The sequence below is a fragment of the Paenibacillus sp. y28 genome (assembly GCF_037137075.1).
Taxonomy (GTDB): domain Bacteria; phylum Bacillota; class Bacilli; order Paenibacillales; family NBRC-103111; genus JBBBNV01.
The window spans coordinates 1-57,671 of the sequence record NZ_JBBBNV010000025.1 but is presented as its reverse complement, the minus strand read 5'-3'; the positions used below and the strand labels follow the sequence as shown (position 1 = coordinate 57,671).

Annotated in this window: 44 protein-coding genes and 5 pseudogenes (1 of these 49 running past the window's edge); 33 read left to right on the top strand and 16 right to left on the bottom strand. The window is 51.3% G+C overall.

Going from position 1 to position 57,671, the window contains the following annotated elements; genetic code table 11:
- Positions 1–378, bottom strand: a pseudogene (locus WBG83_RS17680) (SDR family NAD(P)-dependent oxidoreductase); its annotated part reaches 12 nt to the left of the window's first position; the annotation flags it as partial.
- Between the two features lie 38 nt (positions 379–416).
- Complete coding sequence (locus WBG83_RS17675) at positions 417–575, bottom strand: MerR family transcriptional regulator (RefSeq protein WP_336746586.1); 159 nt, start codon at positions 573–575, stop codon at positions 417–419.
- A gap of 135 nt (positions 576–710) precedes the next feature.
- Here WBG83_RS17675 and WBG83_RS17670 point away from each other — a divergent pair, with 135 nt between their 5' ends.
- The 4 genes from WBG83_RS17670 (at position 711) to WBG83_RS17655 (ending at position 8,081) form a co-directional block, all read left to right on the top strand.
- Positions 711–3,266, top strand: a complete 2,556-nt coding sequence (locus WBG83_RS17670; RefSeq protein WP_336746585.1) for a LuxR C-terminal-related transcriptional regulator — start codon at positions 711–713, stop codon at positions 3,264–3,266.
- A gap of 137 nt (positions 3,267–3,403) precedes the next feature.
- Positions 3,404–6,811, top strand: coding sequence for an S-layer homology domain-containing protein (locus tag WBG83_RS17665; protein ID WP_336746584.1), 3,408 nt, complete (start codon positions 3,404–3,406; stop codon positions 6,809–6,811).
- A gap of 665 nt (positions 6,812–7,476) precedes the next feature.
- On the top strand, positions 7,477–7,803 hold the full coding sequence (locus WBG83_RS17660) for a DUF2834 domain-containing protein (RefSeq protein WP_336746582.1): 327 nt from the start codon (positions 7,477–7,479) through the stop codon (positions 7,801–7,803).
- Positions 7,804–7,868: 65 nt separating this feature from the next.
- Positions 7,869–8,081, top strand: coding sequence for a hypothetical protein (locus tag WBG83_RS17655; protein ID WP_336746581.1), 213 nt, complete (start codon positions 7,869–7,871; stop codon positions 8,079–8,081).
- A gap of 155 nt (positions 8,082–8,236) precedes the next feature.
- On the opposite strand, the gene WBG83_RS17650 is transcribed toward WBG83_RS17655, so the two are convergent.
- On the bottom strand, positions 8,237–9,148 hold the full coding sequence (locus WBG83_RS17650) for a helix-turn-helix transcriptional regulator (RefSeq protein ID WP_336746580.1): 912 nt from the start codon (positions 9,146–9,148) through the stop codon (positions 8,237–8,239).
- 97 nt (positions 9,149–9,245) lie between these two features.
- Between WBG83_RS17650 and WBG83_RS17645 the strand changes: the two genes are divergently transcribed.
- Both WBG83_RS17645 and WBG83_RS22660 read left to right on the top strand, forming a co-directional pair.
- On the top strand, positions 9,246–10,190 hold the full coding sequence (locus WBG83_RS17645; RefSeq protein WP_336746579.1) for an alpha/beta fold hydrolase: 945 nt from the start codon (positions 9,246–9,248) through the stop codon (positions 10,188–10,190).
- Between the two features lie 306 nt (positions 10,191–10,496).
- Positions 10,497–10,679: pseudogene (locus WBG83_RS22660) on the top strand (HAD family hydrolase); the annotation flags it as partial.
- A 281-nt stretch (positions 10,680–10,960) separates the two neighbouring features.
- Here the strand turns inward: WBG83_RS22660 and WBG83_RS17640 are convergent.
- Positions 10,961–11,286 (bottom strand): annotated as a pseudogene (locus WBG83_RS17640) (IS5/IS1182 family transposase); the annotation flags it as partial.
- A 423-nt stretch (positions 11,287–11,709) separates the two neighbouring features.
- On the opposite strand from WBG83_RS17640, the gene WBG83_RS17635 reads away from it, so the two are divergent.
- The 5 genes and pseudogenes from WBG83_RS17635 (at position 11,710) to WBG83_RS17610 (ending at position 16,968) form a co-directional block, all read left to right on the top strand.
- Entirely contained in the window at positions 11,710–12,120 is a 411-nt protein-coding gene (locus WBG83_RS17635) for a hypothetical protein (RefSeq protein ID WP_336746578.1), read from the top strand.
- 15 nt (positions 12,121–12,135) lie between these two features.
- Positions 12,136–13,164 (top strand): SAVED domain-containing protein, encoded by a 1,029-nt coding sequence (locus WBG83_RS17630; RefSeq protein ID WP_336746577.1) that lies wholly within the window; start codon positions 12,136–12,138, stop codon positions 13,162–13,164.
- A 1,145-nt stretch (positions 13,165–14,309) separates the two neighbouring features.
- Positions 14,310–14,894 (top strand): hypothetical protein, encoded by a 585-nt coding sequence (locus WBG83_RS17620; protein WP_336746576.1) that lies wholly within the window; start codon positions 14,310–14,312, stop codon positions 14,892–14,894.
- A 92-nt stretch (positions 14,895–14,986) separates the two neighbouring features.
- Positions 14,987–15,655: pseudogene (locus WBG83_RS17615) on the top strand (response regulator transcription factor).
- 38 nt (positions 15,656–15,693) lie between these two features.
- Entirely contained in the window at positions 15,694–16,968 is a 1,275-nt protein-coding gene (locus WBG83_RS17610) for a sensor histidine kinase (RefSeq protein ID WP_336746575.1), read from the top strand.
- Between the two features lie 104 nt (positions 16,969–17,072).
- On the opposite strand, the gene WBG83_RS17605 is transcribed toward WBG83_RS17610, so the two are convergent.
- From WBG83_RS17605 to WBG83_RS17595, 3 genes are all read right to left on the bottom strand, one after another.
- On the bottom strand, positions 17,073–18,842 hold the full coding sequence (locus WBG83_RS17605; protein WP_336746573.1) for a sulfatase-like hydrolase/transferase: 1,770 nt from the start codon (positions 18,840–18,842) through the stop codon (positions 17,073–17,075).
- Positions 18,843–19,089: 247 nt separating this feature from the next.
- The gene (locus WBG83_RS17600) at positions 19,090–20,178 is read right to left on the bottom strand and encodes a hypothetical protein (protein WP_336746572.1); all 1,089 of its coding nucleotides are present in this window, start codon (positions 20,176–20,178) and stop codon (positions 19,090–19,092) included.
- A gap of 15 nt (positions 20,179–20,193) precedes the next feature.
- The gene (locus WBG83_RS17595; protein WP_336746571.1) at positions 20,194–21,666 is read right to left on the bottom strand and encodes an MBOAT family O-acyltransferase; all 1,473 of its coding nucleotides are present in this window, start codon (positions 21,664–21,666) and stop codon (positions 20,194–20,196) included.
- 327 nt (positions 21,667–21,993) lie between these two features.
- Here WBG83_RS17595 and WBG83_RS17590 point away from each other — a divergent pair, with 327 nt between their 5' ends.
- Complete coding sequence (locus tag WBG83_RS17590; RefSeq protein WP_336746570.1) at positions 21,994–26,136, top strand: fibronectin type III domain-containing protein; 4,143 nt, start codon at positions 21,994–21,996, stop codon at positions 26,134–26,136.
- Positions 26,137–26,403: 267 nt separating this feature from the next.
- Here the strand turns inward: WBG83_RS17590 and uraA are convergent, their stop codons facing one another.
- On the bottom strand, positions 26,404–27,678 hold the full coding sequence (gene uraA, locus WBG83_RS17585; protein ID WP_336746569.1) for a uracil permease: 1,275 nt from the start codon (positions 27,676–27,678) through the stop codon (positions 26,404–26,406).
- 240 nt (positions 27,679–27,918) lie between these two features.
- On the opposite strand from uraA, the gene WBG83_RS17580 reads away from it, so the two are divergent.
- The 3 genes from WBG83_RS17580 to WBG83_RS17570 all read left to right on the top strand — a co-directional run bounded on the left by WBG83_RS17580 (position 27,919) and on the right by WBG83_RS17570 (position 29,906).
- Entirely contained in the window at positions 27,919–28,974 is a 1,056-nt protein-coding gene (locus WBG83_RS17580) for an LLM class flavin-dependent oxidoreductase (RefSeq protein ID WP_336746568.1), read from the top strand.
- Between the two features lie 317 nt (positions 28,975–29,291).
- Positions 29,292–29,534 carry a hypothetical protein gene (locus tag WBG83_RS17575; RefSeq protein WP_336746567.1) on the top strand — a complete coding sequence of 81 codons (243 nt, stop codon included), beginning with the start codon at positions 29,292–29,294 and terminating at the stop codon, positions 29,532–29,534.
- Between the two features lie 33 nt (positions 29,535–29,567).
- Positions 29,568–29,906: a zinc ribbon domain-containing protein YjdM gene (locus WBG83_RS17570; protein ID WP_336746566.1), complete on the top strand. Its 339-nt coding sequence runs from the start codon at positions 29,568–29,570 to the stop codon at positions 29,904–29,906.
- A 221-nt stretch (positions 29,907–30,127) separates the two neighbouring features.
- Here the strand turns inward: WBG83_RS17570 and WBG83_RS17565 are convergent, their stop codons facing one another.
- Positions 30,128–30,565, bottom strand: a complete 438-nt coding sequence (locus WBG83_RS17565) for a MarR family winged helix-turn-helix transcriptional regulator (RefSeq protein ID WP_336746605.1) — start codon at positions 30,563–30,565, stop codon at positions 30,128–30,130.
- A 134-nt stretch (positions 30,566–30,699) separates the two neighbouring features.
- On the opposite strand from WBG83_RS17565, the gene WBG83_RS17560 reads away from it, so the two are divergent.
- Together WBG83_RS17560 and WBG83_RS17555 are read left to right on the top strand one after the other, a co-directional pair.
- Positions 30,700–31,287 carry an NAD(P)H-dependent oxidoreductase gene (locus WBG83_RS17560; protein WP_336746564.1) on the top strand — a complete coding sequence of 196 codons (588 nt, stop codon included), beginning with the start codon at positions 30,700–30,702 and terminating at the stop codon, positions 31,285–31,287.
- A gap of 232 nt (positions 31,288–31,519) precedes the next feature.
- Positions 31,520–33,079: a histidine kinase N-terminal 7TM domain-containing diguanylate cyclase gene (locus WBG83_RS17555; protein WP_336746563.1), complete on the top strand. Its 1,560-nt coding sequence runs from the start codon at positions 31,520–31,522 to the stop codon at positions 33,077–33,079.
- A gap of 267 nt (positions 33,080–33,346) precedes the next feature.
- Here the strand turns inward: WBG83_RS17555 and WBG83_RS22655 are convergent.
- Positions 33,347–33,493: pseudogene (locus WBG83_RS22655) on the bottom strand (iron chelate uptake ABC transporter family permease subunit); the annotation flags it as partial.
- 529 nt (positions 33,494–34,022) lie between these two features.
- On the opposite strand from WBG83_RS22655, the gene WBG83_RS17545 reads away from it, so the two are divergent.
- The gene (locus tag WBG83_RS17545) at positions 34,023–34,982 is read left to right on the top strand and encodes a GTPase (RefSeq protein WP_442955850.1); all 960 of its coding nucleotides are present in this window, start codon (positions 34,023–34,025) and stop codon (positions 34,980–34,982) included.
- Between the two features lie 151 nt (positions 34,983–35,133).
- On the opposite strand, the gene cobA is transcribed toward WBG83_RS17545, so the two are convergent.
- From cobA to nirB, 4 genes are read right to left on the bottom strand one after another with little or no spacing between them, the layout of a single operon-like run.
- On the bottom strand, positions 35,134–35,916 hold the full coding sequence (gene cobA / locus WBG83_RS17540) for a uroporphyrinogen-III C-methyltransferase (protein ID WP_336746560.1): 783 nt from the start codon (positions 35,914–35,916) through the stop codon (positions 35,134–35,136).
- Positions 35,913–36,776 carry a formate/nitrite transporter family protein gene (locus tag WBG83_RS17535; RefSeq protein ID WP_336746559.1) on the bottom strand — a complete coding sequence of 288 codons (864 nt, stop codon included), beginning with the start codon at positions 36,774–36,776 and terminating at the stop codon, positions 35,913–35,915. The genes cobA and WBG83_RS17535 overlap by 4 nt, the downstream gene beginning before the upstream one ends.
- A 14-nt stretch (positions 36,777–36,790) precedes the next feature.
- Complete coding sequence (gene nirD / locus WBG83_RS17530) at positions 36,791–37,099, bottom strand: nitrite reductase small subunit NirD (protein ID WP_336746558.1); 309 nt, start codon at positions 37,097–37,099, stop codon at positions 36,791–36,793.
- A 12-nt stretch (positions 37,100–37,111) separates the two neighbouring features.
- Positions 37,112–39,553 (bottom strand): nitrite reductase large subunit NirB, encoded by a 2,442-nt coding sequence (gene nirB / locus WBG83_RS17525; RefSeq protein WP_336746557.1) that lies wholly within the window; start codon positions 39,551–39,553, stop codon positions 37,112–37,114.
- Between the two features lie 321 nt (positions 39,554–39,874).
- Here nirB and WBG83_RS17520 point away from each other — a divergent pair, with 321 nt between their 5' ends.
- Complete coding sequence (locus tag WBG83_RS17520) at positions 39,875–40,474, top strand: ANTAR domain-containing response regulator (RefSeq protein WP_336746556.1); 600 nt, start codon at positions 39,875–39,877, stop codon at positions 40,472–40,474.
- Between the two features lie 16 nt (positions 40,475–40,490).
- Complete coding sequence (locus WBG83_RS17515; protein WP_336746603.1) at positions 40,491–41,534, top strand: anthranilate phosphoribosyltransferase; 1,044 nt, start codon at positions 40,491–40,493, stop codon at positions 41,532–41,534.
- A gap of 47 nt (positions 41,535–41,581) precedes the next feature.
- Here the strand turns inward: WBG83_RS17515 and WBG83_RS17510 are convergent, their stop codons facing one another.
- Positions 41,582–41,818 carry a hypothetical protein gene (locus WBG83_RS17510; RefSeq protein WP_336746555.1) on the bottom strand — a complete coding sequence of 79 codons (237 nt, stop codon included), beginning with the start codon at positions 41,816–41,818 and terminating at the stop codon, positions 41,582–41,584.
- A gap of 137 nt (positions 41,819–41,955) precedes the next feature.
- Here WBG83_RS17510 and WBG83_RS17505 point away from each other — a divergent pair, with 137 nt between their 5' ends.
- The 13 genes from WBG83_RS17505 (at position 41,956) to WBG83_RS17445 (ending at position 55,849) form a co-directional block, all read left to right on the top strand.
- Positions 41,956–43,500 carry a HAMP domain-containing sensor histidine kinase gene (locus WBG83_RS17505; RefSeq protein ID WP_336746554.1) on the top strand — a complete coding sequence of 515 codons (1,545 nt, stop codon included), beginning with the start codon at positions 41,956–41,958 and terminating at the stop codon, positions 43,498–43,500.
- Entirely contained in the window at positions 43,490–45,094 is a 1,605-nt protein-coding gene (locus tag WBG83_RS17500; RefSeq protein ID WP_336746553.1) for a DUF3369 domain-containing protein, read from the top strand. Before WBG83_RS17505 ends, WBG83_RS17500 begins: the two co-directional genes overlap by 11 nt.
- Positions 45,095–45,319: 225 nt before the next feature.
- Positions 45,320–45,763: a MarR family winged helix-turn-helix transcriptional regulator gene (locus tag WBG83_RS17495; protein WP_336746552.1), complete on the top strand. Its 444-nt coding sequence runs from the start codon at positions 45,320–45,322 to the stop codon at positions 45,761–45,763.
- Between the two features lie 83 nt (positions 45,764–45,846).
- Positions 45,847–46,797, top strand: a complete 951-nt coding sequence (locus WBG83_RS17490) for a ring-cleaving dioxygenase (protein WP_336746551.1) — start codon at positions 45,847–45,849, stop codon at positions 46,795–46,797.
- Positions 46,794–47,402, top strand: coding sequence for an alpha/beta hydrolase (locus WBG83_RS17485; RefSeq protein ID WP_336746550.1), 609 nt, complete (start codon positions 46,794–46,796; stop codon positions 47,400–47,402). The genes WBG83_RS17490 and WBG83_RS17485 overlap by 4 nt, the downstream gene beginning before the upstream one ends.
- 257 nt (positions 47,403–47,659) lie before the next feature.
- A complete protein-coding gene (locus WBG83_RS17480; protein ID WP_336746549.1) occupies positions 47,660–48,271 on the top strand; it encodes a flavin reductase family protein in 612 nt (203 codons plus the stop codon).
- 201 nt (positions 48,272–48,472) lie between these two features.
- Positions 48,473–48,817, top strand: a complete 345-nt coding sequence (locus WBG83_RS17475) for a DUF2294 domain-containing protein (RefSeq protein ID WP_336746548.1) — start codon at positions 48,473–48,475, stop codon at positions 48,815–48,817.
- Positions 48,818–49,144: 327 nt separating this feature from the next.
- Positions 49,145–50,227, top strand: coding sequence for an ABC transporter substrate-binding protein (locus tag WBG83_RS17470; RefSeq protein ID WP_336746547.1), 1,083 nt, complete (start codon positions 49,145–49,147; stop codon positions 50,225–50,227).
- Positions 50,228–50,353: 126 nt separating this feature from the next.
- Positions 50,354–51,292, top strand: coding sequence for a nucleoside hydrolase (locus tag WBG83_RS17465; RefSeq protein ID WP_336746602.1), 939 nt, complete (start codon positions 50,354–50,356; stop codon positions 51,290–51,292).
- 120 nt (positions 51,293–51,412) lie between these two features.
- The gene (locus tag WBG83_RS17460; RefSeq protein ID WP_336746546.1) at positions 51,413–52,234 is read left to right on the top strand and encodes an ABC transporter permease; all 822 of its coding nucleotides are present in this window, start codon (positions 51,413–51,415) and stop codon (positions 52,232–52,234) included.
- A gap of 5 nt (positions 52,235–52,239) precedes the next feature.
- Entirely contained in the window at positions 52,240–53,028 is a 789-nt protein-coding gene (locus WBG83_RS17455) for an ABC transporter permease (protein WP_336746545.1), read from the top strand.
- 15 nt (positions 53,029–53,043) lie between these two features.
- Entirely contained in the window at positions 53,044–54,105 is a 1,062-nt protein-coding gene (locus WBG83_RS17450) for an ABC transporter ATP-binding protein (RefSeq protein WP_336746544.1), read from the top strand.
- A gap of 22 nt (positions 54,106–54,127) precedes the next feature.
- Positions 54,128–55,849 carry an adenine deaminase gene (locus WBG83_RS17445; RefSeq protein ID WP_336746543.1) on the top strand — a complete coding sequence of 574 codons (1,722 nt, stop codon included), beginning with the start codon at positions 54,128–54,130 and terminating at the stop codon, positions 55,847–55,849.
- A gap of 229 nt (positions 55,850–56,078) precedes the next feature.
- Here the strand turns inward: WBG83_RS17445 and WBG83_RS17440 are convergent.
- The coding region (locus WBG83_RS17440) for a carbohydrate binding domain-containing protein (protein WP_336746542.1) at positions 56,079–57,671 on the bottom strand (1,593 nt) is incomplete at its 5' end.

The window sequence follows — 57,671 nt, the reverse complement described above, 5'->3', positions numbered from 1 at the left end:
GGGGCTAAGGCCAGATACTATTCCATTGTGGTTTTTCAATGCCAAATACATAGTTACGAGGACGACTTTATCTCGTGACACGCGTAAACAATCCACGGAAGTATCGTATCCAATTTCAGCTTTACCCTCTTCTAATCCTCTGAAAATTCCATCTGCGAAGGCATCCAATGGTTCTACATGCGTATGCAACCCCGCTCCGCTTAAATCGGTGCCCACTGCCGGTGGAGCAACCTCAATTACTTCTACAGACGTATCAGAAAGTTGGTGTCTTAGGCTCATTATTAAAGAATGAAGCACCGCCTTCGTTGATGAATAAATAGGAGCCATCGCAAATGGTGTAAAAGCTAACCCAGATGTCACGTTAATGATTGTCGCGTCTCCTTCTACTATCCAATCTATATATCGCTTAATAGCACTTATAGTAATATGTGCATTTTATAACAAACAACGGTTTCCAGGAGCGAAATTTGATCCTCTGAAAATAACCGCCTGCCAGCTTCATCATGCTCTATTAGTGGTAGTAGTCCTTTTTTTTCATAATAACGTATCGCTTTATTCTGCAAACGAGAGCTCATTCGATTTTAGGGACACCTAAGTAGTAACTGAAATTGTATTCATTCGCTGGCCCTGATCTTGAACATAATAAGAGGAGAATTTATTGAATTTGTAGAATTGTAGTTTATGTTAACGTCACATGCGGAGGAATTTCCATGATTGTACGCACAAAGCTATATATCCCCTATGTCCGTCACGATGTGGTAGGAAGGCCGCGGCTGATTCGCAAGCTTCATGAGGGAATGCAAGTCAAACTGACGCACGTTTCGGCACAGGCCGGTTACGGCAAAACAACAATGTTAAGCGAGTGGGCGAAGCAATGCGATGTGCCTGTAGCTTGGGTTTCGCTGGATAAACGGGATAACGATTATATACAATTTTGGAGTGGTGTAACTGCTTCTATTCAAGAGACAGTCCCAAGCTTTGGCGAGGCGATCTGCTCTTTTCTTGAGAGAGGGCTATGGGCGTCTTTAGAGCATGCCATTCCTGCTCTGTTGAATGATCTAGATCAATTGACTAGCAAGCTGGCAATCGTTCTTGATGATTATCAATTCATCGAGAATTCTGGTATTCATGACTCTCTGACCTATTTACTTGAACGGTTGCCATCCCACGTTCATCTATTTATAGCAAGCCGCAATGAATTGGCGATACCTACTGCCAGACTTATGGCAACTGGCCAACTCAACCAAATTACGATGCAGGATATGCGCTTCCTGCTGGACGAGGGACAAGCCTTCTTCCGGGATACGACGGATTTGGAGTTAACAACGGAGCAAGTGGCGGAACTGCACCATCAGACCGAAGGCTGGATCAGCGGGCTGGAGCTGGCGGCAATCTCTCTGAAGCAGAGCGCTAATATAGCCGAATCTATTTATCAGTTTAATGGTCGTCAGCATCACATATCAGATTACCTGCTGGAAGAAGTCTTCAGCCATCTATCCGAGGATATGCGCTCCTTTCTAGTCGATACGTCTATTCTTAGTCGATTGAACCATTCACTATGTCAGGCCGTAACTGGACGACAGGACAGTCAACGATATCTGGAGAGATTAGAGCAGTTGAACTTGTTCATCATCCCCCTCGACGACCAGAGAAACTGGTATCGGTATCATCATTTGTTCTCGGACTTTCTGCAGCGTATGGGGGCGAGGACGGATACCAACAACTGGGTACAAGCGCATAGGAATGCAGCGGACTGGCTCGAACGCAATGGACTGGACGAGGATGCGATGGAGCATTACCTGGCAGGAAGTCACTATGAGGATGCCGTTCGATTAATTGAGAAAAATCTTGATATGTTAGTACAATCAGAAAGTATAGCGTTCATCAGATGGATGTCTGCTATACCGGAGCTATTTTTTGCCGAGAAACCGATGGTTGAACTATTCTATATAACGGTTATGTCGGGCATAGGGAATCATGAAGCAGCTTCTCTTCGAATCGAAAAGGCTCGGGTTCGGTTTCAAGCTTTGAAGGGTAAGCTAATAGAGGCAGAATGGAAGCAAGCGATGGGCAACATTTACTTTTTCAGTGCAGTCGACTCTTTTCTGAAAAAGGACTTGGTCAAAGCCTCCGAATATTATGAGCGGGTAGAGCACTATATGCCGGAGGGCAGCGTCTTTCAGACCATGTGGCGCTACCAATATGTCGGCTATGACCCCTTTACGGATTATTTGGCGCATATCAATGATCTTCATGCAGCCGATGTGTTCTTATCCCGATGGGTTGCCGCTTTGGAGCACAAGACGCAGTATCCTCTTGCAGGCACCTTCTTTGCTGCTTACAGCAAATTACTATACGAGTGGAACCGGCTGGAGGAGGCTGAGCGGTATGCAAATCTGGCGCTTGGACGAAAGGATATTCGGCCTTACGTACGGATCTTTATTCAGGTAGTCACTAGCGCTTCTTGGATTCAACAAGCCCTTGGCAATCCGGACAAAGCTTCCGAGCTTCTCTCGGATTTGGAATCGCAGCTCGATTCCCCTGAATATCAGTTATTCATGTTGAAGATAGAGGCCGAGCAGGCTTGTCTGGCCCTGCGGCAAGGTGCTACCGAGGAGGCACTTGTTTGGCTGCGGGGATGTGGCTTGGCACATACGGATGAAGTTTCTCTCCATCATGCTCTGGAGTATATGGCTTATGCCAGAGTGCTTGCAGCAAGCGGACAATTGGAAGACGCACTGGATTTATTGGGCCGCCTGAATCAGCTATTGCGCAAGGAGGATTGTCTTCGTGACCGAATCAAGGTGCTCATTATGCAAAGTGTGACACTTCAGCATTTGGGCAGGACGGCGGATGCTCTGGAAAAGTTGGAGACTGCTTTGCAATTGGGGGGGCCTGAGGGTTATGCCAGGAGCTTCGTAGACGAAGGCGTGGTGATGACAGAGCTGCTGTCTACTTATTTGAAGACAAGGTCAGCAAAACCTGTTCGAAATACGACTAGGGATACGCTGGTCTATGTGAGGCAACTGCTTCAAGTCTTTCAGGCCAGCTCGGTACCGCAGATATCGCATACAAACTTGCTGACCGAGCAGGAAACGAAAATTGTTCAGTTGATCGCGGATGGATTGCCGAATAAGGAAATCGCCATTCGCCTGAATATTACGGGTGAGACCGTAAAGTCCCATATTAAAAATGTGTACAGAAAGCTTGAGGTAAACAATCGCGTACGAGCACTTCAGCGTTCTAGAGAATTAAGGATATTGTGACTATGTCCATCTATGTGGAGTAAGGTCAGCGCATGTCCCCCCCAAACGGGGGATTTTTTTTTTGCCCATATAGTCATATAGTAATCCAAGTATCACAAATTGAACCATTGACAAAGAACAGGAGTGAAACTTGAACGATGCTTACAAGTGCCAATAAGAAGGCCCTCAACAAAGCGGTAAGAGGCCATATCCGATCTGGCTTTACAAAGGTGCTGCTAAAGAGGGGAAGCATATTATTACTATTGATATTAATGATATTGTCCTCGTCGTTATTTCCTTCACAAGCATCAGCTGATGTTAATATCGACAATATGATTAAATGTTCCGATGAGAATGGCTTTTGTAGCTTTCCGGGGACGCAGGTTGTCTACTTTGGCGCGAACGGAGCCTATCGTTCTGCTACGTTTACTTCGTATGTGTTATGTACGATCTACTATTTCAACAGCGATCCCATCAATGGTGTAAAGAAAGCGTGTTACGTCGCCAAAGGGGATGTGCAGTATTTCAGCACTGGCGCTGCATCAGGGAGTGCACCAACCGATAGTAATTTATATGAAGTGGGGGCAACTGTTACGGTTCCGGACCAAGGGGAGCTGGAGAGGCCGGGTTTTACCTTCATGGGCTGGAATACGAAAGTGGATGGAACGGGGACTCTCTATCCTGCAGGCACTACCTTCACGATGGGGACGGCCAACGTAAGGTTGTATGACTGGTGGAAGTGGGGAGAGCCTGCAGAGTCCGTGTATAGTGGAACGGGAACAGCGGATGATCCGTTTCAGATTGCAACTCCCGTGCAATTAGATAAGCTCAGAAACTACTTCTTGGAGAGTGGCTTGTATTTCAAGCTCACGGCCGATATGGACCTAAGCGATTATCAGTCAGGAGCAGGCTGGGAGCCCATTGGGGGAGAAAATACCCCCTTTAACGGGAATCTGGATGGCAATGGACACAAGATCACGAACCTCTTTATTAATAGGTCAGCTGGTTATACAGGGCTATTTGGCAATATTGGCGATAATGCCAGCGTGACCAATATGAAACTAGTGGATGTGAATATTGAAGGAGAATACTGCGTTGGTGGTTTGGCATGTGTAAATAACGGAACAATTAGCAACATCTATGTTACGGGAAGTATAACAGGCGGTGGGTATGTAGGCGGTTTGGCAGGTGCAAATGGAGGAGCAATTACCAACAGTTATGTTGCAGGAAGTATAACAGGAAGCTTTGGTACCGGCGGCTTGGTAGGCGGAAATTATGGTCCGATTGACCAAAGCTATCATACGGGAAGTATAACAGGGACCCATACTGTCGGCGGCTTGGTCGGTGAAAATAACGCTCCAATTAGCAACAGCTATCATACGGGAAGTATAACAGGGACCCATACTGTCGGCGGCTTGGTCGGTGAGAATTACGCTCTGATTGACAAGAGCTATGCCGCGGGAAGTGTAACAGGAAACAGTGCAGCAGGCGGTTTGGTCGGTGATAATTATGCTGCGGTTAGCAATAGCTTCTATGACTCGGAATCAACGAATCAATCGGATACAGGTAAAGGCATTGGCTTATCGACTTTAGCTATGACGAAGCAAAGTACATATGCGGGCTGGGATTTTACGAGCACATGGGGGATAAACGCGTCAGGCAATTACGGATATCCTTATCTGCGTGCGATACAAAAGTTTGTGACTTACGATGGAAACGGCAGCGATAGCGGGGTCACACCGACAGACAGCAGCTCGTATGAGCAGGGTGTCACGGCATCGGTGTATGGCAACACGGGCAGCTTGGCGAAGAACGGCTACACATTCGCGGGCTGGAATACCCAAGCGGATGGAACCGGGATCGATTATGCTGCCGGCACCACGTTCCAGATGGGAACGGCGGATGTGATGCTGTATGCGAAGTGGTTATCAGCAAATATGTTGTTGTCTAGCTTGTCCACGGATCAAGGGGGATTAACACCGGTGTTTGCAGCATCGAATTTGAATTATACATTGAACGTGTCTAATGCGGTCTCAAGTCTCCATATTACTTTGACAAAAGCAGACCCGAATGCAGCTTTAACGGTTACGGGTGCAACATACAGTTCGGTAACGGGCAATGTATATACTTACAGCGCTTCGGATCTGATTGTCGGGCCAAACCTTATTCAGATTTTGGTAACTGCGCAGAATGAGACAACAAATACGTATAATCTAACAGTAAACCGTTTAAGCAACAACGCCGAGCTGAGCGGATTGGCACTATCCGGCATCATGCTAACTCCAGCATTCACTCCCGGAACAACTTCGTATAGTGCTAGTGTCGGTAATCCTATATCCAGCACGACCGTAATGGCAAGCTTATATGACGGTAACGCGACGATGACCGTGAACGGAGCAGCGGCTGCAAGCGGGCAAGCCAGTAGCGCTATTCCTTTGAACCCTGGCACTAACGTGATTCCCATCGTCGTGACAGCGCAGGATGGCACTACGAGAACTTATACGGTTACGGTGACGCGTGCATATTCGTCATCCAGTGCAAGCAGCGGCGGATCGACTGGACCGACGACTTCCAGCAGTGCAGTTATCTCGTCGAACGGTACACTGACGCTTCCCGTCGGTAAGTCGGGTGAAGTTAGCTTGGGCGATAGGGTCAAGATTATTATCCCTGCAGATGCTTTTGGCAAAGAACTTAAAGTAATGATTGAACTAGTGGCGGACACACAAGGGCTGCTCTCAAGCAAAGATGCTCTGGCCACCCCGGTATATGAGGTTCTGAAAAACTTCCCGGAAGACTTCGATAAGGAAATCACTCTTATATTTACCTTCGATCCGAGTAGCTTACAGGGAAATCAAACACCTTCTGTATTCTTCTATGACGAAACAAATAAGACATGGGTAAAAGTTGGAGGCGTGGTAAATGGTAATACTATTACCGTAAAGGTAAACCACTTTACAAAATTTGCGGTCTTCGGCGTAGACCACGGCGTAGACCAAGGAGCGGATGCAACGGGAAACACGCTGCCGCCGATTAACCTCAGCGATATTTCCGGACACTGGGCGGAGGTGAATATTAAGCAAGCGGTAAGCAACGGCATCGTTAGCGGCTACCCGGACGGTTCGTTCAAGCCGAATTCTACAATCACGCGTGCGGAGTTTTCGGTCATGCTGATGAATGCGTTGAAACCGCAACGAGATGGAGTTGTACTTACATTCATCGATAAGGAGATGATCGGTACCTGGGCACAGAAAGCAGTAGCGCAAGCCGTGCAAGCAGGCATTATTAATGGATATGAAGACGGCTCCTTCCGTCCGGATGCTGAGATTACACGCTCTGAGATGGCGGCCATGATCTCGAACGCGCTAGGACAGTCGATTCAAGCGACTGTTACAAGCTTCGCTGATGACAAGGATATCCCGGCATGGGCAAAAGGCGCAGTGTCGGCCATGAACAAGCAGGGCATTATCGAAGGCAAAGGCGCAAACCGATTTTCTCCTGGAGATAAGGCAACAAGAGCAGAGGCGGTAACGGTACTGCTGAAAATGATGGCACAAAAGAGCAAGTAAAGGACACATAGACAAGGCTGGTTCGAATCGAATTCGATTCGAACCAGCCTTGTACGCTATTTGGCAGAGAAGCAACTCAAGGCAATCATGTTCTGAATAGAAGCGCACTGGTGGAGGAGCTGACAAGCCCCTATTTTCGCCGATAGACCCGTTAAGCTGAACCGTATCATAAGTGAGGGCTAAAAATTAGCGCGTCAAGGATATAAAAAGGGGATTAATAAGCCTCTGAGGTCTTTGGTTTCGAAGGTTCCGTAGTTCTTTATATCAAGACTTGTCCATTATTTTCCTCAAAGTGATATAATGTGGAAAGGACGTTTCGGAGTGGCGATGGAATTTTTCAACTAATTTTTCCAACTCTATCGCAATGTTTGTAACGGCTACATTGCCTTCTCCCCGCCCTTCCCTCTTGCGCTGACAAGAAACTCTCTTTCGGCCACATGATCTATCCGCACCAGCTACTGCTGGCGAGCAGATTTATCGCGCGATGCGGATAAATCGGGGAAACCATACCATAAGTAGGGGCAAGTTTTTTGAAAAATCGCGCTGCGGGCTTGGAACGGAGCCTTTAAGGACATGGGTTGAAGCGGGGTCTCGCGTAGCAGCGAAGATGGAGCAAACGGACTTTTGCGAGCTTTTTGGAGTTACAAAATAATGGAGGGTTATAAATGAAGTACTTTTACGGAGTATTATCTTTTTTGGGACTCGTCTTGCCCTATTCACAATTCATCCCTTGGGTCGTGCGCAACGGCCTCGATTTGACTCTCCTATTTGAAGACATAACCAGTACGCGTATCGGAGCTTTTGCATGGATGGATGTTTTAGTTACCGCGATCGTGCTTATGGGATTCATTCTGTTAGAAGGCACCCGAAAGAGAATGAAATATTTATGGCTGCCGATTGCAGGTACGCTACTAGTAGGTCCTTCACTGGGTCTTCCCTTGTTTTTGCTTCTTCGACAATTACACTTGGAGAAAAACATGCTGGCGAATTAGCGTTCATACGCAACTCGAACAATAGGGTATTATCCTAATTAAAGGAGCACGAAGGCATCGAGTTTTTGATGATCGCTAATTTGTCAGGTGACCCTGTGCTCTTTCAGTTTGATCAAGAAGCCGTAGCTGACAAATTTATCAAAGATAGACGTAATAGGCTCTATCGCAAGGGAAGGGACGATCTTCACGCCGAGCAAGATGGTTCAGCATTAGGGGTAAATGGCTATGAAACGATCATCTATAAAGTGGTTGAGCGCATGAAAGCGGGGGGCCTCTAGGATGTACCCGCAATTTCATTTGACGGGTTGCGTGAAGGCAAGTACTGTGGAATTCCTTGCGGAGCATGGATTTGTATAGGTCATCGTCATTATTTGAAGCGCCTAAAGACCCAACTCATGTGGAATTGGTCAAATAGGCCGAGACGAGACCTTAATCAGGAATAGTTCTTCATCATTTGAGATAAATAATTTCGAAAGTCTTCAACGTAGGATTGGGGCTCAACAACTTTTAGATGAGTGCCGAAGCTTGCTAAAAGTTGAAATCCCCTATCATTTTGAGGGACATATATGGTTGCTAATAAAAGTCCAGAACCATGGTCTTCAATACTTTTTCGACCATACCTTTCGATGATTTGATCTTTGATGTTAGGCGATATCCATGCCTTAATGGTGACGAATTGCGTTAGATAACTTGCAACGCGACCTTGCTCAGACCAATCGTCTCTAGGATGAAACGCACGTTCATTCATAGTAATATGATCGATCCGGGATAACTTGAATGTTCGAGATGCCTGTCGATGTAAACAGAAGCCTTTCAGGTACCAACTCGATTCGCTAAAATGCAGCTCATAGGGCTCAACCATTCTATCCGTTACAGCCCCGTCTTTGTCTGTATAATTAAACGAAACCAGTCTTTTCTTTGTTATGGATTCTTGACATGTCTTTACGGTTTCAAGAATTTCGGACCGACCTTCCCAATTATAAAACGACAGTTGAATGGAACGATTCAGAGACAATGGACTAACCATTGCCTCTATTTTTTTTATCGTTCTTTCAACTTCTTCGGTAAGGAGGATTTGTTCCAATCCACCCAGCGCAGTTACTATATTTTGTAAATCGGAGCTGCTTAATAGGCGTTTATCCACTTTGTATTCATCCATTATGCCGAAACCCCCTTTGACCCCAATGACAGAGTAGATCGGGATGTTACATAAGCTCAATGTTTCCATATCGCGAAGGATCGTTCTTTTGGAGACATTGAATAGTTGTGAGAATTCCGTTGCTGCAACAACCTCTTTTTTCAGCAATATCATGATAATTGAAATGAGTCTCTCCACTTTGTCCATAATTGCCCTCTTTTTACATGATTTCAGAACGATGACCATAATATGTCACCTTTTATCCATTATACTACATGTATCACAAGAAGGAGGTTTGAATTCAATGTTTAATTCAACCGATTTTCCCAAGCCCACCCTTATTTCAGTCAACGGTGTGGAACTCGAAGTGTTTGAAGCAGGTCGAGAAAACGCAGGAAAACCTATTGTACTCTGCCACGGCTGGCCAGAGCATGCCTTTTCTTGGCGCTATCAGATGGACGCACTTGCTGCAGCGGGATACCATGTCATCGTCCCCAACCAGCGGGGTTACGGCAACTCATCCCGCCCGAACGAAGTAACAGACTATGACATTGAACACTTGTCGGGTGATCTCGTCGCTCTTCTCGATCACTATGGATACGAAGATGCCACCTTTGTCGGTCATGATTGGGGCGCATTTGTTGTATGGGGATTGACCTTGTTGCATCCCAACCGTGTAAACAAGGTGATTAACCTGGCCTTGCCTTATCAAGAGCGCGGAGAAAAACCCTGGATCGAGTTCTTGGAACAAATACTGGGCGGCGACTACTATTTTGTCCATTTCAACCGACAGCTAGGCGTCGCGGACGCCGTATTAGAAGAGAATCCATCCAAGTTCCTTCGCAATATGTTCCGCAAGAACGTGCCTCCCGCACCTCCTCAGCCAGGCATGGCGATGATTAATCTTGCCAGAGCAGACATACTACTCGGAGAGCCCGTAATGAGCGAGAGCGAACTGGCTGTTTTTATCACCGCTTTCGAATCAACAGGGTTCACGGCCAGTATAAACTGGTATAGGAACCTTGATCGCAACTGGCACTTCCTAGCAGACGCAAACCCGATCATCCAACAGCCCACCCTCATGATCTATGGCGATCGTGATTTGATCCCGAAGTTTGAAAGATTGCCAGCGTTCGTGCCCAATGTAGAAGTGGTCAATCTGGATTGCGGTCATTGGATTCAGCAAGAAAAGCCGGAAGAAACAAACCAAGCAATTTTGAAATGGCTGGAACAGCAGGATGCCACCTAATCCCAAGAGCGTTTCAGGGTTGAACCAAGCTGAACCGTATCACAAATAGTAGTAAAGCGGAGAATGGAATGAACAGTGAGTTTAAATAGTAATTAACAAAGATACGACTGGAGCGAAGTTACTAAATCCGGTCGTATCTTTGTTAACAATTATTTAGCTAATTGGCAGTTTACTTCAATACAGGAGTCTAGCATCTCTCTTGAATTTAGGTTAATTATTTGGAAGAATTACTTGTGAGGAGAGATGCAAATGTTGTACATACAGGCAATTGTACTAGACTAGGACGGAACATGACTCGGCAGTGATAAATCCATATCACCTAGAAATTATGAGACTGTTAAAAGATGTTATGATTCTGGAATTCATATTATAGTTGCCACGGCGCGACCACCTAGAGAGGCTAATCAATTTGTAAAGAATTTTCCTTTTGTAGACTATTTGGTTCTCCCCATTCTTCAAAGCTATTGTGAATGCGGGGTCTACAAGTAGCCTGGTTTAAAGAGGAATTTATATGTTTAGGGAGCCTTTCGATTTTTTTACCATGAATCGCATCGTCATTAAGGTCGAATTTATTCCTCATGGCTGGGAGAGTATTATGTATCCAATTAATATGGTATTGTTTGACCTAGATGATACACTTGTACACGTTGACGACTATTGGGAAAATAGTGTCAAGGACGCGTTCAGAAATCATTGCGCCAACGACCGGAGCCATTGCAAAAGAGGCCAAAAGAGCACCCGGAGTCCCTTTTCGAGGTTCATGACCAGCGGTTGTCTCGTGTCCGGTCGAGCTGGTCCGCCAGCACGGCTACCGGGTGTATCCGAACCGGGTACGGTAGCGTTCCACGGCGTCCTGCAGCGTCGGCCCTTCGTTGTAGTTATCCCACGATAGATGTTCGCGGAATGCGAAGCCATTCACCACGCTGATCGCCAGCTTCGCGCCGAACTCGACGTTCGCCTTGGCTTTGCCGCCGCGCACGATCGGTCTCATGTGAGGGTGCGCAATGCTGACGATTCGATCCGGCACGGTGTGTGTTCGCTGTTCGTACATGGCTTGCTGCTGGCGGTAGAGCTCCTGAATGACCAGCAGCTCCTTGTCAAGGCGGCGCGGCTACCGCGTTAGGTTACCCGCCGTCTCGGCGAGACCGGAGATGGGAGCATTATATTTACCCCGCGCTGTGCTGATGAACACGGACGATGGAGGCATCGAGCGAGCATTTTTCGATTGTCTTTAGCCGGGCATCCACCTCGTGTCTTCCGTTCCGCTGGCAATCAGTAAGTATTTGATTATTTCCCATTGGTCGTCTCGAGTTTACCAGTTTCTAAGCTGTTTGGATAGTTTGCAAACACGCCCTAATACGGGGTAAATAAAGGAAAAATATATAAAATTAGTTCTGCTGAGTTAGTCAGTTTAGAGCCTGTTAACGGTTGGGGGAATTTTGGCAAATGAGCAAAAACCTAACGATAAGGTATTCTTATTCATTTCCATTCAAGGAAAGAGTAATGGAGGGAACGAAATATGATTGACGACAAAAACCGAGGAAACCGAAGACCATCACTTTTAGAGCCGCAATCACAAGGCGGAGATACGGCAGATTCTGGGTTTGAATTTCAAAACAACATGATCCTGTGTAAACTTCCGTTTTGGCTATCATTCGAAGGGTTTGATTCAATCATTAGAGAGGCGACAGCTGATTTTGAAGTTAAATTCTTTGCTCCGAGTGATGGTATATATCGGGAAGCAGTTGAAGCGAAAAACCATCGTATTACACCTGGGGAATTTTGGGGAGAAATATCTCGCTTTATGGAATTGGATGAGGGCAGCCCAGGAACTTATAGCAAATTTACATTGTGCTGCAGTGAAATCTCCGATGAACTTAAACCCCTCATATCTGGACTACGCCGTGTCCGTGAACCTCAATCATTCTAGGATCCCGGATCGAAAGTGCTGGATAACTCTTATTCTGATTATGTAGGTAGGGTCAAGGGTCTGGGAAAAGATGAGTTCATCGCCAGGTTCCTTTATGATAAGGTACTTATTGAACACAACTGGAATTTAAATAGAAACGATGATATGGCCAGAGGTATTTTTAGTGCCCAGTTTCAACGACATCTTCCTTTGTATGATGAACTGCCCCAAAAGGAGATTTCAAACATATATGAGGCGTTGCTCGCTTTATTAAAGGCTAACAAAGCTCGCCCTATTACCAGATTACAAATTGAAACTACAATTAAGTGTGCAATTAGTGAAAGGTTCCATTTTGATCAACCTCCTGTAATTATCTCAACAGAAATAGAACAGTATCCAAGGGAAAGTAAGTATTTGCAATTTAAGTGGGCTGTTTTTTTTGGAGGGGAGAACCGTTGTTACCCGAATACTGAGCAGTGGAACGAAACATTGTTGAAACAGCTAAGTGAGACTTCAAGGTGGATTACTGAAAACCGTTCAACAAGGAAAATTTTGCTGAAAGGAAGCCGTCGACTTTCATCTGAGATGGCAATAGGACATGTATTTTCCGCTGTCTCTGGGTTTACTATTGAGATGGAATATCGTGGGGAAAGAATGTCGACAATTGATTTCCCCGATTCCGAGACGCCTGACTATCCGTTTGAGACAAATTATAGTCCAGGTGCTGGTGAACGCTTAATAGTGACAGTTGGAATTATGAAGGAAAACCTCAAACTTGAAGTCGCTCAGTTCATAGAGTTGAACGAGCAAGGTTCATGTCCCGAATTGAATCTATTCTCAGCATCTCCTATCAATTCTGCGAAGCAAGCAAGTCTAGCAGCTGAAAACATTAAAAAAGAGATAATGTCTGCAGTTCTAAAGAGTAATGCAAATTATATTGACTTGTTCTATGCGGGTCCAGCGTATTTAGCTTTATTTTTTGGACACATAAGGAATACTTTACCAAGGATTCAATGTTTTGAACGAGTGAAAGTAAATGTATACGTCCCAACCTGTTTAATTTGACGTACAGTTCCGGAGACTGTCACGCAGAAAGCCTTTGAAAGCAAAATCTAGCAATCTGTAGGGCCGCGGCTTAAACTGGTAGGTGGGTCTGGTTCCTGGATGAACCTATCGAATAGTCCGACTATCTCCATCACAGCCAGCCAAAAGCCCCACACAAACTCCATCAAGCCAACAAAACGGAGAACGTCCATCACAGGCGTTCTCCGTTTTGTCACGCACGATCCCCCAGGGCCTCTCTTGCTACCTGCTGCGCATAGGCTTCACCCAGGCCGATGTTAGGAGGGCAACTGTGGCGATTTTTGTGTATTGCGTCTAGCCCATGCCTTCCCAATCGCGACGACCAGAATCGCAGCACTGGCTAAAGGCCATTACCCACTTGGCTAGCGTAAAGCAGCCTGCAGCCGAAACCAACCCGTTAAAGGTGTTCCGCGTAGTGGTGTAATAGCACCAGCATCGACAAGTTCCCCGCGTAATCGAACAGTCCGGCGAATAACGGAATCATGCAAAGCTTCAACGTGTGGGATGATCCTGGCGATGTCTTGCGAAGAAGCACCCAGGAACTCAGAGCCAAAGCGCTCGTGTAGTCCGGTGAGACTACGCTGCAAGTGCTAGAGGAGCCAGGTAAAGCCGCCCAGTCAGACTCGTATATGTGGCTGTATCGGACAGGGCGATTCCTTTCCAGCAATGTTCCCTATCCATTGGTTCGCTGGACAGTGAAAGGTTCTCCTTGAATCGGTCATATCACAAAATAAACCGATCGGACGAAGCTGTGGTATCCTTACGGTTCCTAGGCCAGAAAGGGAGCAGATCGCGAGGAAGGGTTACTCCTCGAGTTTACCCGCTCTGGTTGCGCCCGCACACCGTGTTGAAATGTTATGAAGGAGATTTTGTGAATGGTCCGTTGTCATCGTTGTCGGTTTGATGGCTGTTCCGAGCATCTCGGGATCACTTCCATCGTTCGCGATTTGACGCTCGAATCCGCGTCATTATGAATTCATGCTTCATTTCTTTCGTTCCTCCGCGTGGTCGTTGAATTCCCAGCAGATAATTTTCACATAATGTCATGAAAATTTATTGAAATTTATTATCTATACTCGAAACAGAAATCAGCTGGATGAACGATACCTCGATTGGAGTGCTGCGAAATGAGCAAGAATAAAAAGGTGTGGATTGTGGCGGTTGCGGTGATGGGCGTGGCTTTGCTATTAATCGTGTATCAGATGCTTAATGGTATGGGGGTTGAAGGGGAGCAACGGCATAAAATGGGGACAATAAGCGGCATATTCAAAACGTTGGGCACCATTTCGGTTTTTCTTGCAGCGGGGAGCTTCTGGTGGATATGGTTTAAGAAACAGCGGAAATCTCCATCTTCTTTCATTCGAGGAATGGGAAAGCTGCTGCATCGATTGCATGAACCGCTTGGCTGGCTGGCCCTGTTGCTGGTTGTTTTTCATGGGGGTTACTACCTGATTACCGATTTTCAGAACCGTGATACCTACTCGGGAATTGCCGCTTTTCTCATCCTGTTAGCGATAGGAGGCTACGGCTTTTTTATCCAAAACATTCGCAATCAATGGATGCGCGTTATTCACCGCACGCTCAGCATTGCGTGGGTACCCGCGTTAATCATTCATGCGGGAGGTTCGGCTTTTATGGCCACACTTCTGACATTGATGGTAGGTGTGTTGGTATGGGTTTTTGGTAAGAAGAAGGTACAACAAGTCGGTTAAATGTAGTTCTTAGTCTCTCGTATGGTACAGGCAGCCAGAGTCTATACGTGGAGGAAACCGGGTTTCATTAAGCGATTGAGGCGGTGGGCGACATGCGTACAATTTATTTGGTTGAGGATGAAGAGCATTTAAATCATTTACTGAAAAAATATTTGGAGAAGGAAGGCTACAAGGTAGTTACCTTCTACGAAGGCGAAGCCGCGCTGCAAAAAATAGCTGACTTGCCCGATTTGTGGATATTGGACATCATGCTCCCGGATATGGATGGGTATCAGCTCATTAAAGCGATCAAAGAATTCAAGCCTCAAACGCCAGTTATTTTTATGTCGGCAAGAAACCAAGAGCTCGATCGCGTGGTCGGTTTGGAGTTAGGCAGCGATGATTATTTATCTAAGCCATTTTTACCCAGAGAGCTCGTGATTCGAACGAATAAATTGCTTCAGCGTCTAGATGTGAGTAAAGCAGAACCCGCGGCTGAATTGGTGTTAGAGGGCTATCTTGTTGATCACCGGTAAAGAACCGTCTATGATCGTGACCAGAAAATTATTCTTACGACGAGAGAATTCAGCCTGCTACAATATTTTATCCAGAACCACAATACCGTTGTGACCCGGGAGCAGATTCTTGAAAAGGTCTGGGGTGATCATTATTTTGGCTCTGACCGCGTTGTCGACGACACGATCAGGCGATTGAGGAAGAAGTTAACCAGAATGAACCTTGAGACCATCTATGGATTCGGCTACAAATTGGACATGAAATGATGAAGATCAGATCACTTACCTTAAGAATATGGATCATTATGTCGATTGTTATACTCAACGTAGCATTGGTTTGTTTATTTGCTTTTTTGTTTATCACGAAAGGCTTTGATAATGACAAATCAACCATTCTTCTGGAGCTTACTCATCGAATTGTATTGGAATCGGTTCAAGAAAACCCCGGGACTGCAAGTGCTACGGAGCCTGTTATTAATCCTCATTATTATCATTTTGTTCTTGATAAGACGAATGGACAGCTCACGCATTCTTCAGGAGCAGCTCCGATTCCGGATGCTTTATCACATCAATTGGATAGCTTCATTCATGAGAATAAAGGACAAATTATAAAAGAAACGATAAATCGCAAGGCATATTTCATTCGAATCAGCCCTGTCGGGGAGTCACGCTATCTTGTTTCCTACACTATCCCTAGTGAGCGTGAGAACTTGCTGAAGATCGTCATCATGGCCTTATTGGTCACATTATTCAGCTTGCCGATCTCAAAATTAATTGCAAACAATATTGCCAAGCCGTTAAAGCAGCTAGAGGAGTACACCAAACGGCTGGCTAATAAAGAGTGGGACAGTGAGCTTGAAATTAGAAGTGAGGATGAGATCGGCAGACTAGCTAAGGCTATGAAGGAAATGAAGGAAGCTCTACAAATAGCGGATGAAGAAGAACGAAAATTTCTGCAAAGTGTCTCCCATGATTTAAAGACTCCGGTCATGGTCATTATGGGGTATGCTCAGGAAATTATCGATGGGATGTATGAGGGGACTCCAGAAGCATCGGCTTTAATTATCAAGAATGAGGCGGCTCGTCTTGAAAGGAAAATCAAACAAATCTTATATTTAAACACACTTGACTATGTATTAGATAATGAACGGGATTATGAAGAGATTTATCTGGATAAGCTGCTGAAGTACCTTGTAACTAATTTCCAAGCTGTGAATTCCGAATTATTATGGAGCTTAACACTGAATGCCAAACAAGCTGTCGTCTTGGGCAGTCAGGATCGGATACGTGTATCCATAGAGAATGTTTTGGAGAATCAGCTTCGATTTGCAAGAAAGACGATTGAGGTTGTTTTGATGGATACAGGACTGTTTTGGAGAATTGAAATCAGCAATGACGGTCCATTCATTTCTGAAAAGGATATCGACCACATTTTTAAGTCTTTCTTTAAGGGGCATAATGGAAATTTCGGGCTTGGTTTAAGCATCTCCAGTAAAATAATCCAGTTTTACGGGGGGAGCATTGAAGTGCAGAACCGCAATGGACAGGTATGCTTTATAATTACTTATCCTAAGAAATAAGGCTGGACCACCCGAGAGGAAACGATGGTCAAGGGGAGATGTAACACAGGCCGGGCCAATGCATCTCCCAGATCCTTTCAACACCGCTTTCGCAGCGGTGTATTTTATTTGTTCTGGCGGGGTGTCAACCGCTTCAGCTTGCGCTGCTCCTCCAAGAGTTGACTCATTTGTATTCGGATTTTCTCTGATTCGGGCGTTGCCCAGGCGGGATAGGCAAGATTGCGGGTTTCTAGCGGATCTGCAGTCAGGTTGTACAGCTCGTATTCTTCGGGCACGGGCACCGTCTTGCAGGAAATGATGCAGGAGGCCGGCTGCTGCGGATTACTGCATAGGCTCCAGGGAAGCTGGACGGTTATGTCGCGAGCGCCAGGATCGCTCCAGAACTGCTTGTTATCGAAGTAGCGGGAATATTTCCAGCGCTGCTTGTGCGGTGAGTCTTGCAGGGGAAGCTCGGTGATTACGGTTTCGATATGGTTCGGCTGCATGACGGAAGGATACGCAGCGCCTAACGCATTCACCTGGCGCTGTCCGCGTGTCATGTCATCGTCCGTCATAAAGTATACGGTCTGTTCTTCTTTTGACTTTTTACCGTAAAGGAGGCTAGGAGTCAGGTCACGGCCGACAAATGGACGCACCTCACTGAAGCTGCTGTTCAGCCGCTGCTGGATGTGCTCGGCATTCACTCCTGCAAGCCCGAGCATCGTTGGCAGCAGATCAACATGGGAGGTAAGCTCGGTGAAGTGTTCCGGCTCCGGAAATAGGCGCCTGTTATGCAGGAGAAACGGCACATGCAGGACCTCCTGGTAAGCACAGTACATTTTTTGATACAGTCCTCCATGGGCCCCCTGCATATCGCCGTGGTCGGATGTGAAGATGACAATGGTTTCGTCATAAAATGAAGAACGCTTGAGGGCATCCAGCACCCGCATAAGCTGCTGGTCGGCATTTTTTTGCAATTGGCAGTACAGCTTCCTATAGAATGGCTGATTGTGAATCGGCTGGATCGCCAAGGGATAAATGTCCCGGTAGCTTGCTTGGCAGCGCGGCTTGGTGTGCAGTGATTCATGTAGGGTCGGGGGAGCAGGGACCTGCGGCATAGGGCCTACATCAAAACGAAACAAGCCCGTCAGTTGCTCGGTCAAGGAGCCGTACAGGGTGATATCGTGCGGGTTGACAAATGAAGCGGCGACGAGCCACGGCTTCGCGTTCGGATCGGCGCCTTTTTGGCGATCCAGGGCTTCAATGAGCGCCACAGTTTCCGCCCCATATACGGTGTCCCGTCCGCTTAAGCCGATGGCAGCGGAAGAAGCCGAATTGCGGGGATTGCGGCCATGCGGCTCGGGTCCGATCCACGAGGAGAAGCCGAAGGGCTCCAGAGGATTGGCGTGCAAATACAGCTCCTCGCGCTGCCGATCGGGGACACCTGTAACGGGATCGTAACTGGTGACATCGGTTTCTGTCCCGGGCACGACAATATCCTCATAGGATATGTGCCACTTGCCCTTGTAGTAGGTCTGGTACCCAGCCTCTCGAAAATAATTGCCCATCGTAGGCACTGTATTCCGGTTCAGCCAGAACATGTCAGAGTCGAAGGCGCTTTTGGCCATGCCGTTCGTTTGAGTCACCCCGTGCAGGGACGGATAATGTCCCGTCAGCATGGTGGCTCGGCTTGGACAGCAGGCCGCGCTTCCGATATGGTGAGCATGCAGCTCCATACCGTGCTTACGCAGAAACGCTTGGGCGGGAAGATGCTTTTCTCGCCAGTCGCGAATCTCTTGGCTCTCGTATACAGGCGGATACCGCTGTTCATCGACAATGAGCAAAAGGAAATTCGGCTTACCCGGTATACTGCCCGGCCGCCGTAATGGATTCATAAGCGCCGTACCTCCTGTCTTGCAGCTGTTAACCTAGGTGTATGACAAGAGGCATGGCGCTATGTCAAGGGTTCTACTTCGCTGCTGCAAAGGTATTCTGCTTGGGTAAGCTGCTGCGAACATTTCGGAGGGCATAGCGGCTGATTGGTTTGCCACTGGCACCGCGCGCAGCTCCCAGCGCGCGGTGTTTCGCTGCATGACGGGTCGGTCGACCACCTGGCCGTAAGTGCTAGGGTACTGTGAAGTGTTAATAGTTGTTTATCAATTCTAAAATACTATGATCCCGTTGAGGCCATTGTTCTCTGTCGGCTCTTAATTGAATCAAATGGGTTTCTATATTATCTGGAGTAAGGCGTATGCCGAAATAGGAAGGTACCTGCTCTATATTTTTGTCCAGCATTCGGTAGAGCATCAGATTGCCGATTTTTTTAGAAAAGTGGGAGAGATCATTGTAATTTTCCCTATCGTGCAAAGAACTCATCGATATGTCATGGTAGCCTGAAAAGTCCCAGATGGGGACAATGGCTGTTACTTGCCTTTTCCAGTCTTCGAATTGGCTCCATAGACCATTTTGCCAGAATGTTTCTAGCACAATCGCATGAACGGGACTAATATAGACATATAATTTGATGTTATTTTGGTCACATAATTCCTTTATTTTTTGGATGTTCATGAGACTTTTTGATGAGAGTTGAAACTTCGTTGGCAAAAGCCTTACTGTTTCTTCATTGGCGTTAGGAGGATAAACAAGGTTTTCATCAAAGCTCCCGTCTCCCAAATATCTGTTTTCTGTATAGTTGGCCGTATGTCTGAGATTGTCCGTTAACACCTTACGGCTATCGATCAAAGCCTTTTCCGAGAGCAAGCTCGCAAATAGGTCTTGGGTATAGAAAAAAGAGCTTAATCTTGCCTCCTTAAAGTTTGCATGGTCGGGATAATTGTTATCGAATACTTCGAAATCCAGCCCGAGAAAGACCGTCTTCAAATTGTTATCAACTCTCATGGTGTATTCTAAATAAGCGAGATCGATTTTAGGGTTTGCCGCGGAAAGTCCCAGGTTATAAGTTTTCCAACCGGTCAGGGATTCAATAAACGGAGGATTAAGCCGCATAGCCCGGGATGTTCCTAAAACAATGGCATCAGGCTCGTATTTTTTGACTTGAAAAGCTTTGATTAGATACGGGTCGCTTTCGACGCTCTTTTGATAGTTAAATTCCCTGCCTGCGAAGTGATAGATTCCGTAGGGGTCGACTACGTAATTCATTCCGGCAATGGAGCTGAGAGAGAGCATGATAAAAGAAAGCACATATATCGTCCACTTTTTGTAGGGCTGCATGATCTCACCTGGACCTCAAAATTTAAAATAAAGAAACTCGGATATCTTAGTCAAACTTAAAATAGAGTAGACCATTAGAGCTGTAATAAATAAAGCTCGGAGAAAGGTGGGCTTGAAGCTTTTTATTAATTGGGAAGAATTCTTGAACCCGAGAATAAGGATTAGACCCAGTAGGACAAAGCCCAAGGCCGAGACTTTGTCTTTTAGCGCTGTACTTTCAAACCGCAGGCCGAAGGCGGATAGTGGACTTAAGAATGGAGATAGCTGCTCGGGCAAAATAAAGCCGTTCAAGCCAAGCAAAGCTTTGATAAGCAGCAGGGCTTGGTCCAGATCGCTTATTCGAAAGAAGACAAGTATAAGATTGATATAGCTGAATGTAAGCCCCCAGCCTATGAAGAAGGGCAGCTTGATGTTCAGCCGGCTCCACATCCGATAGATGACAACGCCGACTCCCATCAGTAAACCCCAAATCATAAAATTCCAGCCCGCGCCATGCCAAATACCGCTTAAAAAGAATAGCAAAATGACATTTATCCATGTTTTCGCTTCTGTCCCCATTTTGATTCGCGAGGATGCAAAAAGCTTCTTGGTCAGCCACCGATTCATCGGATAGTACACATACTCATATAAGAACCGGGTTAAGGTTATATGCCAGCGCGCGACTAAATCCTGGAAATTTGTTGCTTTATAAGGCGAATCGAAATTGATCGGCAGCTTGATGTTAAACAATAACGCCAGCCCTATGGCCATATCCGAATACCCGCTAAAATCAAAATATAATTGTAAGGTATAAGAAAGAATGACTGTCCAGGCATCGAAAAATGTTATTGTGGCCAAATTATTCGTGCCATCGAATACGGTTCCGGAGAGATGATCGGCAAGGATGACCTTTTTGAACAAGCCGATTGCAAAAATGAAAATCCCGGACGCGATGTTCTCGTAGTTGATATTTAAATTTTTATTACTCTGAAATTGAGGCATCATGACCCGATGATGCACGATAGGTCCGGCAATCAGATGAGGAAAAAAGGTAATAAATAGTAAGTAATTGATAAAGTTATAATTTTCAACTTTCCCTTTGCGGCAATCTACTAAATAGGAGATTTGTTGGAATGTAAAGAAACTGATTGCCAGCGGCAGTACAAGATTCAATAATGGAACGTGGGCTGAAAACAAGCTATTTAGATTGGTTAGGAAAAAATCGAAGTATTTGAAATATCCAAGGAGAAGCAGGTTGAAAATAATTCCAAATACCAAAAGTGCATGTTGCCGATGCAGAATAAGAAGCCGACCGATGAAGAAATTAACTGTGATAGACAGTAAAATCAACGGTAAATAGCGGGGATTCCAGTACCCGTAAAAGAAGAGAGAACAAGCCGCCAGCCATGCTCTCGAGGTATAAAGAGGAGCGAAGCGGTTGAGAACGAAGTACCCTGTGAATACAACAGGTAAGAAAAAGAAGATAAACTGGGGAGAATTAAAAAGCATTCGTACACTTCCTATACGATCATGATGATTTGAGAAGGAGTAATGGTAAATTTTTTGAGAAAACGGCACTTAAAAAGTGTAGATCAAAATCGCTATAAAAGATACTGAACCTTTATGGATCTAATGGAGCCGGATGGAAATAATTACTTTCGCAGGAATCCTGGAAGGCTCTGTTCCAAGTTCAGGATTGCATACTGTTTGTCGGGGCCGGTAAGGCGGGTTCCTTCTGTTTAAGAATGTGTTTGAGAGAATTATGAGAGAAGGCTCTGGTAGAATGCAGAGGAGTTTATATAGGTGCTCAACTACCAGAAGAGGAGAATGGAAGTTATGAACTGGGGGCAGGAAAAAAAAATGACAGGAACACCTTGGGGATGGGGGATTTTATTACTCGTGTCTTCTCTGATGCTTTTTGTGTTTCCCGTACAGGCGGAGGAACAATGGAGCGAATATGCCAAAATCGGGCCGACCAGCAATAATGCGTTGGGGGGATTCCTCAACCCAAGCGGCGTGGCGGTGGACAACATAGGGAATATCTATGTAGCAGATAACACGAATCATCGTATCCAGAAGCTTACCGCCGCTACGGGGGCGTGGAGCGAATGGAAGAAGGACGTCATTGGACCCGCATACGGGAGCGGGCTGGGGGAGTTCTCTAATCCGAATAGCGTGTCGGTGGATAATAATGGGAATGTGTATGTCGCGGATGCAAGCAATCATCGTGTTCAGAAGCTGACGGTCGCTACCGGCGAGTGGAGTGAGTGGAAGAAGCCCGGAGGCGGAGCGGGGAGCGGCTTGGGCGAGTTTAACAACCCCAGGGGCGTGGCAGTAGACAGCCATGGGAATGTTTACGTTGCCGATGCATGGAACCATCGTATTCAGAAGCTGGACGCAGCGACAGGAGTATGGAGCGAGTGGAAAAAAAGCGGCGGCGGGTTGGGGAATGGACTCGGCCAGTTTAATATGCCCTCCCGCGTAGCCATAGACAGCAGCGGCAATATATATGTTGCGGATACAAGCAATCATCGTGTTCAGAAGCTGACGGCCGCTACCGGCGAGTGGAGTGAGTGGAAGAAGCCCGGAGGCGGAGCGGGGAGCGGCTTGGGCGAATTTAACAATCCATATGACGTGTCTGTAGATAGCCAGGGAAATGTTTATGTTGCGGAGCTGAATAACCATCGCATTCAGAAGCTGGATGCGGCTACCGGCGAGTGGAGCGAATGGAAGAAAAATGGCGGTGGCCCGGGAGGCGGTCTTGGTGAGTTTTATACGCCGAAGGGTATCGCTGTAGACAGCGACGGAAACCTTTATGTAGCGGATTCAGGCAATGCGCGTATTCAGAAGCTGACGGCCGCTACAGGAGGTTGGAGTGAGTGGGTCTACGAGGGGGCGATTCCGGGGGAAGGCTTAGGCGAGTTCAGCTACCCAAGCGGAGTGACGACGGACAACGAACGAAATCTGTATGTCGCCGATTACGATAACCATCGTATTCAGAAGCTGAATGCAGCTACCGGGGAATGGAGCGAGTGGAAAAAGATCGGCGGAGGCTATGGCGACGGCCTTGGCGAGTTTGAGAATCCGAATGATGTTGCAGTAGATGCCGGCGGCAATGTTTATGTAGTCGACCGGTTTAACCACCGTATCCAAAAACTGACCGCAGCCACAGGAATATGGACCGAGTGGAAAAAGAACGGGGGCGGCCAAGGAAGCGGTCTCGGGGAATTTGATTATCCTGGGGGAGTGGCCGTCGATCATGATGGCAATATGTATGTGGCGGACACCAATAACAACCGTATTCAGAAGCTGGATGCGGCTACCGGCGAGTGGAACGATTGGAAAAAGGCAGGCGGGGGCAGCGGCAGCGGCCTTGGAGAATTCCGTCAGCCTGCCAGTGTGGAGGTAGATAGCGACGGCAATGTGTATGTCGCGGATACCGGGAACAACCGCATTCAGAAGCTGGATGCGGCTACCGGGGAGTGGAACGATTGGAAAAAGGCAGGCGGGGGCAGCGGCAGCGGTCTTGGTGAATTTGATGAGCCCTCTAGCGTCGCAGTAGCTGCTAACGGAGATATTTATGTTGCGGATCTGGGAAACCATCGTATTCAGAAGCTGGAGCTATCCAGCGGGGTATGGAGCCAGTGGAAGAAAAGGAGCGGCGGAGAGGGAAGCGGTCTGGGCGAATTCGCCAGTCCAAGCGGAGTCGCGGTAGATAGCACAGGGACCGTATATGTCGCTGACTTCGGAAATAGCCGTATCCAGAAGTTAATTACTTTCGCAGCACCGGCGGGAGTGCCGGGAGTGCCGACGGATGTAACAGCCGAGGTGGCAGGCGGTGAATCACAAGCGACAGTGCATTTTACGGCCCCGGCTAATGATGGGGGCAGCCCGGTCACCGGATATACTGTGCTCTCGAATCCCGGAGGACGGACAGGGACGGGTACAAGCAGCCCGATCACGGTGACCGGCCTAACGTATGGCACGGCGTATACGTTTACCGTCGTGGCGACGAACAGTGTAGGGAGCTCAGGCGCTTCTGCAGCTTCCAATAGCGTGACGCCGACGGCACCGGCGGGAGTGCCGGGAGTGCCGACGGATGTAACAGCCGAGGTGGCAGGCGGTGAATCACAAGCGACAGTGCATTTTACGGCCCCGGCTAATGATGGGGGCAGCCCGGTCACCGGATATACTGTGCTCTCGAATCCCGGAGGACGGACAGGGACGGGTACAAGCAGCCCGATCACGGTGACCGGCCTAACGTATGGCACGGCGTATACGTTTACCGTCGTGGCGACGAACAGTGTAGGGAGCTCAGGCGCTTCTGCAGCTTCCAATAGCGTGATGCCGACGGCACCGGAAGCACCGGCGGACGTGCCTGGCGCCCCGACAAGTGTAACTGCTGCTGCGGGCGGCGGGGGAGCGATCGTGAGCTTTCATGCTCCCGCCACCGATGGGGGCAGCAGGATTACCAGCTACATTGTTACATCCAGCCCGGGCGGATTGGTTGCGGCCGGAGCAAGCAGCCCGATCACGGTGACCGGCTTAACGTATGGCACGGCCTATACGTTTACGGTAGTGGCGATCAATCGTGTGGGAAGCAGTCCTGCCTCTGACGCTTCAAATGTGATACGGCTGGAGTCAGCTTCAAATCGCGATAATAGTGATACCAGTGATAGCAATGACAGCAGCGGCAGCGGGCAGCCACAGCCAGCAGCTCCAACAATGCCAGACCCGGCAGGTGCCGTCGTTCTCGTCAATGGTAAGGTTGAGCATATTGGCGCGTTAAAAATAACGAGCATAGATTCACAGTCAGCAGCTATCATTACGATCGATCAGAGCAAGCTGGCGGAAAAGCTTGCGGAGGAAGGCCCGTCTGCTGTCGTGACCATCGTAGCAGACGCTAAAGCCGATATTGTGCGCGGAGAGCTTAACGGTCAGATGGTACACAGCATGGAACTGCAGCAAGCGGTGCTGGAGCTGAAAACAGACAAGGCAACCTACCATTTGCCTGCTAAACAAATCGATATCCAGTCCATATCGGAGCGGTTGGGCAAATCGCCGGCGCTGCAGGATATCCAGATTCAGATCGAAATTGCCGTGCCTCAAGCGGGCCAATGGGCGACTAATCCTTCTGCGGAAGGAACAATTTCAATCATCGCTCCGCCAATAGATTTTACAATAAAAGCTGTGTATAAAGATGAAATCATAGAAATTACAGCATTCAATGCCTACGTTGAACGAACCATTGCCATTCCGGATGATACTGATCCCGGTAAAATTACAACGGGAGTTGTGGTTGAAGCCGATGGGACGCTTCGCCATGTGCCGACGAGAATCGTACAGCTTGACGGCAAGTATTATGCCAAGATTAACAGCATGACGAACAGCACTTATTCGGTTGTGTGGCACCCGGTTCAATTTCAAGATATGGAGCTCCACTGGGCCAAGGAAGCCGTTCATGACATGGGATCGCGCATGGTTATTAACGGTATCGGACAAGGGAATTTTCATCCCGATCAAGATATTACACGTGCGGAATTTGCGGCGATTCTAGTGCGCGGATTAGGCTTGCGGCCGGAGCCAGACAGCACCTTCTTCTCCGATGTTCATACTGGCGAATGGTTTGCCGGGGCGATCGGGACTGCATTCAAATATAACCTGATTAGCGGCTTTGAAGACGGCGCCTTCCGTCCGAACGATAAGATTACACGTGAGCAAGCGATGGTTATTATGGCAAGAGCAATGAGCTTTACCGGGCTTGCGGAAGCTGCTCCTTCCCAGGATGGACCGTTCGAGAATTCGTTTTCCGATGCGGGAAAAATATCCGTTTGGGCAAAGGGCGGAAGCCTCAAGAGCCTGCAAACGGGACTCGTTTCCGGGCGGAACAGTAAGGAGCTGGCGCCTCAAGCGTTCATGACACGAGCAGAGGTTGCCGTTATGGTTCAGCGGCTTTTGCAAAAATCGGGGTTGATTTGAGCGGCATGGTCAGGGTGAACCCGCCTGCGCTAGGGAAGCTGCCGGTGTCCTGGCACAGCAAACGAACGTTTCTTTATGTAGATGCAGAATAAGCGCAAAAATAAAAGGTGCCTCAGCCATCCATGGCTTGTGAGGCACCCTTTTTTGATTTGAACTGCACTGCGGTGCAGCTGTTGTTCACGCCTGAAGCACGTGCCGCGGCAATGAAGCCAATACCGTGCCTGCCGTGCAAGGCAAATCTACATCAGCGGAGATGTATCCAACCGATTAGTCGGTATCGTTCGACCATTTCAGCACGTCGAATAATTTAAACACGAGGCTGAGCAGAATGGCGACTACGGTCGCAAGGGCCATTCCTTTCAGCTCCAGATGTCCCCACTTGAACACCGCGCCGCTGAGGCCGACGACCAGAACAACGGTGGTCAGGATGAGGTTCGCAGGCTTGGCATAGTCGACCTTCGTTTCGACCAGCATACGGATACCGGATGCGGCGATTACTCCGAACAGCAGCAGGGAAACACCGCCCATAACCGCGGTCGGAATAGTTTGGATGAGCGCGGAGAGCTTGCCGACGAAGGAAAGGACGACCGCCATTACAGCCGCCAGACCGATAATCCAAACGGAGTAGACGCGGCTGATTGCCATGACCCCGATATTCTCACCGTAAGTCGTATTCGGGGTTGAACCCACGCCTGCCGAAATAACCGTGGAAATTCCGTTGCCGAGCAAGGAGCGGCTGAGTCCGGGGTCTTGGGATAAATCCTTGCCTACGATATTGCCGGTCACGATCAGGTGTCCGATATGCTCGGCGATAACGACAAGCGCAGCAGGGGCAATAATGGCGATGCTCGGCCAATCCCATACCGGTGCATAGAAGGTCGGGATCGTCACCCAGCTGGCGGCGCTCAAGGTTTCCTGCACCTGAACAAGCCCAAGGATGCTGGACAGCACATAGCCGACAATGATGGCAATGAGAATCGGGATGATTTTGAAAATACCGCGGAACAGAACGGATCCAAGCACGCCGACCAGCATGGTGACGACGGCAACTGTCACGGTAGTGGGATTCGGGGACCAGTCCGCCGGCGCACCGTCCGGAGTAATGAAGCCGGCCATCTTGGCTGCCGTCGGAACGAGCTCCAGCCCGATGACTGCGACAATGGCTCCCATCGAAGCGGGAGGAAATACGACGTTAATCCAGCCGGTGCCCACATAACGGATGAGCAGGGCGACGATGATGAATAGGATGCCGACCGCCAGAAAGCCTCCTAGTGCGGCCTGGTATCCTTTTTCGGCCAGAACGACAAAGACCGGTGAAAGGAAAGCAAAGCTGGAGCCGAGATAAGCGGGGATTTTCCCCTTGGTAATAAAGATATACAGCAAGGTGCCGATACCGTTCATCAGCAGGATGGTGGCCGGATCGACCTTGAACAGAATGGGCACGAGAACCGTTGACCCGAACATGGCAAACAAATGCTGCAGCCCGAGCGGCAGGCATTTCCAGAAGGGCGGTCTCTCATGGACTTGGATGATTTGTGACATTGACGTTCCCCTTTTGACTTTTTTAATATTGTTGTCCTACCGTATTATAGTGCATGCATGGATGCATGAAAAGACGAATTTATGAAAGAGCCGGCACTGAATAAACCCGGCGGAAGAAAGAAGAAAAGAAGCCGAAGCTTGAAAAAGTGAACGAGATCGACCAAAATATAGACATCAATACATGCTAAATAAAGAGTCATTCGCAGATAACAAGCCTACATAATGAGGAGGGCTATATTCATGGAGATAGGGATAAGCACATTTGTCGAGACATCGCCCGATGTTCAAACCGGTGAGGTGATGAGCCACGCCCAGCGGCTGCGCGAGGTAGTCGAGGAGATCGTGCTGGCGGACAAGGTCGGGCTGGATGTATACGGGGTAGGAGAGCATCATCGTAAGGATTATGCGGCCTCGTCTCCGGCTGTGGTGCTGGCTGCGGCCGCGGCCCAAACGAAACGGATTCGGCTGACCAGCGCGGTGACGGTGCTTTCTTCGGCTGATCCGGTGCGTGTGTTTCAGGATTTTGCCACGCTTGACGGGATTTCGAGTGGCCGGGCGGAAATTATGGCGGGCCGGGGTTCTTTTATTGAATCGTTCCCGTTGTTCGGCTATGACTTGAATGACTACGACAGCCTGTTTGATGAGAAGCTGGAGCTGCTGCTGAAGCTGCGCGAATCGGAGAAGGTGACCTGGAAAGGCGGACACCGTCCGGCGATTAACAATCTGGGCGTGTATCCGCGCCCGGTTCAACAGCCTTTGCCGGTCTGGATTGGCAGCGGAGGCAATTCAGAATCGGTTATTCGTGCCGGTCTGCTCGGATTGCCGCTCGTTCTGGCGATTATCGGCGGCCGTCCCATTCAGTTCGCTCCGCTGGTTGATCTGTATAAGCGAGCGGCTGCACAAGCCGGGCATGATGTATCCAAGCTGCCGATTGCTTCTCATTCACACGGCTTCGTTGCCGAGGATCTTGAGATGGCGGTGGAGAAGTTTTTCCCGTCCACTCAGGCCAGTATGAATGTCATCGGGCGGGAGCGGGGCTGGGGGCATTACAGCCGCGCCAGCTATGATGCGGCCCGCAGCTTCGAGGGGGCGCTGTACGTAGGGGACCCGGAGACGGTGGCACAAAAAATCATTTATTTGCGGAAAAATGTAGGCATTACCCGGTTTTTACTGCACGTTCCGCTTGGCACCATGCCGCATGAGGAGGTCATGCGAGCCATTGAGCTGCTCGGTACGGAAGTCGCGCCGCGGGTGCGGGCGGAGATTTCCCGTTGGGAAGCGGAGAATAAAGCGTAGTAAAGCAAGAAAGCGCCTCTTGTACAGGCGGGAGTGCTCCGTTGAGGGCATTCCTTCCCGGATAAGGCGGCGTTTTTTGTTTTTTTGCATGTCAAGAAGGGAACACGGGGAGCGGTTGGTGGAGTGAACCGAAAACCCGCGCCAACACGTCCTGGAAAGGGTCGCTGCTGGCGGCGGCTCTTATTGTCATCGTCCTTTTTATGAGGCTGGGTCCGGTTTCATGACCCTTCTTTCTATGGAAAACAAAATGCCAAAGGACCTGAAAACTAGGATATCATTGGTAGTGTTCATATCCGATGATAGAAAGAGGTAGAACGATGGAAAAAGAGCTGTTGGCACAGCTGACCCTTTGGCATGAAGAGGATGAATTTGAACAAATCGTAGATCGGATTACAAAGATTCCTGAGCAGGACAGGGATTATGATCTCATTAGTCATTTGGCCAGAGCGCTTAACAATCTGGCTCGATATGAGGAAGCGCTTGAACAGCTGCTATCGATCGCGGCTCAAGGGGAAGCTGACCGGGAACGGCTCGACGAGCATTTGCAGTCTGTACAATAACGATGTGGCGGAACGAATGGAGGATTCGAAACAGTGTCTGCATTACCTAATTGTCCAACATGTAATTCAGAGTATACCTACGAGGATGGAAGCCTGCTTATCTGTCCGGAATGCAGTCATGAATGGACGCCGGGAGCGGAAGCCGGCGACAGTGAAGAGCGCGTTATCAAGGATGCCAATGGGAACATTCTGAACGATGGCGATTCCGTGGCGGTCATTAAAGACCTGAAGGTAAAAGGAAGCTCAATGGTGATCAAGATTGGCACCAAGGTCAAAAACATCCGGCTGATTGACGGCGATCACGATATCGATTGCAAAATCGACGGCTTCGGCGCAATGAAATTGAAATCCGATTTTGTGAAAAAGATTTAATAGAAACAAAGGCTGATTCAAAGGTCTGCTCCGAAATAGTAGCAACAGAACCTCCAAGCACCACTGGATAAGTGGGATTGGAGGTTCTTTTTTCTGTGAAAGAGCTGCTTTCATACCGGGGATGCGATAGAACGTCATGACGGTTTTTAGACGAGCCTTCCGTTCTGCCGTGCTGTCTGTCGGGCCTCAGGTGTTCTTTACGCTCTATGGCGTCTTGTGGCTTATGTTCTCGGGTGAAACACTTTGGTGTGGAGCACATCGAACGCATGGCTGATTTCCGCCAGCTCCTCCTCAGACATATCCTTGATCCGCTGGCGGAAGCGGGCTTCGATTTGCTGAAACGATTCGTTCATCAAGGCTTGGCCTTCGGGGGAAAGCCGGATATACTGCTTGCGCCGATCATCTGCGGCGGTGAATCTCCCGCACAGGTTTTTGGCGGTTAGCTTCTTCAGCTCCCGGCTCGTATTAGGCATCGACACATGCATACAGTCACTGATTTGGCTTGGGGTTACTGGCTGGCTGACGGCAATATATTCAAGAATGCTGTATTGCAGCGGGGTTATTTCATCCGATTTGACCCCTTTGGTCAGATCGCATTTGACTTGATATACAGCGGAGGTAAAGGCTACGAGCTTTTGAAACAATGCGGTCTGGTCCATTCGGTCCATAGGGTTCACCTCTTAAATGAAACGATAGCAAATTTATTATCATAAAGCAATTATCATTTGACAACTTAAAAAAGGGTGTGCTAGGATTTGGTTATCATATGATAATAAAAGAGGTGGGCCCTATCATGAATATGCTCGTCATTTATATCCATCCGAATCATCAGAGCCTGAGCTATGCTTTTTTACAGCAGGTACTCCGGGGCAGCCGTGAGAATTCGAATATTACCGACATTCAGGTGCTGGACCTGTATGAGGAGCATTTCAACCCCGTGCTGGTGTTCAATGAGACCAAACGGAGAAGAGATATGCATGCCGATCCCGCTCTTCAGAAGTACCGGGAACAGCTGATCTGGGCCGACAAAATTGTGCTGGTGTATCCGATCTGGTGGGGGCGGCCGCCGGCGATGCTGCTGGGCTATATCGATCAAATGTTTGCATCTGGCTTCGCCTACAGGGATAAGGGCGGGCTGCTGCCGGAAGGGCTGCTGAAGGGGAAGTCGGCGGTTTGTATTTCCTCTATGCAGGGCCCGACGCACTACCCCTTGTTCTTTTTAAACAATGCGCATAAAATCTTAATGAAGAGAGCCTTGTTCGGATATGTGGGCATAAAGCCGGTGAAGTTTTTTGAGTTCGGCAATATGGAAAGCAAGAACGGCCGGCAAAGTGAGAAGCTGGAGAAAATATACCGGTACTTCAAAACCATTGCGCGATAACCCGGATTAGGTGTTCCGTCATGACGGCCTGCCGTCCGGGGGAAGGATGGCGCTGTATGCCGGGCAACGATTTGTCAGAAAAAGAGGGCCGGATGGAACACGAATATCGTGCAATGGAACGATTGGCGGAGGCAGGACAGTTTTTTGCCGAACGCTGCAGCCGGCTGTTCATATCCTAGGTAAAGTAGGCTATAATTACCCTGCAAACATCAATTATTAGGGGAAATTGAGCATGCAATGGATGCACGGATATCCGTATTATTTGCTGATGGGTGGTGCATTTGGGCTCTATGTGAGCTTGAGGGCTTATCCATTCCGGAACACCCCCGGCAGACGCTATGTGTGGCTGTTGATGCTGTGCTCCAGCGCGGCTGTGTTTGCGACGGTCTGTGAGCTGATGACGGACTCGTTTGCGGGAAAGCTGTGGTGGCGTAATCTGCAGCAGCTCCCGTTTTTTTTGAGCGGTTTGTTTTTTTACGCGTTTGCCCGCGATTATGTCGGGCGATCGCCGGATAGGATGAGGCGGCAGCTGTTCCGGCTGTTTATTCCGATGGCCCTTTATGTGCTGCTTATTTATACTGATCCCTTCCATCATCTGATGCGCAGCAGCGTCGGCCTGGAGACCGTCATGGGTCTCAGCAGCATCACGGTTCAACCGACACTGCTGAATATGGCTTTTATTGTGTACAGCCAGCTGCTTTGCCTGTATGCCGTATTCTGCCTGCTTATCTGTCTGCCGAACACCCCCAAGCATTATTACACACAGCATCTGCTGCTGCTGGGGGGAGGGCTGCTGCCGGTCGTGGCTCTGCTGGTGCTGCCCATCCTCAATATTCCTGTGCTGGGCTACACCTCGCTGTCCTTTCTCCCGGCCGGAGTCATTATGTATTTGGCCTTGTTTCGGAACCGGGCGGCGTCCATATGGCCGATTGCCAAAGACAAGGTGTTTGAGCATATGAAGGACGGGGTCATTCTGGTGGACCGGCATGATGTGATAGCCGACCTGAACCGGCCCGCCGGGGAGATGCTGGCTTTGATGAGCGGAGAGCGGCCTGCGGCCTGGATTGGCCGGCCGATTCGGAGCTATTTCCATCCGCATCCTGACCTTCAAATGGCATACCGGGCCAAAAAGGAGCATTACATCGAGATTGACTTCGCGGAGGAGGACGATTTGTGTTACGGGGTATCGTTTATTCCGGTGGGGGCCAAGGATGCTCAGCCCGCCGGGATGCTGCTTATTTTGTATGATCATAGCGATAAGAAGCGGTATGAGCGCGAGCTGATTTATCAGGCGACGAAGGACGATCTGACCGGCGTCTTCAATCGCAGGGAATTTCTGCGCCGGGTGAATCTGCTGCTGGAAACGGGAGAGAGCGTGGTGTCCCTGCTGCTGTTCGATCTGGATGATTTCAAGCTCATCAATGACACGCACGGGCATCGGGCGGGGGATCAGGCGCTGAGCGACTTTGCCGGGCATCTCCAGCAGTTTTTTAGCGGCAAAGGCATCGCGGCCCGAATCGGGGGAGAGGAATTCGCGGTATGCCTTTCGGGATATCGCGATTATGAGGCTCTGGAGGAGGCGGAGAAGTTCCGGGTCGCCGCCGCTTCGCGCGCTGTCCTGCTGCCGGCGGCTACGATCTCCGTGACCGTAAGCATTGGCATTGCGCATGGGGAGCAGCCCGGAAGCACATTCGAGGAGCTGTACCAGCAAGCGGATGCAGCCCTTTATCACTCCAAGGAGACGGGCAAAAATAAAACGACCGTCGCGAATGGCCCGTCCGCTGGCTCGTAAGGGCGGAAGGCAACGTTCCGAGCTCCATGGATGAAGCCTGATATTGAAAAAAAGCAGACGCCTCTCCTGCACTGAACGATGACCTCAAGGCGGGTCTGCGTTCCAACAGGAGAAAGGGTCTGCTTTTCTTGCAGCTTGGGCCTGGGCAGCATTACGGACAGCCCGACACGGCTGCATATGGCTTTTATTTTCACGGCATGAACCGATAGAGCCTGTTGTATGGCGGTGCCGGCCCTTTAGGCGTTATTCGGCTGTCGATCGCGCCGGTTATTTCGATCGGCGGACACGCTCTTTTCTTAGCAAATATACGAAGTATGGCGCGCCGATGATAGCGGTCATAATCCCGACGGGCACCTCCCGGGGAATCATGATGCTGCGGCCAAGGCAATCGCCCAGCAGCATCAGATCGGCCCCGTACTCGGCCTCTTTGGTCCGGGGCACCTGGACTTCAATCGGGCTGTGCCTGGAATGGCAGGAGAACCCCTGCGTGACGATGACCGGCTCCCTGCCGCCTGCTACAATCGTTACGTGTCCCCGGCGGACGACGATCATCATGCAGCTGTTGGCGGGGCAGCTCAAGGCTTGAGAGACGGAGCTGGACTGCACATGCTCGAAGACCGGAATCATGGCGGTGAGCTGCTGAAAATTCATAGAGGCGGGCCCTTTCTTGCATCAGTCTTGTGGGATGAAAACGCACATAGCATCTACTTATGATATTGACACACCGTTCCCCGCGACAGACAGTTCTGCAGATCGCGCTATCGGACGAGCAAAAAAAGAGGAATTTCGACAGCTTTTATTGAACTATTAGAACATCGAGTGGAGGGCAAAACTTCCAAAGACACCACATATGAGATGAATGGGGAATTGTGCTGTGAACGATAACGAGAAGCTGTGGGAAGAGCAGATCAAGCTTGCAGCAGAGGAAGCCTACGATCGGGAAATGGACGAGATTAACCGCCAGCTCGATAAAGAGCTGATGATCGCCCTGATCGGCGATGTGAATGCCGGCAAATCCTCCACCATGAACCGTATTGTCGGGGAAGAGGTGGCGGGAGTCGGCGCTGAGCCGGGGGAAACGACGGAAATCAAGCCCGTTCAGTATAAAGACAACATCTACTTCGTGGATACCCCCGGGTTAAACGATGTGAATATACAACATTCGGAAGTGACCCTGTCCTATTTCAAACAGGCGGATATCATTCTGTTTTTCCTGAATGCGGCAGGGACGGTTTTCTCCGAGGCGGAGAAGCAATCCTTTGACAAGGTCGAGCGAGTGAACAAGGATATTCTCATCGTGCTGAACAAAATTGACGCGGCAGATGAAATCGACCGGCTGATCGCCCGGATTAAGAAAGAAACCGGGGATCGTTACGAAGTGGTTCCCGTTTCCTCCCGGACAGGGGAGAACATCGACAGGCTGCGCAGCAGCATTCTCGAAATTCTGAAAAAAAAGAGTAAGGACATTCTTTTTGCCAAAAGCATAAAGGAAAAATCAGCGACAGCCAACGCCTGGATAGTCGGCGCCGCGGCTTCAGCCGGGGCCGTCGGTGCCGCGCCGATTCCGGGGGCGGACATTGTCCCGATTACGGCGATTCAAATCGGCCTGCTCACGCGGCTGGCGGTGCTGTACGAGAAGCCGATTACGAAGGAAGCGGCTAAGGAGCTGGTAATCGCTTCGATTGTCGGCAACATCGGAAAAAGCATTTTCCGGCAAGTGGTCAAGCTGTTCCCGGGAGCCGGCTCGGTGGCGGGCGCGGGAGTCGCCGGGGCAACGACCTTGGCGCTTGGCTATGCGATCAAGTACGCTTACGAGCATAACATCCAATTAAACGGGGAAACCATCGGCGCCTTGTACAAGAAATTCCGGGAAAAGGCCGGCTCCGGTGAGAAATCATCATGAGCCGGAGGTCACCGGCGTAAATGAGGCAGTGAATTCCCCGCTGCTCCGGTGGGGGAAGACAAAAAAGAGAAAGCGAATCTAACCACAGCAAGAAGAAGCGCCCATTCCATCATAATACGTGATGGGATAGGAGCTTCTTCTTGCTGCTTGTTTATCCGATTAAGGCCTGGGCGTGGGATAACGCCTGCTGCTCCGCCCGGAGAAGCTGCTCACGGACGGTCACGACCTCCCCGATAATGATGAGCGCCGGATTGCGAAGCTGCACGGCTTCGGCCAGCTTGTGAATATCCGCCAAGGTGCCGGTAATGGTGCGCTGCCGGGAGGTCGTCCCCCGCTCGATGAAGGCCACCGGCGTAGAGGGGGGCTTCCCATGCTTCAGCAGCTCTTCCCGGATGTACGGCAGCTGGCTCACACCCATATAGATGGCCAAAGTATCCACTCCGTGCGCCAGTAAATCCCAACGGACCGGCGATTTGTCGCCATGGCAGCGGCTTCCGGTTACACAGGCGAAGGAGGAAGCGTAGTCCCGGTGGGTGACAGGGATGCCGGCTGCTGCCGCTGCGCCGATAGCCGAGGTGATGCCCGGAATCATCTCGTAAGGAAGCCCGTATTCAGCTAGCGCCATCACCTCTTCGCCCCCGCGGCCGAAGACGAACGGGTCGCCTCCCTTGAGTCGAACGACCTGCTTGCCGTTCAGGGCATTGTCGACTAACAGCCGGTTAATCTGTTCCTGCGGCATAGCATGAGATCCCGGAGCCTTGCCGCAGTACACCAGCTCGGCATCCGGCCGGGCATATTCCAGCAGCTCCTTGCTCGCCAGCCGGTCGTAAAGGATAACGTCGGCGGTCTGAATGCGGCGCATCGCTTTGACGGTAATCAGCTCCGGATCTCCCGGTCCGGCCCCGACAATGTAGACGGTCCCCGGCGCGCTCATGACAGACCGCTTTTCTCCACAGATACGGCTGTGGCCTCATGTGTATTGAAACGGAGCTCCGAAGCTTCCGGCCGCTTCCGGTTACGCTGCGACAAGTAAAACAACATTCCGGTAAACAGCGATCCGCCGACGAAGTTGCCGATTAGGACGGGAATCTGATTCCAGATCCACCAGTCCCACAGGGTCACCTTGGCGCCGAGCATCATGCCTGCCGGAATGACGAACATATTCACAACAGCATGCTCGAAGCCCTGGGCGAAAAAGGTGAGAACGGGCAGCCACATGGCAATGATTTTGCCTGCGGTCGATTTGGAGGTCATCGCCATCACGACGCCAAGCGTTACCATCCAGTTGCACAGGACAGCCTTGACGATGACGAGTACAAGTCCGTCTCCGCCCAGCTGCTTGTAGCCGAGGGTTTTGGCCTCGCTAAGCTGGATGAGCATTTGCGCCAACGGGTTGCCCGGATCGGTTCCCATCTTGGTCACGGTCATGCCGTATAGGATGGCGTACACCGTACATCCGAGCAGATGGCCGATAATGACCCAGCCATAATTGGTCAGCATCTGGGCTACGGTAACCCTTCGTTCCAGCACAGCCAATGGAATCAGTGCGAAGCTTCCTGTGACCAGCTCCAGCCCGAGCAGCACGATAATGACGAAGCCGACGGGGAAAATAAGGGCGCCCGCAAGACCGATGGAGGTTTGCGAGACGGCCGTGAACGCCAGTGTCGTTGCGCACGCCAGGATGGCCCCGGCCAAAAAACCGCGAATAATCAGATGAACAATGCCAAGCTTTCCTTTGTCGGTCCCGGCTTCGATCATGGAGTCGAGCACTTCTGCAGGTTTGATGTATGCCATGGTGCTCACGCTCCTTAAATGGTGATGTAAATGGACCCGCTTTGATCAATTTCGGTTGGAAAGGTTGTTACGCAGCCGTCGTCCGGCTCGTGAACCCGCCCGCTGCGCAGGTCTACCTTCCAGTCATGCAGCGGGCAGTGCACGGCCGAGCCGCACACCATCCCCTCCGACAGCTGTCCGCCCTTATGCGGGCAGCGGTTCTCTACAGCAAGCACGCTGTCGTCCGACAGGCGGAAAACGGCGATTTCGATATGATCCAGACGAATCGTCCGGGAGCCCTTGATATCGATATCGGATAATTGTCCTACCAGTAGTTTTGCCATAGGGATGCCTCCTTAGATGGATACCGGCTGGACACCGGATAACGGTTCGAAGTTTTTGCGGAGATGATCGTTTTGTACGATTTCTTTCCATGGGTCGGTCGTCAGGCTGAGCGTTTTCTCAATGCGCTCCACAAGAGCGAGGCGATCTTCCTGCTTCTCCAGTGCCTTCTTAATCGAATCCAGGCCGACACGCTCCAGCCATGCCGCGGTACGCTCATTCCACTGGGCGTTCTCCCGGTAATATTGCAGGTAGGCGCTGCCCCATTCCATAACCTCATCTTCGGTTTTGACGGTGCAGAGCAGATCGCAGGCTCTGACCTTGACCCCGCCGTTCCCGCCGACATACAGCTCCCAGCCGCCGTCAATCGCTACGACGCCGAGATCCTTAATCGTGGCTTCCGCACAGTTGCGGGGACAACCGGAGACGGCAAGCTTGACCTTGGCCGGCGCCGTCATTCGCTCAAACGCTTTTTCCATCCGGATGCCCATGGCAATCGAATCCTGGGTGCCGAACCGGCAGAAGGTGGAGCCGACGCAGGTCTTGACTGTTCGCAGTGTTTTGCCGTAAGCGTGGCCGGAAGGCATATCCAGCTCCTCCCAAATCTTAGGCAAATCCTCTTTCTTCACGCCCAGCAAATCGAGCCGCTGCCCGCCGGTGAACTTGACCATCGGCACGTCGTATTTTTCGGCTACTGCAGCAATTTTTTTCAGGTCGGCCGGGGAAGTCACGCCGCCGTAGATGCGGGGTACGACCGAGTAGGTGCCGTCCTTTTGAATATTGGCGTGGTAGCGCTCGTTGGTGAAGCGGGATTCCTTCTCGTCCACGTATTCTTCCGGGAACAGCATGCCGAGGTAATAGTTCAGGGCCGGACGGCATTTGGAGCAGCCCTCTTTATTGTGCCAATCCAGCACGTGCATGACTTCCTTCGTGCTCATCAGCCGCATTTGCGTCATTTTTTCCACGATTTCGTCACGGCTTAGTGTGGTACAGCCGCAGATGCCTTCTTTGATCGGCTCGCTCACGGCATCGCCGGCATACACTCTTAGGAGGCCTTCCACAATCGGCTTGCAGCCGCCGCAGGAAGCGGACGCCTTGGTGCATGACTTGATTGCCCCTACGCTGGTACAGCCCTTCTCCTGAATGGCGTGCTTGATCGTGCTTTTGGAAACCCCGTTACAGCCGCATACAATCTCATCATCGGCCATGGCCTCATACTTGCTGTCCCCTGAACCGGACGATCCGAGCAGGTCGGAGGAAATGCCCAGCAGCAGCTCCTTCTCACGGCCGGCTATGTTTTCCTCCTTTTTGATGGAGGAGAACAGCTCAGCGCCGTCGGAGGTATCCCCGAACAGTACCGCGCCGACGAGCTTCCCGTCCTGAATAACGAGCTTCTTATAGGTCCCGGCCAGGTCGTCCTGAATTTTCAGCGCGCGGGTTCCCGGAGCTTCATCGAATTTGCCGGCCGAGAATACATCCACGCCGGATACCTTCAGCTTGGTTGAGGTTACCGATCCTGCATAGCCGGGAGTTTCGACACCGGCAAGCCGCTTGGCCAGCACAGCGCCCTGGTCGTACAGGGGGGCTACAAGCCCGTAGGCAATACCGCGATGCTCGGCGCATTCCCCGACTGCGTACACGCCGGGTACGTTCGTTTGCATGAAGTCGTCCACCACGATGCCCCGGTTAACCGTAATGCCGGACGCCTTGGCTACATCGACATTCGGCTTGATGCCGACCGCCATCACGACAAGGTCAGCCGCCACCTCGCTGCCGTCGGCAAACGTAAGCCCCTGCGCCCGGCGTTTGCCGGCGACGGAAGCGGTCTGCTTTTGCAGCAGGAACTTCATGCCCTGAGCCTCCAGCTCGCGCTGCAGCATCTTGGCTGCCGGTTCGTCCAGCTGGCGCTCCATTAAATAGGAATGAATATGGACGACGGATACGTCCATGCCCAGGTGCAGCAGTCCTCTAGCGGCCTCCAGACCGAGCAGCCCGCCTCCGATGACAACGGCCTGTTTATATTTTTTGGACGCGTCCATCATCGTTTCGCAATCCTTGATGTCCCGGAAGGCGATAACGCCTTCTTTATCCGCCCCTGGAATGGGCAGCATGAACGGGTGGGAGCCTGTGGCGATAATGACCTCGTCATACTCTGCCTCCAGCCCTTTATCCGTTAGGACCTTTTTTAGCTGTGTATCGATACGCGTCACGGTATGCCCGGTATGCAGGCGGATGCTATTTTCCTCGTACCAGGCCAAGTCGTTGATGACAATATCCTTCATCTCCACGCCGCCCGCCAGAACGGAGGACAACATAATCCGGTTGTAGTTCGGATGCGGCTCGGCCCCGAAGATCGTAATTTCATACGCCTCCGGCGCAAGCTTCAGCAGATGCTCTATGGCACGAACTCCAGCCATACCGTTACCAATCAGAATTAATTTTCTCGGAGCAGTCATTGGTTTTCTCTCCTTTCAAATGCAAGCCCAGGTGAATAAATAAGAAAAAGCCCGTCACGTCCCCGGGGCGCAGGTAGGCTCCCCTTGAAAACGAAACAGGCTTCATTGCCGGTTCAACTGAATACACCGTTGTATTCGTGAAAAATATGAGGTTTGTATCGTAACTATACACTGAACTTAAAGTTAATGTCAATATAGTTTACATACAAATAAATAAAACTTGGTTATCGACATCTTATTGATTTTTATGTTATATATAGTGACAAAGAAGCTGTGATTTAGGTTACACCCTTAATGTTGAATAGGAGGGAGCGCTCTTACATGCGTTCTTTGTTAGTGGTCGAACGGCAGGCGGCGAATCATCCGCCGGGCTCCCATTCAGAGCAGGAGCGTCCGGAAGTGATTCTGGAGGCTAACGGCTATCATATGTATCTGTGTTGTACGGAGGAACAGGCCAAGCGGCATATGGAATATGCGGATGCGGTTATTCTGAACCTGCCGCTAGGTGACATCAAAGGGTGGGGAAGCAGGCTGCTGCAGTGGAAGCGGCTGCCGATGCTGTGGTGGTGCAGTGCCGGGACCGCGTCGCTGTCGGCGGCGTTTTGCGAGGATGATTTGCCTGTAGACGGGATGCTGACCCCTTCGATGAGCGAGCAGCAGCTGCACTGGGCGCTGCACTTTGGCGCGAAGCAGTGCTTTGAAAGAATGCAATGGCTCAATGAGCGCAAGCAGCTTGAGGCCCGGCTGGAAGAGCGCAAGTGGATTGATATGGCCAAGGGGATATTGAGTAAAATCAAGAACGTTTCCGAAGCGGAAGCCTACGATTTGCTGCGCAAGCAGGCGATGAATGAACGCAAGCGGATGGTCGATGTGGCGACATCCATTGTTAAGGTATACCAGCTGCTGCAGGAGCAAAAATAAGGGGGCCTCACGGATGATGATTGAATTGTTAAAGGAAGTCGGACGCGGCAAGCGCGGCGCTCGTGATTTGAGCTACGAGGAAGCTTTGGCTGCGGCGGATTTCATTGTAAATCAGAAGGCGACGCCGGCACAGATCGGGGCTTTTTTTCTGGCGGAGCGTATCAAAATGGAGAGCGTGGAGGAGCTTGCGGCCTTCGTTGCCGTATGCCGTGAACAGGCTTGCCGCGCGCCGATTCAAGAGGGCCTGGATTGCGCGGGTCCGTACGACGGGCGCAAGAGCACGTTCTATGCTACGTTTCCGACCGCGTTCCTGCTTGCCGCCGCCGGCTTGCCGGTCACGCTTCATGGTACGGCGTCACTGCCGCCGAAATGGGGAATTACGCTTCAGGATGTGCTGCGGGAAGCGGGAATCGATGCGGAGGGGATGAGCCGTGAGCAAGCCGTGCAGGCCGCCAGCCGGACGGGCGTACTGTTTGTGCCGGCGGAGCAGTGGTGCCCGCCGCTGAAGGCGCTGCGGCCGATTCGGGAGGAGCTGGGGATGCGGACGGTGCTGAATACGGCGGAAAAGCTGGTCGATTACGCCCAGTCCCCGTACATCGTATACGGGGTATATCACAATACGGTGTTCGACCGGATGTCCCGGCTGCTGATGCACTTGAACTACCGGAAGGCACTCATCGTGCAGGGCTCGGAGGGCTCGGAGGATCTGTTTATTGAGCGCCCGACCCGCACGTATATGGTGGAGGATGGCGAGCCGCGTCTGCATGTCATCGATCCCGAGGCATACGGTCTGGATACGCCGCTGCCGGAAACGGAGTGGACGCCAGCCGAGCAGCTGCGCGTGACGGAGGACGTTCTGCAAAATCAAGGTCATCTTGCTTATGTGAATCAGGTCCTGCTCAATGCCGCGGTTCGGCTGCGGCTGGCCGAGCGTACAGATTCGGTGGAGGAAGGCCTGTATACGTGCAAGCATCTGCTGGAAAGCGGAGCGGCCTGGGAACGGTATCGGCTCTGGAACAGCGCCATGCGCAGCGAAGGTGTGCCGGTTACTCAAGCGTAATCCGGGCACCATTCCGGATGAGATCAGATGAAGCCGCGACCAGGACTTCATTGGTACGGCAGGGAGCCGTGAACCGCATGGAAGCGGACACGGCTCTTTGGCATGCGTTTTGGGTCGCGGTGGCCGCCAAGGCAGTTGCGGGGCTCTGCCGACTCGCCCCCGCTGACGGATTGCGCGTATGCGGGCCTGACAGTGATGCCCGGGGTTACGACCAGGACCTTGTGTCCGATGCAGCGGGTATGGGGAACCAGTGCGCTGCCTGTGGTATCCCCGTTGGTCATCAAGTAAGCTTAACCCAAAATTAAGTCTCTTTTCAGGTGGAACTCAGCCTTTTTTAAGAAAAATGCCTTATAATTATATTATACTTTATACATAAATAACCAAACGTCCGGTGAAGAGCCAGAGAAAGCGAAGGCAATGCATGAACAACAAGAAGCCTAGAATTAGTCTGCAGAAGCAAATTGTGCTGACTGTTTCCCTTGTCACAGTCATTATGGTATCCCTGATTGTCATTTTTTCGGCCTATACGCTGGAGAACTCCGTCAAGCAGGCGTATGTGAGCCAGATTAACGGGATGACGGAGGCCATTAACGGCAGATACGAGCAGTCCCGATCGACCGAAGAGGTACAGCAAATTTTCGATTATATCCAGAATAAGGATAACCGGGTGCTGGAGCTTCGGCTGTATGATACGACGGGCCGTATTCTGGCTTCGTCCGACAGGTATTGGATTGGGAAAACGCTGAGTCCGATAGAGACGGTAATCCCTGCCCAGGACAAGACGATTATCGATCGGTCGCCGGTGGGACTGGAGGAGGAGGTTCCTGGCCTGCGGCTGCTGGCCCCTTTGCAGGAAGACGGCAAGGTCGTAGGCGTTGTAGATGTGCTGCTGGATACGACCGAGGAAGCCAATATTGTGTCCGGGACCATCAGCTTTATTATCGCCGCCAGCGCTTTGTCCGCTGTTTTGCTGCTGGTTGTCCTGTGGCTGGCGATACGCCGAATTGTGATTTTGCCCCTGATGCGGCTGCGGGAGGCGGCGGTCACCGTGAAGCAGGGGGGGGCGCCGCCGAAGCTGGATTTCCGGGCTTCTCCGGAGATTGAGGAGGTGGCCGAGGCGTTTAAGGATATGGTGTTGAATCTGGAAATACGCTACCGCGATTTGCAGACTGCGCTGGAGTCGCTGCAGAGCGCCCAAGAGCAGCTGATTCAATCGGAGAAAATGAGCGCTCTCGGCAGTCTGGTCGCAGGGGTATCCCACGAAATTAATACGCCCATTGGCATCGGTGTTACGGCGGTTTCTTTCCTGGATCAGAAGGCAAGGGAATTCCAGTCCCTTTACCGGGACGGAAAGATGAAGAAGTCCGATCTGGATCAGTTTCTGGCTAATGTCGGCGAGACGACGGAGATGATTCAGGCCAATTTGCAGCGGGCATCGCATTTGGTGCATAATTTTAAACAGGTTTCCATCGATCAGACCAGCGAGATTAAACGCTCCTTTCATCTGAAGGAGTATATGGACGGGGTCGTTGTGAGTCTGGGGCCGACACTCAAGAAGGCCGGACACTGTGTGTCGGTGACATGTGATCCCTCATTGGAGCTGTACAGCTACCCCGGCGCATTATCTCAAATTATGACCAACCTTGTGATGAATTCCATTCATCATGCCTATGACGAGGGGCGGGCTGGAAATCTGGCGTTCCGCGTCACAGCCGGTCCGCAAGCGATACAAATCGTTTATGCCGATGACGGCAAGGGGATGCCGCGGGAGGTGCTGGACAAAATCTTCGATCCGTTCTTCACCACCAAGCGGGGAAAGGGCGGCACCGGGCTGGGGATGAATATCGTTTATAACTTGGTGACGCAGTCGCTGGGAGGGGTCATAAGCGGTGAAAGCGAGGTTGGCCGCGGCAGCCGGTTTAGCATCGAGATCCCGATAGAGGAGGAGCCTTTGTATGAATTATAATCAAGCAGACGGATTACAAGGAGAAGGGGGTAGCGGCGCCGAAGAGGACATGCTGATTTTTGCAGAGGAAGACCCGGCCGTCCCGGAAGCGGCGGAGCCCGGCCGAGAGCGCTGGGAAGTGCTCATCATTGATGATGAGCAGCAGGTGCATCAGGTAACGAAGCTGGTGCTTGGTGATTTTGCCTTCGACGGAAAAAAGCTGGCATTCTACAGCGCCTATTCCGCTGCGGAGGGCAAGGCGCTTATAGCCGCGCATCCGAATGCCGCGCTCGTCCTGCTCGATGTCGTAATGGAGCACGACAGCGCCGGATTGGAAGTGGTGCAGTACATACGGGAAGAGCTTCTCAACAGCGCGGTGCGCATTATTTTACGGACCGGGCAGCCCGGACAGGCGCCGGAGCAGTCGGTCATTATGAATTATGATATTAACGATTACAAGGAAAAGACGGAGCTTACGTCGCAGAAGCTGTTTACGACCGTGGTTACGGCGCTGCGGTCGTACAGGGACATTAAGGTGATTGAGAAAAGCCGGACCGGGCTGGAGGAAATTATCAAATCGTCTCCGCGGCTGTTCGAGGTGCAGTCGATGCGGCGCTTTGCCTCCGGCGTGCTGACACAGCTTACCTCGATCGTCCGTGTGCACCAGGATGCCCTTCATTGCAGCTTTGCCGTCACTCGCGGACAGGAGGACATTTTTATTCTTGCGGCCAGCGGGGAATATGAGTCCATGCGCGGGCGGCGGGCGCGCGATGTCGTTCCCCCGGCGGTCATTACAAGCATCGAGGAGGCATTTCTCCGCAAACAGACCGTCTATGGCGGGGACGACATCACGATTTATTTTCAAAGCAAAATGGGGATGGAAAATGTCATCTACATGAATAGTGTGGCGTCTCTGACCGAATGGGACCGCTATATGGTCGAGATTTATTGCGCCAATGTCTCCGTTGCGTTTGAGAATATTTACTTGAACGAGGAGCTGGAGAGTACGCAGCGAGAGATTATTTATACCTTGGGTGAGATTACGGAGAACCGATCCCGGGAGACAGGCCATCATGTGAAGCGGGTTGCCGAGTATTCCCGGCTGCTTGCCTTGAAATACGGACTCTCCGAAGAGGAGGCCGATATCATCCATTTGGCTTCGCCGATGCATGATGTCGGCAAGGTTGGTATTCCCGACGCCATTCTGAACAAGCCCGGCTCGCTGACAGAGGACGAGTTCGAGGTAATGAAAACGCACGCCAGCCTTGGCTATGACATGCTGAAGCATTCGCACAAGCAGGTGCTTCACGCGGCGGCGATTATTGCTCAGCAGCATCACGAGAAGTATGACGGCAGCGGGTATCCCTTGGGCCGCAGTGGAGAAGACATTCACATATACGGAAGAATCACAGCGATTGCCGATGTGTTCGACGCGCTGTGCAGCGACCGGGTTTATAAGAAGGCCTGGGAGCTGGAGCGGGTGCTGGATTTGCTGGTCCGGGAAAAGGGGCGTCACTTTGATCCCCGGCTGGTCGACCTATTCATGGAGAATCTACATGAAATTTTGGCGATCAAAAATCAATACTCCGAATCTGCGGCGGAAGCTGCTACATAAGCAGGTACAGGGCGGGACGCGCCGGGTTTGAACCGGATCGGTGCCGGCGCGTTTTTTGTCCTCTCACATAGAATATAGAATGATAGCATAGGCTTCATTTGGCAGGAAAATAAAATGATCATTGGCTGTTGACATTTAACTCAAAATAAAGTATCTTAAATTTAAGAGAAATAAACAAATCAAAAACGAGTACATTGGCACACAGAATACCGGAGGTGAATTACGATGGAACAATCTAAAGAAGCTTCTCTCGATTTGTACATCGCTCTTTCCCGGGCCAGTCAATGGGTGAATGCCCACGCTGATCGGGACATCCGGAAGCAGGGCCTGAACCGCACCGAATTTGGCGTGCTGGAGCTTCTGTACCACAAGGGAGCGCAGCCGATTCAACAAATCGGCGGCAAGGTATTGATGAGCAGCGGGAACATTACGTACGTGGTCGATAAACTGGAGCAGAAGAAGCTCGTTTGCCGCAGGGCTTCGACCGAGGACCGCCGGCTTATCTTCGCGGAGATTACCGTGCAGGGCAAGCAGTTTATTGAAGAGGTGTTTCCGGGGCATACTGAAGTGATTGACCAAGCTGTAGCCGGACTTTCTCTAGAGGAGAAGAAGGCTGCTGCGACGCTGCTAAAGAAGCTGGGCAGGTTCGCTCAGGAGAGCTTTAAGTAGAGGGCGAACCGGATTGTTTTTGCCTAGTGTCTTAAATTTAAGATAATACAAATGTAGTTAAACTAAAAAAGGAGTTGTATTCCATGTCCAAACATACTGCAGGCATCCATCACATTACCGCTTTTGTAAGAAACGCGCAGGAAACGGTAGATTTTTATTCCGGGGTTCTTGGACTCCGTTTGGTAAAAAAGACGATTAACTTCGATGCTCCGGAAGTATATCATCTGTATTTCGGCGATGAAAAAGGCAGCCCGGGTACGATTATTACATTTTTCCCATGGGCGCATTCACGCCAAGGGCGTGTCGGTGCCGGGCAGGTCGGCATCACGACTTATGTTGTACCGGTCGGAGCGATGGCGTTCTGGAAGGAGCGCCTGGAACGGTTCGACATCCAGGTAACGGAGGCAACCCGTTTCGGCGAGCAGCTGCTTCAATTCGAAGACAAGGACGGCTTGAAGCTGGAAATCGTAGAGCGGGAGCAAGGTCCGCAGAGCGAGTGGTCCTTTGGCGGCGTCCCTGCCGGGAAGGCCATCAAAGGATTCGGGGGGGCGTTACTGTACAGCGCTGCGCCGGAAAAAACGGCGACCCTGCTGGAGCAGGTCATGGGATTAACGAAAGAAGGAGAGAATGGCGGTTACGTCCGGTTTAGAGCGACAGGCGATTTGGGCAACGTGATTGATGTCAATACCACCCTGGTGGCGAACGGCATCGGCGGCGCGGGCACCGTGCATCATATCGCATGGCGTGCTAAAGATGACGCCGACCATACGCAGTGGAGAGAGCATGTGCTGCAGAATGGATTTCAGGCGACACCGATTATTGACCGCCAGTATTTCAATGCGATATATTTCAGGGAAGCAGGCGGAATATTGTTTGAGATTGCGACAGATCCGCCGGGATTTGCACGGGACGAAGCGCCGGACAGCCTGGGTGAAAAACTGATGCTTCCGGAATGGTTCGAGCCGCGGCGGGCGGACATCGAAGCGAATCTGGACCCGATTGAGGTTCGCGTATTGGAGGGAGATCGTTCATGAGACATCTGTTTGAGCAAGGAACAAACCCTCAAGACCCGGTGCTGCTGCTGCTGCACGGCACCGGGGGGACCGAGCGGGATTTGCTGCCGGTCGCGCGCCGGATTGCTCCTGCCTCCTCTGTGCTCAGTGTAAGGGGCAACGTGCTGGAGAACGGGATGCCGCGGTTTTTCCGGCGGTTAGCCGAAGGCGTATTCGATGAAGAGGATCTCGTCTTCCGCACAGGCGAATTGCATGAATTTCTGGATCAGGCCGCAGCGGAGTACGGGTTTGACCGGAAGAGCCTGATTGCGGTGGGATATTCCAATGGGGCGAACATTGCCGGAAGTCTCTTGTTTCATTACCCGAAGGCGCTCAGCGGGGCGATTCTGCACCATCCGATGGTGCCGCGGCGGGGTGTCCAGCTGCCCGATTTATCCGGTGTTCCCTGCTTTATCGGGGCGGGAAGCAATGACCCGATTTGCTCTCCTCAAGAGACGGAGGAGCTGGAGGCCCTGCTCAGCGGGGCCGGAGCGCCCGTCACTGTTCATTGGGAGCGGTTCGGCCATCAGCTTACCTCCTCCGAGGTAGAGGCGGCCGCAGCCTGGTACCGGGCCAATTTCGCATAAGCGGTGAACGGCGAAGTGGAACGAAGCCGGCAGCAAGCAGCCAAGATACGGCTCTAGAGAGAACATCAGGCCGCATATCGGCCGATGTGTGCTTCCTCTACCGCGCGCGGTTCCCGGTGCGCGGTGTGGCGTCGCATGACGGTCGTCAACCACATGCTGAAGTGCCTGCTCGGCGGGGGAAGGTCACTGATTATGGAGCTAAGCCCCGCCCAAAGCAGGTTGTATGATATCGCTCATACCATTGAAGGAGGATGAGGATGAAAGCTATAGACCCGGCTAATCAAAGCGTAAAGGACAATTATAAGCTGCTGATTGGCAGCATTTTGCCGCGACCCATTGCTCTTGTCACTACGCTTGCCGATAACGGGGTGCTGAATGCAGCCCCGTACAGCTACTTCAATATCGTAACGGCGAATCCTCCGATGCTGTCGATTTCCGTGCAGCGCAAGGAAGGCGCGTTAAAGGACACATCCCGGAACGCCATTCACACGGGCTCCTTTGTTGTCCACATTACCGATGAATCCTATGTGAAGGAAATGAATGAAACCGCGGCCAGCCTGCCGCCGGATGAAAGCGAGGTCGCGCATGCCGGGCTCACGCCGGTCGCAAGCGACAAAATCCCGGTGCCCGGCATCGCCGAAGCGAAAATCCGCATGGAATGCGTGCTGGAGCAGGCTATACCGCTTGGCGGAACAGCCGAATCTCCGGCAGCGGATCTCCTCATCGGACGGGTGGTTTGCTTTCATGTCGATGAGACGGTGCTGGATAACGGCTACATCGACCCGGAGCAGCTGAAGCCCGTCAGCCGCCTGGCCGGAAGCTTCTATTCCAAGCTGGGCGAGATGTTTTCCGTAGATCGCCCCGAGTAACCCGGGCGGCCAAGGTTTTTTCCTGCACAAGCTAGGGCCTCTGGACGGTATACGGGCTCTTGATGACACGGCTCCGAACTTATCGGGATATATTTGTAAAAATTGTTCGTGCCGTAAAGCTTGATTAATTCCGAAATCCTCTTTATTATTGTTGTTAGGCGATACAGTTATGGGCCAATTCATGCTGTAGAAGGTGACCCTATGCCCCTTACAGATTCGAATGAAGACAAGAAAAAGCTTTGTCACCTGTATAACGAGATTTCCAAGGAATTGTTCGGATTTGGCACATTGGTACTGAAGGCAGCGATTGACAACAATATGATTACCTTCTATGCCAAGCACCGCCGATCCCCGCGTTCGACCGCCTTGGAGGGAGAAGCGCCCAACCTTAAATATGAGGTTGACTTCCACATGTCGACCATCTATAAAAGGAAAATCCGGGAGAAGCTCGAGCAAGAGCTCGGATTATCGATCGAAGCGGTATTGCGGGACTATGATCCCCCGACACAGCTGGCGATTACGAACATTATACTCAAAGCTGAATAACCTTCGTTTGCGGCGTTCCCTTTTGATTTATCTTAAGAGGAAACCGCAGTGTAACGAAACGGATGTCGCTTAACACGGTTTACTGTGAAAAAGTGCTCTTGTTGGAATGTTTATTTCTACAAGGGGGCTTTTTCTTTTTTTTTGGGGTTGTCCCGGGGCATGGGGCGGAAGCCGGGCTGCATGAATAATTTGGAATGGCGGAAGGATACTAGTACAAATTTCAAGGGTGGTTCATTCCGGTATGGGGTTCATTTCAGAGAATGGCCGATGAGCAAAGGCAGTACGGGATTAACAAAGATACATACAACCAGGGAGGAACGAACAAAGATGAAAACACGTATCGTAGGCGGTCTGCTTTCTTTAGCGCTTGTAGGCACAGCACTGGCAGGCTGTGGAGCACCGGCCAAGGAGCAAGGCGGCACAGGAACGGAAGGACAGGCTTCCAAGGGAGAGCCGACCAAGCTGGTCATTTCCACATGGGGCTTCTCGGAGGATTTCTTCAAAAAAGAAGTGTACGGGCCGTTTGAGAAGGAGCATAACGTCAAAATCGTACTCGACATCGGCAACAATGCGGAGCGTCTGAACAAAGTGCGTCAAGGCAGCTCCAACGTCGATTTGATTTACTTGTCGGACTATTATGCGCAGCAAGGAATTGATGCCGGCCTGTTCGAGAAAATCGACCGGAGCCGCATTACGAACCTGAAAGAGATTTATGACCTGGCTAAGGCGCCGCTTGGCGAAGATTACGGTCCGGCCTACACCGTCGGCCAGCTTGGCATCGCGTACAATCCGAAGGCGACAACCAAGGAAATCAAAGCCTGGAGCGATCTGTGGAGCCCGGAGCTGTCCAAGAAGCTCACGCTGCCGAACATCACGGCGACCAGCGGGCCCATGATTTTGGATGCAGCATCTGTAGTTGCCGGAAGCACGGCCTTTAATGAGGATCAAGCCTTCGCCAAAGTAAAAGAGCTGAACAAAGGCGTTGTGAAATATTACAGCCAAACCTCGGAATTCGTCAACATGTTCGCACAGGGCGAAATCGCTGCCGGACCGATCATGGAAATGTATGTAAAAGACTTGAAGGCCGCTGTACCGGATGCTAAGTTCGTATCGCCTTCTGAAGGCGCCTATGCGGTTATGAACACCGTCAACATTGTCAAAGGCAGCCAAAACAAGCAGCTCGCCGAAGATTTCATTAACTGGCATCTGAGCAAGCAGGTCCAGGAAAAATCGGCCAAAGCCAAAATCGATTCCCCGGTTAACACGACACTGCAGCTCACACCGGAGGAAGCGCAAGGCATTACGTACGGCGCTGACGTAGTAAACAAGCTTCGCAAGCTTGACATGAAATTCGTCAATGAGAAGCTGAAATCGTGGATTGACCGCTGGAACAAAGAAGTAGCGCAATAATATAAGGCAAGGGGATGTGATATTGTGCGGCATATCCCCTTGTTTTTCTGTCACGGAGCGGATTGTCCGCGGGCATGACGGGTGAACGGCAGCGCGCCTCTATGGGCGCACGGTGAAGAAGGGGGCATGGTGATGAAGAAGAAAGTCATTTTGGACGTCGACACGGGGGTGGATGACGCACTGGCCATCCTGCTCGCGGTTCGCAGCGGCGAGCTGGACGTGCTGGGAATTACAACGGTGAACGGCAACGTATCCCTGGCGCAGGCCACGATCAATACGTGCAAAATCCTGCAGCTGGCCGGCGCAGAGAACGACATCCCGGTCGTGCAGGGAGCGGATAAGCCGCTGATGAGGCCGTCCCACTTCGAGCATAAGGTGCACGGGAAGGACGGGCTTGGCGGCGCGCTGCGCGATGTGCCGGTCCATAAGCAGGCGGAGCCGGGCCATGCGGTCGATTTCATCTTCGACACGGTGCGGCGGCACAGCGGGGACGTGACGCTGGTGATGACCGCCCCGCTGACGAACCTGGCGCTGGCGGTGATGAAATACCCGCAGCTCATTCACGAGGTCCAAGAGGTCATTATCATGGGCGGGGTTGTCCAGGGCTTCGGCAATGTGACCCCTACGGCCGAATACAACATCTATGTCGACCCGGAAGCGGCCAAAATGGTGCTTCAGGCAGGCTTTCCGAAGCTGACGCTGGTGGGCCTCGATGTGACCCGCAAGGCGCTTCTGACCGAGAAGCATCTCGATGCGCTCCAGGATTCGCCCTTTGCGGACTACGTCCGGGCAAGCACCGCAGATTACATGCAGCGGTATCAGGAGCGGAACGGAGTCCGGGCATGTGCGCTGCACGACCCGCTCGCTGTCGGCGTAGCCTTGAACAAGGAACTGGTGACGACAGGCCATTATTACGTTGATGTGGAGACCCGAAGCGATTTGTGTGACGGCATGACCGTCTGCGATTTTCAAAACCGACTGCAGCGGCAAGCCAATGTCCATGTATGCACCGGGGTGGCGTCCGAACCATTTCTTGAGCTGTTTATCGAGGCCCTTCGCCGGTAAATCGGGCGACGGACGCGCGTTCTCTTTTTAAGGATGGCGAGGCCCGTATCCTTCTGTATGTACGGGCTTCTTTTTTCACTACACTTTTTAGCGAACCAAGGAACAGGAGACAAACATGACATGAAGAAATCGGTTTTGGCATTCCTGCTGCTGCCGGGTATTTTGTTCCTGGCGGCATTCATGGTCGTACCGATCCTGCTGACGATTGGGTCGACGTTTTTCGAGGAGGGGCAGCTTTCACTGGCCGGGTATACGCATTTCTTTAAAGACCCGTACTTTCTGAAAATCGTGTGGACGACGCTGCAGGTAAGCGTGGTTACTACGTTTATATGTATCCTGATCGGGTTTCCGGTGGCGTATTTTATTTCCAGGCAAAGTGCCCGGCAGAAAGCCGTTCTCCTTGCTCTGGCGATTTTCCCGCTGCTGACCAGCTCGGTGGTGCGCTCCTTCAGCTGGATGATTATTCTCGGCAAGCAGGGGCTTCTGAACAACACGTTGCTCGCGATCGGGGTTATCAAGGAGCCGCTGAACATTTTGTATACGCCGTCGGCGATGATGATTGGTCTTGTGCATCTGTTCTTGCCGCTCATTATTATTACGCTGGTCGGTGTCATGGAAAATATCGACCGCGATTTGATCAAAGCAGCCGAGAGTCTGGGCGCCAGCCGGCTGTCCGCTTTTTGCAAAATTATTGTGCCGCTTAGTGTGCCGGGGCTCATTATCGGGAGTATTCTGGTCTTCGTCGGCAGCTTGACCGCATATACGACGCCGGCGCTGCTCGGCGGGAAACAGCGCGTGATCTCCACGTTTTTGTACCAGAATGCGATTACGCTGAATGACTGGCACCTGGCTTCCGTCATCGCCACCATTATGATCGTGATTACATTCCTGGTCATCGGTCTGATGAACAAGCTGGCCGTTAAATTAAATCCGAAGGGGTAGAAGGTATGCAGGAGAAAAATTGGGGGTTAGGCCTGTTTACCCTGCTTGTGTATGTATTCTTGCTCGGGCCGCTCGTCATTATTGCCGTCGCATCGTTCGAACCGGGCAGCATTATGAAATTCCCGCCGCAGGGCTTCTCTCTCAAATGGTACCGCAACATCTGGGAGGTCGAGATGTTCATGAAGACGTTCAAAACCTCGGTCATCGTTTCCTTGGCCGGCAATGTGCTGGCGCTGCTGCTCGGTATTCCCGCGGCCTACGCGTTAAGCCGGTTCCAGTTCAAGGGCAAAGGGGCGCTGAACGCGATTTTTATTTCCCCGGTGCTGATTCCGGGTATCGTACTCGGCTTTACCATGCTGAAATATTTGATTGTCACCTACCAATTGCCGATGTATGCCGCACTGCTTGTCGGCCACACGGTCATCATGCTGCCGTTTATTATTCGTGTCATTGCGTCCAGCCTGGCGAACTTCGATTTTGCCGTGGAGGAAGCGTCGTTAAGTCTTGGCGAGGGCCGTCTCAAGACGTTCTTCAAGGTCGTGCTGCCGAATATCAGGTCGGGTATTATTGCCGCCGTGCTGATTGCGTTCCTCGAATCCTTTAACAACGTGGACATTTCGGTGTTTATGACAGGCCCGGGCGTAAGCACGCTGCCCATCCAAATGCTGACGTATGTGGAGAATCATTTTGATCCGACCATTGCCGCGATTTCCGTGCTGCTGATGATTTTTACAGCGGTGTTCATGTTTGTGATTGAACGGCTGATGGGTCTTTCTTACTTTACCAAACGATAATGGAGGCATCGTACTATGGCATTGCTATCTCTGGAAAACGTATCGGTTGCCTATGACCAGAACTATATATTAAAGGATTTCAACCTGAATGTGGAAAAAGGCGCCCTGATTTCCCTGCTCGGCCCGAGCGGCTGTGGCAAAACAACCACTCTGCGGCTGATTGCGGGCTTCCTGGAGGCGAAGGACGGCCGTTTCATGCTGAACGGCAAGGATTACACGCGGGTGCCGGTGAACAAGCGTAATTTCGGCTTTGTGTTTCAGAGCTATGCGTTGTTCCCGCACTTGTCGGTGTACGACAATGTTGCGTTCGGGCTGCGTATTCGCAAGACCAGCGCAGCCGACATCGATCGCCGCGTACGCAGCATGCTGGACGTCGTCAGCCTGAACGGCTTTGAGAAGCGGTTCCCGGCGGAGCTGTCCGGCGGGCAGCGGCAGCGGGTGGCGATTGCCCGGGCGCTGGTTATTGAGCCGGACCTGCTGCTGTTTGACGAGCCGCTCAGCAACCTTGATGCGAACCTGCGGGTCAATATGCGGGTTGAGATTCGCCGTATCCAGCAGGAGCTGGGCATCACGACGGTTTATGTCTCCCATGATCAGGAGGAATGCTTCTCCATCTCCGATCAGGTCGCGATTATGAATAAAGGGATTATCGAGCAGCTTGGCCGCCCGGCGACCATCTATAAGTATCCGGCGACCGAATTCGTCGCCCGGTTCATCGGGTTTACCAACTTTATTACCTTCGATACGCGGACGGAACGGGACGGGGATATCGAGCTCCATGCCAAAGGAATGACGTTCATCGCCAAGCACCACCCCGGCCACGGGGCTCAGCAGGGCAAGAAGGGCGCTATGCGTCCGGATGACATGGTTGTCGGTACGATGGAGGAGCTGGAAGCCGGGGCGAACCGGCTTGCCGGACGGGTAAAGGTCAGCACCTTCCTTGGCCGCAGCTACCAGTATGTTGTGGAGACCGAGCTGGGCGATTTTACGGTCAATAAAGAAATGGAAGCGCCGTATGCGAACGGGCAAGAGGTGCGGCTTCTTGTTCCAAGCGAGAAATTAGTCGTTGTGGAGTAGTGCGTTAGGGAGGTAGGACAAGATGCGTGTGGATTTATTGATTCAGGATGTACAGATTTATAACAGCTACTTCAAGCGCTTTATCTCCGGCAATGCCGCCATTGTTGGCGGCAAATTCCTATATGTCGGGCAGCAGGGAACGGAAGCCTTTGAGGCGGATGAGGTGCTGGACGGGAAAGGACGTTATATGATTCCCGGCCTGATCGACATTCATCTGCATATCGAAAGCACGATGGTTACGCCGCAATCGTTCTCGCATGGACTTATCCGCAGCGGGGTGACCACCATTGTGCCGGAGCCGCATGAGATGGCCAATGTATTCGGGCTGGACGGGGTGAAGGCCATGATCCGGGCCAGTCAGGATTGTGTCGCGGATATGTTCTACTCGCTTCCGAGCTCGGTACCGGCCACGGCCATGGAGACGACGGGCGGATCGATTGAGATCGAGGATTTGGACGAGCTGCTGCGGACGGAACGCATTATTTGCCTGGGCGAGATTATGAATTATGTCGAGGTTATTACCGATCTGGATGGCAAGACGAAGACAAATCAGATTTTGAGCCATATTCGCCGTCATTATCCGCATCTCATCATTGAAGGGCATGTTCCGAAGCTACTCGATCTGGACCTGCACCGGATGATCTATAGCGGGGTGGACTCGGACCATACCCATCAAACGATCGAGGGCATGGAGGCCCGGATCGGGGCCGGAATGTTCATTGAAATCCAGGAGAAATCGATGACGCCGGAGGTCATGACATATTTGACGGAGCATGATGTCGCCGAGCATTTCTGCTTCGTTACGGACGATGTGATGGCCGATTCCTTCGAGCGTCGGGGGCATCTGGACCATCTGGTCCGCAAAGCCATCGGAATGGGCATGAAGCCGGAGGAAGCGATTTATGCTGCAACCTTCACGCCGGCCAAACGGATGCGGATGCTGGACCGGGGCGCGATCGCCCCGGGCAAAATCGGGGACTTCATGCTGGTGTCCGATCTGGAGCATCTGACCATTGAGCGCGTATTCAAGCAGGGCCGGCTTGTCTATGACCGCGGAAAGGCGTATACGCAGCAGACCGCTGATTCAGCTTTCCCGGCGCATTACTATGAGAGCGTCCGGCTGCCCTTGCTGACCGAAGCGGACTTTACGGTTACCACGGCCGTGGCGGACGGGCGATACCAGTGCCGGGCCATGATGGTGAAGAACGGGTCTACGTTCACCGAGGAGCAGCTGCTGGAGGCGGAGGCTCGCGAAGGCCGGTTGAACTGGCAGGCCGCCGGCTGCGGGCTCATTGCCACCTTTGAGCGTTATGGAAAAAACGGCAATCGCGCCTTTGGCTTGATTGGCGGCGATACGATTAAGCGCGGGGCGATCGCGACAACGTATTCTCACGATAACCATAACCTGCTCGTCGTCGGGCATAACCCGGCGGACATGGCGATGGCTGCCAATGAGGTCATCAAGTGTCAGGGCGGCTTCTGTGTCGTCGAGAACGGGAAGGTTCTCGCCAAGCTGGAGCTGCCGGTAGGCGGTATTCTGACCGAAGCGCCGCTGGAGGAGACGGCCCGCCAGGTCGAAGCGCTTCGGCACGCGATGGAATCGCTCGGCTACGAGCACTACAACCCGATTATGTCCATCAGCACGCACTCACTGCCGGTCAGCCCGGCGCTGAAGATTACCGATTTCGGGCTGATAGACGTGAATCAGGGCCGGGTCGTTCCGTTAATTGTAGAGCCGAAGTAGGCAGATTTATACGATATGCATTGAAAAGACCCTTCTGTTTATGTTTAGAAGGGTCTTTGTTGTAATAGGAATGGTACATCATTTATAATTTCCAGAGTCAAAGGAACGCAAGGCTGCAAATGATCAAGAATGAACAGGTATCTCATTGCGTCTCATTGCACGGAGCCAGAAGCCTGCCGCTGTTCGTGAAAAGTATTGAAAACATGCTGATTTCGAATTATATTTCTGTTTAAATCGGTTTCAGATTGATATCATCAAATTGCACAGTGCCTGCACCACCGCTCTCTAGTCCCAGCTGCAGAATGATGTTGGCTCTCACCGCACCTGCAGGCGGCGTCACTCCCCCGCTGAAGGTTATCCAACCGCCCGTATTTTGCACACTAGCTGCTGTTGTGCTTCCGATGTAATTTCCGGACACATCGAAGTACTGGACATAAGCTTGCACGACCCCATTGCTTAATCCACTGACTTGCACTCGTCCGCTGAGCGTGTAGGCGGTACCGCCTTCAACACGGATACTTTGGGAAACATTACCTGACCCATTTCTGCTCGAGATCTGTTGAGCGTATTTTCCAGAAGAAGCGCCACTGTCCACGACTTCGAAGCTGGCTGTCGAACCGCTTGGCGTATACAGTTTCCAATCGTCTGCTTGCGTACCCGTTCGGGTTTCAAAACCGGGGTTGGAGACCATGTTTTCTTCCTGCGTCGTAAAGCGGATGGAATCAAATTGCACGGTGCCTGCACCACCGCTCTCTAGTCCTAGCTGCAGAATGATGTTGGCTCTCACCGCACCTGCAGGCGGCGTCACTCCCCCGCTGAAGGTCATCCATCCCCCCGTATTCCTCACACTAGCTGCTGTTGTGCTTCCGATGTAATTTCCGGACACATCGAAGTACTGGACATAAGCTTGCACGACCCCATTGCTTAATCCACTGACTTGCACTCGTCCGCTGAGCGTGTAGGCGGTACCGCCTTCAACACGGATACTTTGGGAAACATTACCTGACCCATTTCTGCTCGAGATCTGTTGAGCGTATTTTCCAGAAGAAGCGCCACTGTCCACGACTTCGAAGCTGGCTGTCGAACCGCTTGGCGTATACAGTTTCCAATCGTCTGCTTGCGTACCCGTTCGGGTTTCAAAACCGGGGTTGGAGACCATGTTTTCTTCCTGCGTCGTAAAGCGGATGGAATCAAATTGCACGGTGCCTGCACCACCGCTCTCTAGTCCTAGCTGCAGAATGATGTTGGCTCTCACCGCACCTGCAGGCGGCGTCACTCCCCCGCTGAAGGTCATCCATCCCCCCGTATTCCTCACACTAGCTACTGTTGTGCTCCCGATATAATTTCCGGACGCATCGAAGTACTGGACATAGGCCTGCACGACCCCATTGCTTAATCCACTGATTTGCACTCGTCCACTGAGTGTGTAGGCGGTGCCGCCTTCAACACGGACACTCTGGGAAACATTCCCCGACCCATTGCTGCTTGAGATCTGTTGAGCGTATTTTCCAGAAGAAGCGCCACTGTCCACAACTTCGAAGCTCGCTGCCGAACCGTTTGGCTTCCACGGTATCCATGAATCCGCTACATGATTCGTTCCTGAATACATCTCGAAGCCCGAGTTGGACAGCCTATTTCCCGTCTTCACCTTGTTAGTTAAATTGCCATTGCTGTCGTACTGATATTCAATCATCCCCTCTTCATGCCTGCTTTCTATTAATTGACCGTTTTTATTATATAAGTAACTGGACAGTGAAAAGTTCTTGTCGAAAAATAGTTGCATAAAAAAATAACCCAGCCAGGCGATTGTATGGTATCCTAG

Excerpts from the sequence above, each read along its gene's own strand:
- WBG83_RS17675 (WP_336746586.1), bottom strand. The coding sequence starts at position 575 with ATGAGCTCTCGTTTGCAGAATAAAGCGATACGTTATTATGAAAAAAAA.
- WBG83_RS17670 (WP_336746585.1), top strand. The coding sequence starts at position 711 with ATGATTGTACGCACAAAGCTATATATCCCCTATGTCCGTCACGATGTG.
- WBG83_RS17665 (WP_336746584.1), top strand. The coding sequence starts at position 3,404 with ATGCTTACAAGTGCCAATAAGAAGGCCCTCAACAAAGCGGTAAGAGGC.
- WBG83_RS17660 (WP_336746582.1), top strand. The coding sequence starts at position 7,477 with ATGAAGTACTTTTACGGAGTATTATCTTTTTTGGGACTCGTCTTGCCC.
- WBG83_RS17650 (WP_336746580.1), bottom strand. The coding sequence starts at position 9,148 with ATGGACAAAGTGGAGAGACTCATTTCAATTATCATGATATTGCTGAAA.
- WBG83_RS17645 (WP_336746579.1), top strand. The coding sequence starts at position 9,246 with ATGTTTAATTCAACCGATTTTCCCAAGCCCACCCTTATTTCAGTCAAC.
- WBG83_RS17635 (WP_336746578.1), top strand. The coding sequence starts at position 11,710 with ATGATTGACGACAAAAACCGAGGAAACCGAAGACCATCACTTTTAGAG.
- WBG83_RS17620 (WP_336746576.1), top strand. The coding sequence starts at position 14,310 with ATGAGCAAGAATAAAAAGGTGTGGATTGTGGCGGTTGCGGTGATGGGC.
- WBG83_RS17610 (WP_336746575.1), top strand. The coding sequence starts at position 15,694 with ATGTCGATTGTTATACTCAACGTAGCATTGGTTTGTTTATTTGCTTTT.
- WBG83_RS17605 (WP_336746573.1), bottom strand. The coding sequence starts at position 18,842 with ATGAATCCATTACGGCGGCCGGGCAGTATACCGGGTAAGCCGAATTTC.
- WBG83_RS17600 (WP_336746572.1), bottom strand. The coding sequence starts at position 20,178 with ATGCAGCCCTACAAAAAGTGGACGATATATGTGCTTTCTTTTATCATG.
- WBG83_RS17595 (WP_336746571.1), bottom strand. The coding sequence starts at position 21,666 with ATGCTTTTTAATTCTCCCCAGTTTATCTTCTTTTTCTTACCTGTTGTA.
- WBG83_RS17590 (WP_336746570.1), top strand. The coding sequence starts at position 21,994 with ATGAACTGGGGGCAGGAAAAAAAAATGACAGGAACACCTTGGGGATGG.
- uraA (WP_336746569.1), bottom strand. The coding sequence starts at position 27,678 with ATGTCACAAATCATCCAAGTCCATGAGAGACCGCCCTTCTGGAAATGC.
- WBG83_RS17580 (WP_336746568.1), top strand. The coding sequence starts at position 27,919 with ATGGAGATAGGGATAAGCACATTTGTCGAGACATCGCCCGATGTTCAA.
- WBG83_RS17575 (WP_336746567.1), top strand. The coding sequence starts at position 29,292 with ATGGAAAAAGAGCTGTTGGCACAGCTGACCCTTTGGCATGAAGAGGAT.
- WBG83_RS17565 (WP_336746605.1), bottom strand. The coding sequence starts at position 30,565 with ATGGACCAGACCGCATTGTTTCAAAAGCTCGTAGCCTTTACCTCCGCT.
- WBG83_RS17560 (WP_336746564.1), top strand. The coding sequence starts at position 30,700 with ATGAATATGCTCGTCATTTATATCCATCCGAATCATCAGAGCCTGAGC.
- WBG83_RS17555 (WP_336746563.1), top strand. The coding sequence starts at position 31,520 with ATGCAATGGATGCACGGATATCCGTATTATTTGCTGATGGGTGGTGCA.
- WBG83_RS17545 (WP_442955850.1), top strand. The coding sequence starts at position 34,023 with ATGGACGAGATTAACCGCCAGCTCGATAAAGAGCTGATGATCGCCCTG.
- cobA (WP_336746560.1), bottom strand. The coding sequence starts at position 35,916 with ATGAGCGCGCCGGGGACCGTCTACATTGTCGGGGCCGGACCGGGAGAT.
- WBG83_RS17535 (WP_336746559.1), bottom strand. The coding sequence starts at position 36,776 with ATGGCATACATCAAACCTGCAGAAGTGCTCGACTCCATGATCGAAGCC.
- nirD (WP_336746558.1), bottom strand. The coding sequence starts at position 37,099 with ATGGCAAAACTACTGGTAGGACAATTATCCGATATCGATATCAAGGGC.
- nirB (WP_336746557.1), bottom strand. The coding sequence starts at position 39,553 with ATGACTGCTCCGAGAAAATTAATTCTGATTGGTAACGGTATGGCTGGA.
- WBG83_RS17520 (WP_336746556.1), top strand. The coding sequence starts at position 39,875 with ATGCGTTCTTTGTTAGTGGTCGAACGGCAGGCGGCGAATCATCCGCCG.
- WBG83_RS17515 (WP_336746603.1), top strand. The coding sequence starts at position 40,491 with ATGATTGAATTGTTAAAGGAAGTCGGACGCGGCAAGCGCGGCGCTCGT.
- WBG83_RS17505 (WP_336746554.1), top strand. The coding sequence starts at position 41,956 with ATGAACAACAAGAAGCCTAGAATTAGTCTGCAGAAGCAAATTGTGCTG.
- WBG83_RS17500 (WP_336746553.1), top strand. The coding sequence starts at position 43,490 with ATGAATTATAATCAAGCAGACGGATTACAAGGAGAAGGGGGTAGCGGC.
- WBG83_RS17495 (WP_336746552.1), top strand. The coding sequence starts at position 45,320 with ATGGAACAATCTAAAGAAGCTTCTCTCGATTTGTACATCGCTCTTTCC.
- WBG83_RS17490 (WP_336746551.1), top strand. The coding sequence starts at position 45,847 with ATGTCCAAACATACTGCAGGCATCCATCACATTACCGCTTTTGTAAGA.
- WBG83_RS17485 (WP_336746550.1), top strand. The coding sequence starts at position 46,794 with ATGAGACATCTGTTTGAGCAAGGAACAAACCCTCAAGACCCGGTGCTG.
- WBG83_RS17480 (WP_336746549.1), top strand. The coding sequence starts at position 47,660 with ATGAAAGCTATAGACCCGGCTAATCAAAGCGTAAAGGACAATTATAAG.
- WBG83_RS17475 (WP_336746548.1), top strand. The coding sequence starts at position 48,473 with ATGCCCCTTACAGATTCGAATGAAGACAAGAAAAAGCTTTGTCACCTG.
- WBG83_RS17470 (WP_336746547.1), top strand. The coding sequence starts at position 49,145 with ATGAAAACACGTATCGTAGGCGGTCTGCTTTCTTTAGCGCTTGTAGGC.
- WBG83_RS17465 (WP_336746602.1), top strand. The coding sequence starts at position 50,354 with ATGGTGATGAAGAAGAAAGTCATTTTGGACGTCGACACGGGGGTGGAT.
- WBG83_RS17460 (WP_336746546.1), top strand. The coding sequence starts at position 51,413 with ATGAAGAAATCGGTTTTGGCATTCCTGCTGCTGCCGGGTATTTTGTTC.
- WBG83_RS17455 (WP_336746545.1), top strand. The coding sequence starts at position 52,240 with ATGCAGGAGAAAAATTGGGGGTTAGGCCTGTTTACCCTGCTTGTGTAT.
- WBG83_RS17450 (WP_336746544.1), top strand. The coding sequence starts at position 53,044 with ATGGCATTGCTATCTCTGGAAAACGTATCGGTTGCCTATGACCAGAAC.
- WBG83_RS17445 (WP_336746543.1), top strand. The coding sequence starts at position 54,128 with ATGCGTGTGGATTTATTGATTCAGGATGTACAGATTTATAACAGCTAC.